General features: G+C 70.0%; 52 protein-coding genes. 32 read left to right on the plus strand and 20 right to left on the minus strand.

Going from position 1 to position 57,098, the window contains the following annotated elements; translation table 11 throughout:
- Window positions 1–14: 14 nt before the first annotated feature.
- A complete protein-coding gene (locus CITRI_RS18885) occupies window positions 15–1,415 on the minus strand; it encodes a sugar transferase (RefSeq protein WP_237709024.1) in 1,401 nt (466 codons plus the stop codon).
- Window positions 1,416–3,601: 2,186 nt separating this feature from the next.
- Between CITRI_RS18885 and CITRI_RS0107705 the strand changes: the two genes are divergently transcribed.
- From CITRI_RS0107705 to CITRI_RS16870, 4 genes are all read left to right on the plus strand, one after another.
- Window positions 3,602–3,952, plus strand: coding sequence for a holo-ACP synthase (locus tag CITRI_RS0107705; protein WP_010144137.1), 351 nt, complete (start codon window positions 3,602–3,604; stop codon window positions 3,950–3,952).
- 25 nt (window positions 3,953–3,977) lie between these two features.
- Window positions 3,978–5,468, plus strand: coding sequence for an NAD(P)H-hydrate dehydratase (locus CITRI_RS0107710; RefSeq protein WP_010144138.1), 1,491 nt, complete (start codon window positions 3,978–3,980; stop codon window positions 5,466–5,468).
- A 30-nt stretch (window positions 5,469–5,498) separates the two neighbouring features.
- Window positions 5,499–7,619 carry a glycogen debranching protein GlgX gene (gene glgX, locus CITRI_RS0107715; protein WP_029139135.1) on the plus strand — a complete coding sequence of 707 codons (2,121 nt, stop codon included), beginning with the start codon at window positions 5,499–5,501 and terminating at the stop codon, window positions 7,617–7,619.
- 62 nt (window positions 7,620–7,681) lie between these two features.
- Entirely contained in the window at window positions 7,682–8,227 is a 546-nt protein-coding gene (locus CITRI_RS16870; RefSeq protein WP_010144140.1) for a hypothetical protein, read from the plus strand.
- Window positions 8,228–8,410: 183 nt separating this feature from the next.
- On the opposite strand, the gene manA is transcribed toward CITRI_RS16870, so the two are convergent.
- Together manA and CITRI_RS18890 are read right to left on the minus strand one after the other, a co-directional pair.
- On the minus strand, window positions 8,411–9,691 hold the full coding sequence (manA, locus tag CITRI_RS0107725) for a mannose-6-phosphate isomerase, class I (RefSeq protein ID WP_010144141.1): 1,281 nt from the start codon (window positions 9,689–9,691) through the stop codon (window positions 8,411–8,413).
- A gap of 77 nt (window positions 9,692–9,768) precedes the next feature.
- Window positions 9,769–10,179 (minus strand): rhodanese-like domain-containing protein, encoded by a 411-nt coding sequence (locus CITRI_RS18890; protein WP_141566018.1) that lies wholly within the window; start codon window positions 10,177–10,179, stop codon window positions 9,769–9,771.
- Window positions 10,180–10,375: 196 nt separating this feature from the next.
- Between CITRI_RS18890 and alr the strand changes: the two genes are divergently transcribed.
- The 3 genes from alr (at window position 10,376) to CITRI_RS19615 (ending at window position 12,612) form a co-directional block, all read left to right on the plus strand.
- Window positions 10,376–11,656 carry an alanine racemase gene (gene alr, locus CITRI_RS0107730; protein ID WP_010144143.1) on the plus strand — a complete coding sequence of 427 codons (1,281 nt, stop codon included), beginning with the start codon at window positions 10,376–10,378 and terminating at the stop codon, window positions 11,654–11,656.
- On the plus strand, window positions 11,653–12,261 hold the full coding sequence (gene tsaE, locus CITRI_RS0107735; protein ID WP_141566019.1) for a tRNA (adenosine(37)-N6)-threonylcarbamoyltransferase complex ATPase subunit type 1 TsaE: 609 nt from the start codon (window positions 11,653–11,655) through the stop codon (window positions 12,259–12,261). Before alr ends, tsaE begins: the two co-directional genes overlap by 4 nt.
- A 207-nt stretch (window positions 12,262–12,468) precedes the next feature.
- Entirely contained in the window at window positions 12,469–12,612 is a 144-nt protein-coding gene (locus CITRI_RS19615; protein WP_157998911.1) for a hypothetical protein, read from the plus strand.
- 48 nt (window positions 12,613–12,660) lie between these two features.
- Here CITRI_RS19615 and CITRI_RS0107745 read toward each other — a convergent pair whose 3' ends face one another.
- The 3 genes from CITRI_RS0107745 to CITRI_RS0107755 all read right to left on the minus strand — a co-directional run bounded on the left by CITRI_RS0107745 (window position 12,661) and on the right by CITRI_RS0107755 (window position 15,212).
- Complete coding sequence (locus tag CITRI_RS0107745; protein ID WP_010144147.1) at window positions 12,661–13,071, minus strand: rhodanese-like domain-containing protein; 411 nt, start codon at window positions 13,069–13,071, stop codon at window positions 12,661–12,663.
- A 24-nt stretch (window positions 13,072–13,095) separates the two neighbouring features.
- Complete coding sequence (locus tag CITRI_RS0107750; RefSeq protein WP_010144148.1) at window positions 13,096–13,995, minus strand: hypothetical protein; 900 nt, start codon at window positions 13,993–13,995, stop codon at window positions 13,096–13,098.
- A gap of 155 nt (window positions 13,996–14,150) precedes the next feature.
- Window positions 14,151–15,212 (minus strand): serine hydrolase, encoded by a 1,062-nt coding sequence (locus CITRI_RS0107755; RefSeq protein ID WP_010144149.1) that lies wholly within the window; start codon window positions 15,210–15,212, stop codon window positions 14,151–14,153.
- 129 nt (window positions 15,213–15,341) lie between these two features.
- Here CITRI_RS0107755 and tsaB point away from each other — a divergent pair, with 129 nt between their 5' ends.
- Complete coding sequence (tsaB, locus tag CITRI_RS0107760; protein ID WP_040386071.1) at window positions 15,342–16,013, plus strand: tRNA (adenosine(37)-N6)-threonylcarbamoyltransferase complex dimerization subunit type 1 TsaB; 672 nt, start codon at window positions 15,342–15,344, stop codon at window positions 16,011–16,013.
- A gap of 88 nt (window positions 16,014–16,101) precedes the next feature.
- On the opposite strand, the gene CITRI_RS0107765 is transcribed toward tsaB, so the two are convergent.
- The gene (locus CITRI_RS0107765; RefSeq protein WP_010144151.1) at window positions 16,102–16,398 is read right to left on the minus strand and encodes a hypothetical protein; all 297 of its coding nucleotides are present in this window, start codon (window positions 16,396–16,398) and stop codon (window positions 16,102–16,104) included.
- Between the two features lie 109 nt (window positions 16,399–16,507).
- On the opposite strand from CITRI_RS0107765, the gene CITRI_RS0107770 reads away from it, so the two are divergent.
- The 7 genes from CITRI_RS0107770 (at window position 16,508) to CITRI_RS0107805 (ending at window position 24,383) form a co-directional block, all read left to right on the plus strand.
- Window positions 16,508–17,419 carry a uracil-DNA glycosylase gene (locus CITRI_RS0107770; RefSeq protein ID WP_050813635.1) on the plus strand — a complete coding sequence of 304 codons (912 nt, stop codon included), beginning with the start codon at window positions 16,508–16,510 and terminating at the stop codon, window positions 17,417–17,419.
- Between the two features lie 152 nt (window positions 17,420–17,571).
- Entirely contained in the window at window positions 17,572–18,186 is a 615-nt protein-coding gene (locus tag CITRI_RS0107775; RefSeq protein ID WP_010144153.1) for a hypothetical protein, read from the plus strand.
- 148 nt (window positions 18,187–18,334) lie between these two features.
- A complete protein-coding gene (locus tag CITRI_RS16875) occupies window positions 18,335–18,658 on the plus strand; it encodes a DUF3072 domain-containing protein (RefSeq protein WP_010144154.1) in 324 nt (107 codons plus the stop codon).
- Window positions 18,659–19,049: 391 nt separating this feature from the next.
- A complete protein-coding gene (locus tag CITRI_RS16885) occupies window positions 19,050–19,961 on the plus strand; it encodes an S-layer homology domain-containing protein (RefSeq protein WP_010144156.1) in 912 nt (303 codons plus the stop codon).
- A gap of 167 nt (window positions 19,962–20,128) precedes the next feature.
- On the plus strand, window positions 20,129–21,496 hold the full coding sequence (locus tag CITRI_RS16890) for an MFS transporter (RefSeq protein ID WP_010144157.1): 1,368 nt from the start codon (window positions 20,129–20,131) through the stop codon (window positions 21,494–21,496).
- Window positions 21,497–21,507: 11 nt separating this feature from the next.
- Window positions 21,508–23,580 (plus strand): acetoacetate--CoA ligase, encoded by a 2,073-nt coding sequence (locus CITRI_RS0107800; RefSeq protein WP_010144158.1) that lies wholly within the window; start codon window positions 21,508–21,510, stop codon window positions 23,578–23,580.
- Between the two features lie 386 nt (window positions 23,581–23,966).
- A complete protein-coding gene (locus CITRI_RS0107805) occupies window positions 23,967–24,383 on the plus strand; it encodes a hypothetical protein (protein WP_010144159.1) in 417 nt (138 codons plus the stop codon).
- A gap of 48 nt (window positions 24,384–24,431) precedes the next feature.
- Here the strand turns inward: CITRI_RS0107805 and CITRI_RS0107810 are convergent, their stop codons facing one another.
- The 3 genes from CITRI_RS0107810 to thpR all read right to left on the minus strand — a co-directional run bounded on the left by CITRI_RS0107810 (window position 24,432) and on the right by thpR (window position 26,714).
- On the minus strand, window positions 24,432–25,196 hold the full coding sequence (locus CITRI_RS0107810; RefSeq protein WP_010144160.1) for an IclR family transcriptional regulator: 765 nt from the start codon (window positions 25,194–25,196) through the stop codon (window positions 24,432–24,434).
- Between the two features lie 171 nt (window positions 25,197–25,367).
- Window positions 25,368–26,063 carry a superoxide dismutase family protein gene (locus CITRI_RS0107815; RefSeq protein ID WP_010144161.1) on the minus strand — a complete coding sequence of 232 codons (696 nt, stop codon included), beginning with the start codon at window positions 26,061–26,063 and terminating at the stop codon, window positions 25,368–25,370.
- 99 nt (window positions 26,064–26,162) lie between these two features.
- On the minus strand, window positions 26,163–26,714 hold the full coding sequence (gene thpR / locus CITRI_RS19620) for an RNA 2',3'-cyclic phosphodiesterase (protein ID WP_029139138.1): 552 nt from the start codon (window positions 26,712–26,714) through the stop codon (window positions 26,163–26,165).
- Between the two features lie 327 nt (window positions 26,715–27,041).
- Between thpR and CITRI_RS16895 the strand changes: the two genes are divergently transcribed.
- The gene (locus CITRI_RS16895) at window positions 27,042–27,968 is read left to right on the plus strand and encodes a hypothetical protein (RefSeq protein WP_050813632.1); all 927 of its coding nucleotides are present in this window, start codon (window positions 27,042–27,044) and stop codon (window positions 27,966–27,968) included.
- A 189-nt stretch (window positions 27,969–28,157) separates the two neighbouring features.
- On the opposite strand, the gene CITRI_RS0107830 is transcribed toward CITRI_RS16895, so the two are convergent.
- Window positions 28,158–29,435 carry a helix-turn-helix domain-containing protein gene (locus CITRI_RS0107830; protein ID WP_010144164.1) on the minus strand — a complete coding sequence of 426 codons (1,278 nt, stop codon included), beginning with the start codon at window positions 29,433–29,435 and terminating at the stop codon, window positions 28,158–28,160.
- Between the two features lie 59 nt (window positions 29,436–29,494).
- On the opposite strand from CITRI_RS0107830, the gene CITRI_RS0107835 reads away from it, so the two are divergent.
- The 3 genes from CITRI_RS0107835 (at window position 29,495) to CITRI_RS0107845 (ending at window position 32,654) form a co-directional block, all read left to right on the plus strand.
- Window positions 29,495–30,604, plus strand: coding sequence for a ferredoxin reductase (locus CITRI_RS0107835; RefSeq protein ID WP_029139140.1), 1,110 nt, complete (start codon window positions 29,495–29,497; stop codon window positions 30,602–30,604).
- Between the two features lie 40 nt (window positions 30,605–30,644).
- On the plus strand, window positions 30,645–31,943 hold the full coding sequence (locus tag CITRI_RS0107840; RefSeq protein ID WP_010144166.1) for an acyl-CoA desaturase: 1,299 nt from the start codon (window positions 30,645–30,647) through the stop codon (window positions 31,941–31,943).
- Window positions 31,944–32,099: 156 nt separating this feature from the next.
- Window positions 32,100–32,654 carry a GNAT family N-acetyltransferase gene (locus CITRI_RS0107845; RefSeq protein ID WP_010144167.1) on the plus strand — a complete coding sequence of 185 codons (555 nt, stop codon included), beginning with the start codon at window positions 32,100–32,102 and terminating at the stop codon, window positions 32,652–32,654.
- A 16-nt stretch (window positions 32,655–32,670) separates the two neighbouring features.
- On the opposite strand, the gene CITRI_RS19625 is transcribed toward CITRI_RS0107845, so the two are convergent.
- The 4 genes from CITRI_RS19625 to CITRI_RS0107865 all read right to left on the minus strand — a co-directional run bounded on the left by CITRI_RS19625 (window position 32,671) and on the right by CITRI_RS0107865 (window position 35,166).
- On the minus strand, window positions 32,671–32,934 hold the full coding sequence (locus CITRI_RS19625; protein ID WP_157998912.1) for a hypothetical protein: 264 nt from the start codon (window positions 32,932–32,934) through the stop codon (window positions 32,671–32,673).
- Window positions 32,935–33,227: 293 nt separating this feature from the next.
- Window positions 33,228–33,854, minus strand: a complete 627-nt coding sequence (locus tag CITRI_RS0107855; protein WP_010144170.1) for a signal peptidase I — start codon at window positions 33,852–33,854, stop codon at window positions 33,228–33,230.
- Window position 33,855: 1 nt separating this feature from the next.
- Entirely contained in the window at window positions 33,856–34,428 is a 573-nt protein-coding gene (locus CITRI_RS0107860; protein ID WP_157998913.1) for a SipW-dependent-type signal peptide-containing protein, read from the minus strand.
- 186 nt (window positions 34,429–34,614) lie between these two features.
- Entirely contained in the window at window positions 34,615–35,166 is a 552-nt protein-coding gene (locus CITRI_RS0107865; RefSeq protein ID WP_010144172.1) for an alternate-type signal peptide domain-containing protein, read from the minus strand.
- A 320-nt stretch (window positions 35,167–35,486) separates the two neighbouring features.
- On the opposite strand from CITRI_RS0107865, the gene CITRI_RS18410 reads away from it, so the two are divergent.
- Window positions 35,487–35,888 (plus strand): Hpt domain-containing protein, encoded by a 402-nt coding sequence (locus CITRI_RS18410; protein ID WP_083843372.1) that lies wholly within the window; start codon window positions 35,487–35,489, stop codon window positions 35,886–35,888.
- Between the two features lie 106 nt (window positions 35,889–35,994).
- Here CITRI_RS18410 and CITRI_RS0107875 read toward each other — a convergent pair whose 3' ends face one another.
- The gene (locus CITRI_RS0107875; protein ID WP_040386079.1) at window positions 35,995–36,879 is read right to left on the minus strand and encodes a response regulator transcription factor; all 885 of its coding nucleotides are present in this window, start codon (window positions 36,877–36,879) and stop codon (window positions 35,995–35,997) included.
- Between the two features lie 133 nt (window positions 36,880–37,012).
- Between CITRI_RS0107875 and CITRI_RS16905 the strand changes: the two genes are divergently transcribed.
- Window positions 37,013–38,842, plus strand: a complete 1,830-nt coding sequence (locus tag CITRI_RS16905) for a cell wall metabolism sensor histidine kinase WalK (protein WP_010144175.1) — start codon at window positions 37,013–37,015, stop codon at window positions 38,840–38,842.
- Window positions 38,843–38,957: 115 nt separating this feature from the next.
- Here the strand turns inward: CITRI_RS16905 and CITRI_RS0107885 are convergent, their stop codons facing one another.
- Window positions 38,958–39,593, minus strand: a complete 636-nt coding sequence (locus tag CITRI_RS0107885; protein WP_010144176.1) for a hypothetical protein — start codon at window positions 39,591–39,593, stop codon at window positions 38,958–38,960.
- Window positions 39,594–39,836: 243 nt separating this feature from the next.
- Here CITRI_RS0107885 and CITRI_RS19360 point away from each other — a divergent pair, with 243 nt between their 5' ends.
- The 3 genes from CITRI_RS19360 to CITRI_RS0107900 all read left to right on the plus strand — a co-directional run bounded on the left by CITRI_RS19360 (window position 39,837) and on the right by CITRI_RS0107900 (window position 43,248).
- Window positions 39,837–40,832, plus strand: a complete 996-nt coding sequence (locus tag CITRI_RS19360) for a hypothetical protein (RefSeq protein ID WP_010144178.1) — start codon at window positions 39,837–39,839, stop codon at window positions 40,830–40,832.
- Window positions 40,829–41,818 carry a hypothetical protein gene (locus CITRI_RS0107895; RefSeq protein ID WP_010144179.1) on the plus strand — a complete coding sequence of 330 codons (990 nt, stop codon included), beginning with the start codon at window positions 40,829–40,831 and terminating at the stop codon, window positions 41,816–41,818. Before CITRI_RS19360 ends, CITRI_RS0107895 begins: the two co-directional genes overlap by 4 nt.
- Window positions 41,819–42,012: 194 nt before the next feature.
- A complete protein-coding gene (locus CITRI_RS0107900) occupies window positions 42,013–43,248 on the plus strand; it encodes a hypothetical protein (RefSeq protein WP_141566022.1) in 1,236 nt (411 codons plus the stop codon).
- A 12-nt stretch (window positions 43,249–43,260) separates the two neighbouring features.
- Here CITRI_RS0107900 and CITRI_RS16910 read toward each other — a convergent pair whose 3' ends face one another.
- The gene (locus CITRI_RS16910; RefSeq protein ID WP_010144181.1) at window positions 43,261–44,604 is read right to left on the minus strand and encodes a carboxylesterase family protein; all 1,344 of its coding nucleotides are present in this window, start codon (window positions 44,602–44,604) and stop codon (window positions 43,261–43,263) included.
- Window positions 44,605–44,823: 219 nt separating this feature from the next.
- On the opposite strand from CITRI_RS16910, the gene CITRI_RS19630 reads away from it, so the two are divergent.
- Genes CITRI_RS19630 through CITRI_RS0107920 form a run of 3 tightly spaced genes read left to right on the plus strand, consistent with a single transcriptional unit; the run spans window position 44,824 to window position 46,819 of the window.
- Window positions 44,824–44,970 (plus strand): hypothetical protein, encoded by a 147-nt coding sequence (locus CITRI_RS19630; protein WP_157998914.1) that lies wholly within the window; start codon window positions 44,824–44,826, stop codon window positions 44,968–44,970.
- Window positions 44,967–46,409 carry a FliI/YscN family ATPase gene (locus CITRI_RS16915; RefSeq protein ID WP_010144182.1) on the plus strand — a complete coding sequence of 481 codons (1,443 nt, stop codon included), beginning with the start codon at window positions 44,967–44,969 and terminating at the stop codon, window positions 46,407–46,409. The genes CITRI_RS19630 and CITRI_RS16915 overlap by 4 nt, the downstream gene beginning before the upstream one ends.
- Complete coding sequence (locus CITRI_RS0107920; protein WP_010144183.1) at window positions 46,409–46,819, plus strand: hypothetical protein; 411 nt, start codon at window positions 46,409–46,411, stop codon at window positions 46,817–46,819. The genes CITRI_RS16915 and CITRI_RS0107920 overlap by 1 nt, the downstream gene beginning before the upstream one ends.
- 75 nt (window positions 46,820–46,894) lie before the next feature.
- Here CITRI_RS0107920 and CITRI_RS0107925 read toward each other — a convergent pair whose 3' ends face one another.
- Window positions 46,895–48,955 (minus strand): acyltransferase family protein, encoded by a 2,061-nt coding sequence (locus tag CITRI_RS0107925; RefSeq protein WP_010144184.1) that lies wholly within the window; start codon window positions 48,953–48,955, stop codon window positions 46,895–46,897.
- 581 nt (window positions 48,956–49,536) lie between these two features.
- On the opposite strand from CITRI_RS0107925, the gene CITRI_RS0107930 reads away from it, so the two are divergent.
- The 3 genes from CITRI_RS0107930 (at window position 49,537) to tsaD (ending at window position 52,560) form a co-directional block, all read left to right on the plus strand.
- Window positions 49,537–50,457, plus strand: a complete 921-nt coding sequence (locus CITRI_RS0107930; protein WP_010144185.1) for a hypothetical protein — start codon at window positions 49,537–49,539, stop codon at window positions 50,455–50,457.
- A gap of 360 nt (window positions 50,458–50,817) precedes the next feature.
- Window positions 50,818–51,303, plus strand: coding sequence for a hypothetical protein (locus tag CITRI_RS0107935; RefSeq protein ID WP_010144186.1), 486 nt, complete (start codon window positions 50,818–50,820; stop codon window positions 51,301–51,303).
- A gap of 84 nt (window positions 51,304–51,387) precedes the next feature.
- A complete protein-coding gene (tsaD, locus tag CITRI_RS0107940; RefSeq protein ID WP_010144187.1) occupies window positions 51,388–52,560 on the plus strand; it encodes a tRNA (adenosine(37)-N6)-threonylcarbamoyltransferase complex transferase subunit TsaD in 1,173 nt (390 codons plus the stop codon).
- Between the two features lie 146 nt (window positions 52,561–52,706).
- Here the strand turns inward: tsaD and CITRI_RS0107945 are convergent, their stop codons facing one another.
- Complete coding sequence (locus CITRI_RS0107945) at window positions 52,707–53,930, minus strand: glutamate--cysteine ligase (RefSeq protein ID WP_010144189.1); 1,224 nt, start codon at window positions 53,928–53,930, stop codon at window positions 52,707–52,709.
- Window positions 53,931–54,036: 106 nt separating this feature from the next.
- Here CITRI_RS0107945 and CITRI_RS0107950 point away from each other — a divergent pair, with 106 nt between their 5' ends.
- Together CITRI_RS0107950 and CITRI_RS0107955 are read left to right on the plus strand one after the other, a co-directional pair.
- Window positions 54,037–55,890: a glycoside hydrolase family 3 N-terminal domain-containing protein gene (locus tag CITRI_RS0107950; protein ID WP_010144190.1), complete on the plus strand. Its 1,854-nt coding sequence runs from the start codon at window positions 54,037–54,039 to the stop codon at window positions 55,888–55,890.
- 158 nt (window positions 55,891–56,048) lie between these two features.
- Window positions 56,049–57,086, plus strand: a complete 1,038-nt coding sequence (locus CITRI_RS0107955) for a siderophore ABC transporter substrate-binding protein (RefSeq protein ID WP_010144191.1) — start codon at window positions 56,049–56,051, stop codon at window positions 57,084–57,086.
- Window positions 57,087–57,098: the final 12 nt, after the last annotated feature.

A 57,098-nucleotide genomic window follows, 5' to 3' on the forward strand; every position in this document is an offset into this window, starting at 1 on the left:
AGAAAATCACGGGATCAGTATGCTCCGTCCTTGGCCACTACAGCCTTGAGAGTCCTCGCAAGAATCATCAAGTCCTGAACGAAGCTCCAATTCTCGACGTAATAGAGGTCAAGTCTGACGGACTCGTCCCAAGACAAATCAGATCGTCCGCTTACTTGCCATAGTCCTGTAATGCCTGGCTTTACCAGTAACCGTCTGCTGACGTGATCTTCATATTCGGCCACCTCAGCGGGAAGGGGAGGACGAGGCCCGACGAGCGACATGTCTCCCTTGAATACATTCCAAAGTTGGGGTAATTCGTCGATCGAATACCGACGTATGAAGGCACCAAGTTTCGTGATGCGGGGGTCTTCCCTCATTTTGAAAAGCACCCCGGCGCCCTCATTATCTGCCTGAAGCCTCTCTAATCGTGCCTCAGCATCCACCACCATGGAGCGGAACTTGTGCATGTAGAAATGTTCGCCTCTTTTGCCGACTCGTCGCTGGTGGAAGAATGCCGGGCCAGGATCGTCGACCTTGATCAACAAGCCAACGATTAAGAAAATAGGGAGCAGAAGCATTAGAAGCGCCGCAGATGAGACAACGTCGAAGGTGCGCTTGAGGAAGGCCTCTGTTCCCGCCAAACGAGGTGTCGACACGTGAATCAGCGACAACCCCGCAACGGGCTGCGCGTGAATGCGAGGACCTGCGATATCCGTGAGTGCTGGTGCCATGATTTGGCTAATGCGACGGTCAGCTAGCGCCCACCCGAGCTGGCGGATGGTTCTGGTCTTCATGGCTACTCCGGCAGACATGGCCAATGCATCTGCGTGGTAGTCGTCCAACACCTGGAGAATTTCATCTACATTCTTTGACACGCTCGCTACAGGAAGCGGCAAGCCGTCTTGGCCTGCAGGAGTGTCGAGACTAAAACCAGGGAGAATTGCCGCTACGGGCTTGTAACCGGCGCCGGGTACTTCGTTGAGGGACCGATTGAGATGCTGGACCGCACTGGGTCCCCCCATGAGGACTACTCTCCGAATCGACTTACCCGATTCACGTAGGTGCACCAAGCGACGACGAAGGAGCCAGCGCCCCGCAAGCAGAGCGATGATACCCGCGGGTAGGGCTACCCCTACATAGCCCCGGGCGACCTCTAGCTGAAACACGTAGGAAATGATGGCAACAAGACCAAACAAGTAAAGAGAGGCCGTGACGACTCTTTTGTACTCCTCAGGTCCGGCCCCTAATACTTTTAGGTCTCGCGAACGGAAGAACCCGAGAAAAAGCCACCATCCCACTGCCAGGAGTAGTCCGACAACTAAGTAGGAGGCATCCCATGCTCCTTCTAGAGACGGAGCATCAGTGACGCCAAACCGGGCGAAATGCGCGAGGAGGAGTGCTGCGATGATGACGAATGCGTCCACGATGCTCATCCTGGACACAGTCGACGGCTGCCAATCAGCCGAATGATCGATATCCCGCGTGTGCTCGTTTTGAACATTACGGACGTCGCTGACTTTGGTCGCCATTGAAATGGTGTTCCCCTACCCCTGTGCGGTGCACGACGCATTGAACGTCGACTTCCTCCAGTCACCCCTATGCAGTGATGGCCTCAGGAGGCGTAAGTACTTGCTCCCTGACCGGGGACAAGTCTACGGGAGGTCAATGACCGAACGACGCGATGTCAATGAGTGCCATTTTTGGCACCCGCACTCCCTGTAGGCGTACTTCATCGCCTGCTGCCGAGCTGTCTCCTCAGCGGCGTGGCAGTGGCACCAGATCTCAACATCTTGTGCGCGCGAAACCATTGCTGACTGTTGATTCGTGGGAGCGCCCGATCGAAGCGGAGATCCTGAGCGTAACGATCAAGAATTCGTGTCGGGCCGACGCCATCACCGTCCATCGAGCGTGAAGGTCTTGTGAATCCGCCCGTTATATTGAACTGTCGTCGCGCGATGACGCTCCTGGGTTTAGTTATCAGCCCTGCTGGCAATGGTCGTGGACGCTGAAGATTGGGCACAGCTATATGAGTGACAGATCGTTTCGCGCACCCAAGTTGCACACACCTAGACACAGAGCCCTATTAGGATCCTGGCCGTGCCACCCTCGCAGGCTGACCAGTTCAATATAAGACCAGCCCATGACGTTCATCGGGTGGCGCTCGGCCAGTCTGGACGAAGGATGGGCTTCACGCAGACAAATGGGCTGATGCTCCGGGCGCCATTAACAATGAGCTGGTCAACCAGGTCAGTCCCCGTCTGCAGCGGGTGGACGTTGACTTAGGAACGAAGGAAATCTGGCTATTTGCCGTCGCTGCCGCCGGTGGTTGCGTGCGAGGAAACACCCGGCGGGCCGCTGCGACGATAGAGTCAGTAACTTGATCAAGGAAGAGTTGCAGGTGAAGTGTTGATTCTAACCGGCTCGCTCATCGCCGGGAGAACGAACTTCACGGTCCTGAGGCCCAGGGTGCTGAGGCGGGCCCCGCGTGGACGACCGCGCTGGTCGATGCTATCGGACCGTTCTAGTTGGCCACTAAGTAGCGTCCCTTCCGCAGGTCATACGCGGCATTCACCTAGACGGATCGTTCTCAGTGCACGTCCGTAGGCAGAGAACGAGTAGCGGCCTCGTATTCCACGTGGGTGTCACTGCGTCTAAGTTTCAGGCCAACAAACGCCTACGATTGCTCGGAACGGTGACAAGCAATGCTCAAGAATCACAGTCCGGCCGCTGGTCGAGTCCACATGCTGGCGCCTACTACTTCGCCTCATCAGACGCGGCCGAGGCGGGCGGCTTTCGCCCATTCAGGTAAATCGATGGCACGCCGATGACTCTGGAACTTCTGCGCGAGGCATTCCAGGCATGGTGGCGCAGGCACATAAGTGCCCCAGACCCCTACGACCAATTGTCCCGGCTCGATCGTTGGGATCGCGACCAGTACTCGGTACACCGCAGCGTTCGATGTGACGCGGTCGCCCTCCCGACACCTGACGAATGGGTCAGTTAGTAGGGTCCTGGCCTGGAGTTGGACGGTGGCCGGCGATGCAGGTTATCGGGTTCAGGCCCACTCAGCATTCTTAATGCCGTGCCGTTCATCGGAGCCGATGTCAGTGAGACCGAGGCGGTAAGCCGCACCCTGATGGAACATCAGGCCATCAGCGTTATCTAAGTTGCTGGGCTAAAAATTCGCCACCGTCTACGTCCAGGAACTCTGCTAACCCTGAGAGTCAAAGTCGCACCCGCGACGAGCCTCGTGGTGGCCATTCGCACCTTCGGGACCAATAGCATGATCTGCTCCGTATTACGGCACCTCCGGGCGGCCTGATGTTGAATTAGTGGCAGATGGTCTTTGCATGTCGGCAGCTTCACCTCGACGGCCTCGTGACGGGCGGCCAACCGGCGTCGTGGCTGAACGTCACGCGCGGGACCTTTGCGCATGCACTCCGAACCGCGTCGCAAGTCGCGGACGCTACCTTCAAGGGGTATCTCACGAGCCGATGAGCAGCGGCTTGCTTTCCGCACTCCGTTCTCACCATGGTCAAGCTGGAGGCAGCCGGGTCTGCATTCCGGGAAAGGAGGAACTGCTTGTCGTCTATGGGCAGGGCATCGTTAGGATGACCGCATGATCATCGGCATTGGCGTGGATGTGGTTCAGGTATCCCGCTTTAAAGACCAGTTGGCCAGGGCCCCCGCCCTGCGGGAGAGGTTGTTTACCCCGGTCGAGCGGGAGCTTAACCTTCGTTCCCTCGCAGCCCGGTTTGCTGCCAAGGAAGCCGTGGCCAAGGCACTTTCCGCCCCGGCCGGGATGAACTGGCAGCACTGCAGCATCGAGATCGACGCGACCGGTGCCCCGCACATAGTGGCCACCGGCACCGTGGCCGAAGTCGCGAACGTCAAGGGCGTCAGGACGTGGCACCTGTCGTTGAGCCATGACGGTGATATAGCTACCGCCATGGTCGTCGCCGAGGGCTGACCCAGCCGGCAAGGAGGGAAGTGTCGTGATCCACGCCTACACCGGGAGCGCGGTCCGGGCCGCCGAGAAACCGCTGCTTGACGCCGGTCACGGTGACGCGCTGATGCGCCGTGCCGCGTGGGGGCTGGCAACTTGCGTCCTCCGGCAGCTGCGCGCGAGAGGCCCGGTGGCGGGCGTGGCGGTGGCGGCACTGGTGGGCACAGGGAACAACGGCGGGGATGCGCTGTGGGCACTGAGTTTCCTGCGGCGTCGCGGCGTGGACGTCGTCGCCGTGCCGATGGCCGAGCGGATGCACCCAGCCGGGCTCGCCGCATTCCTGCAGGCCGGCGGGCGCGTGGTCGAGCGCGTACCGGCCCGGACCACGCTGCTCATCGACGCGGTCCTGGGCACCGGGGCGCGGGGTGGCTGGGACACCACCGCCATCCCGGGACTCCCACCAGGCGTCACCGTGGTCGCGTGCGACCTGCCCTCCGGCGTGGACGCCGACACCGGACAGGTCGCCGGGGGAGTGATCCCCGCGGATATCACGGTCACCTTCGGGGCGCTGAAGACCGGGCTGGTCGTCGGAGCCGGAGCCCAAGCTGCCGGGCGGGTGGAAGTGGTGGACATCGGGCTGGGACCGTACCTCCCCGCTCCGGACGTGTCCTCGCTGGAGCGGCACGACGCGCTCGCGATGTTCGCGCCGCCGGCCTGGGACGACCACAAGTACTCCCGCGGGGTACTGGGCGTGGCGGCGGGGTCCGAGAAGTACTCCGGGGCCGCCGTGCTGGTGTGCTCGGCGGCGCTGGCCTCGGGGCTGGGGATGGTGCAGTACGCCGGACCGGAGCCCGTGCGGCAGCACGTCCTGTCCGCACTGCCGGAGGTCGTAGCCGGCTCGGACACCCAGGGCAAGGCCCGGGCCTGGGTAGCAGGTTCCGGCCTCGGGTCCGGTGACGAGGCCCGGTCCCGCCTGGCCGAAGTAATCGAGACCTGCGTCGAGGGCGGGCTGCCGCTCGTCCTGGACGCCTCGGCGCTGGACCTGGTGACCCGCGAGGACCTGGACCGGCTCCGTGCAGCCGGAGCACCGGTGGTGCTCACGCCACACCACGGCGAGTTACTCCGCGTGGCGGGCAGGTTGGCGCCGGAGATGAACGTCTCCTTCCACGCCGTGGCGGAAATGGACACCGTGACTGCCGCGCGCGCTGTTGCCAGGGAACTGGGCGCCGTCGTGCTCCTCAAGGGGCCGACCACCGTCTGCGCCGCACCCGACGGGCACACCGTGGTGCAGAACGAGGGCGGTCCGGAACTGGCGACGGCCGGCAGCGGGGACACCCTGGCCGGACTGGTCGGTTCCGCCCTGACCCACGCCGAGCACGGTGAGCCTGTCTCCCCAGTGAAGAAGGCCGCGGCCGCGGCCTGGCTGCACGGTGCGGCCGGGGTGCGTGCCGCGGCCTACGGTCCCTTCGGGGCGTCGATGCTCGCTGCCGCCGTGCGGTCAGTGCTGGTCAATGCCGTACACCCAGCCCGCTTAGACTGAGGCAGTTCCATCCATGCACTGAGGAGAACCATGCTCGAGACAGCCGCCGGAGAGCCATATCCCTTGGGAGCCACGCCTGATGAGGCAGGGACGAACTTCGCGATCGCCGTGGGCGAGGACGCCGAAAAGGTCGAGCTATGCCTGATCGATGACCAGGGCCAGGAGACCTGTCTGGAACTGACCGAACACTCCGGCAACACGTGGCACGTGCACGTGGCCGGCGTCGGACACGGCCAGGTGTACGGCTACCGGGTGCACGGGCCCTGGGACCCGGCTTCCGGATTGCGGTTCAACGCCGCCAAGATCCTCATCGACCCCTACGCCAAGGCGGTTACGGGGGACTTTAACTGGGGCCAGCACCAGTTCTCCTACGACTTCGAGAACCACGACGAGATCGACACCACCGACTCGCTGGGCCACACGATGCTCGGCATCGTCATCGACGACTCCTTCGACTGGGGCGAGGACGAGCGGCCGGACATCCCGTTCAACGAGACGGTCGTCTATGAGACCCACGTCAAGGGCATGACCGCCCTACACCCGGACGTGCCCGAGGACCAGCGGGGCACCTACGCCGGGCTGGCGCACCCGACCGTGGTCAAGCACCTGAAGCGGCTGGGGGTCACGGCCGTGGAACTGATGCCGGTGCACCAGTTCACCAACGACTCCTACCTGCAGGACAAGGGGCTCTCGAACTACTGGGGATACAACACCCTGGGGTACTTCGCCCCGCAGAACACCTACTCGTCCTCCGGTGACCACGGAGAACAGGTCCGCGAGTTCAAGCAGATGGTCAAGGACCTGCACGCCGCCGGCCTCGAGGTCATCCTGGACGTGGTCTACAACCACACCGCCGAGGGCAACCACATGGGCCCCACGCTGTCCTTCCGGGGCCTGGACAACCGGAACTACTACCACCTGGTCGAGGGCGACGAGCGCCACTACATGGACTACACGGGCACCGGCAACTCGCTGGACCTGTCCCATCCGATGGTGCTGCAGCTGGTCATGGACTCCCTGCGGTATTGGGTGGAGGAGATGCGCGTGGACGGGTTCCGGTTCGACCTGGCCACCACGCTGACCCGGGCCGAGGGCGAGCAGGGACCGGACATGATGTCCGGGTTCCTCCAGGTGGTCCGCCAGGACCCGGTGCTGCGCCAGGTCAAGCTCATCGCCGAGCCATGGGACGTCGGCTGGGCCGGATACCAGGTCGGCAACTTCCCGGGGCTCTGGAGTGAGTGGAACGGCAAGTACCGGGACACCGTCCGCGACTTCTGGCGTGGGGAGCCGGGCACGCTGGCGGAGTTCGCCACCCGAATCACCGGTTCGGCCGACCTCTACGAGGACGACAACCGCACGCCCCGGGCTTCCGTGAACTTCGTGACCGCCCATGACGGCTTCACGCTGCGCGACCTCGTCTCCTACAACGAGAAGCACAACGACGCCAACGGCGAGGACAACAACGACGGCGAGTCCCACAACCGCTCGTGGAACTGCGGCGAGGAAGGGCCCACGGAGGATGCGGAGGTCAACCGCCTGCGCGCCCAGCAGCAGCGGAATTACCTGACCACCCTGATGATCAGCCAGGGCGTGCCGATGATCTGCCACGGGGACGAGCTCGGCCGGACCCAGCAGGGCAACAACAACGTCTACTGCCAGGACAACGAACTGTCCTGGATCCACTGGGACGAGGCGGACGAGGACCTCATCGAGTTCACCTCCACGGTCATCGGGTTGCGTCAGGAACACCCGGTGTTCCGTCGCCGCCAGTACTTCGAGGGACGGCCGATGTCCCGCGAGAACCCCGAGGAGTTGCCCGACATTGTCTGGCTGGAGCCGGATGCGACGGCCAAGGACGAGTCCGATTGGGACTCGTACCACGCGCGGTCCATCTCGTTCTTCCTCAACGGTCACCACCTGCCGGCTCCTGTTCGAGCGGGCGACGCGGAAGCCGACCACGATTTCTACGTGCTCCTCAACGCCTACTGGGAACCGGTGGAGTACACCCTGCCGGGTGCGCCGTTCCCCGACTCCTGGACACTCGTGGTGGACACGGCCCAGGCCGCCCCGGACGTCGCCGCGTTCAGCGCGGGGGACAAGGTCACCGTACCCGGTCGCGGGATCGTGATCCTCCAGTCCACGGAGCGTTGAGCGAGCGGTCCCGCACCCACCGGTGCCGCTGGCGCCGGTGGGTGCTCCGCGGCGCAGGGGTGGTGGTGCTGGCGTTCCTGGCCGTGGGTGCTGTGCTGGCGTGGTTCACCGTAAATCCGCGGGTGAACTCGGCCCCGCGGGTGGACGCGTTGCTGGTGCTGGCCACGCAACCCGGTGCCCACGAGGAGGCGCATCGCTTGGTCGACGCGGGCGTGACCGATCTGCTGATCGTCTCCACGACGCCGCGCAGTGAAGCGACCCTCTGCCACCGTCCGCCGGCCGGCGTCGAGGTCGAATGTTTCTCGCCCGAACCGGTGACGACGCAGGGTGAGGCCATGGTCGGTTCGAACATCGCTCGTCAGCGTGGGGTGCACAGCCTCGGAGTGCTGACGTTCAACCATCACATCGAACGATCGCGGATGCTCGTGGAGCGGTGCTGGAACGGTCCAGTTCACATGTACGAGTTCCAGCCAGCCCGCAGCACGCGCGGTTACGCCCATGACTTCGTCTACGCCATGGCCGCTTATGGCAAGACGTTCCTCACGCCCGGTTGTGGCACCCCACCGCCGGACTGGCTGCAAATGCCGATCGACCGCATCAAGAACTAGGTCCAGCCTCGGCGGTGGGGGCTGAGACATACGCGATGCGGACGCCGGGAGCATTCGCTCGCTACGAAGCTTTCGTCGACGACTCTTCTCCACAACAGTGCATTCGCGACGGGCGCCGACGGACGCTCCATTTGGGCCGCGATAGAAACCAAGATGTTCTCGGAGCTCGTCTGCACTAAGTCGCTACACCGCTTGAGGCAAGGTTACGGTTAACAGAGTTGCAGAAACCGGGTCCAGTCCTGCCCCTGCGTCGACCTTCGTCGCAGTCTCGGGGCGCACCACGGCGGGGTCCTCGGTCGCGCCGAGGAACACGGACTGGCCGGGGGTGAGCAGGGCGCTGTCGTGACCGGAGTCGATGCGCACGGTCCCGGCGGTGCAGACCGCGATGACGGGTCCGTTGGCGGTCAGGGTGCGGCCGGTGGCCGCGGGCAGGTCCAGGCGCTCGAGCTGGAACTCCTCGAAGGGCGGGCGGAAGACGAGGTGTCCCTCGCCCTGGGCGTGGGGGGTGCAGTAGGGCACCGGAAGCGCCTGGAAGTGCACCACCCGGCGCAGCTCGTCCACGTCCACGTGCTTGGGCGTCAGTCCTCCGCGCAGCACGTTGTCCGAGGCCGCCATCACCTCCACGCCGAGCCCGTGCAGGTAGGCGTGCACGTTGCCGGCCGGCAGGTGGATGGCCTGTCCGGGGGCCAGGTCCACCCGGTTCAGCAGCACGGAGACCATCACCCCGGCATCCCCGGGGTAGTGCTCGGAGATCCCGACGGCGGTGGACAGGTTCAGGTCGTCCTCCAGCACGTGCGGGGCCCGGCGTAGGGTGGCCACGACGTCCTGGACCCAGGCGCCGGCGGCCCAGCCCCCCTCGGGGTCCAGCAGGGTGGAGAAGGCCGACTCCAGGTCGCCGGCGTGCAGCGTGGCGGCCAGGGCCGCGGCCGCGGTGCCGGGGCCGGCCTCGGCGCCCTCGAAGTGTTCGGCCAGGGCCCCGGCGAGCCGGTCGAAGGACCGCGCGGCGTCCTCGGGGGAGCGGAAGCCGCACAGGGCGGTGAACGGGGTCAGCGCGAGTACCATCTCGGGCTTGTGGTTGTCATCGCGGTAGTTGCGGTGCGCCGCGGTGATCGGGACCCCGGCGGCCTGCTCGGCGGCGAAGCCGGCACGGGCCTGGTCCAGGGTGGGATGGGCCTGGATGGACAGCGGGCGCCCGGCCGCGAGCAGCTTCACCAGGTAGGGCAGCCGGCCGAACCGGGCGGCGTGCCCGAGCAGGGCCTGCGGGTCGCGGGCGATCAGTTCGTCCAGGGGGACCGGCGTGGCCGAGGGATCCGCGGCGGGCACGACGCCTGAGGGGGCCCCGGGGTGGGCGCCCATCCACAGCTCGGCCTCCGGACGGCCCGAGGGGGTGCGTCCCTGCAGCTCGGCCAACAGGGTCGCGGACCCCCAGGCATAGTCACGGATGGCATTGCGCAGCAGGAACATGGTGAAGACCTATCCGGTTAGATTCGAGTGAACGTTACAGCAGAGGCTGTGCCCGGTGGCCCCTGATAGGAAATGGGTCAGGACCGCACATCTGCCGAGCCGTGGACTGTGGTGAGCCCGGCTCCTGCCCAGGCCTCAAATCCACCGGTCATATGTGTGGCGCGGTGAAGACCCCTCTTCCGGAGCTCCGACGCTGCCAATTGGGATGACTGTCCGTGTTCGCAGAACAAGACATATCGGCTGTCCCAGCTGTCCGCTTCGGGTATGCGGTGCTCCGACGTGGGGTCAAGGCGCAAGGACAGGAGCATCAAGTCGATCACGATGGCACCTGGGATGCCGGCGATCCCGGCGCTGTGTGCCTCCAGCCGGACATCGATGAGTAACGCCCCGTTCGCTTGCTCTGCCAGAGCCTGCTTCGGGGTCAATCCGTCTAGTTCACAATGGGCATTTCTGAGCGCGGCTTCAGAACCAACCTCTTTCACAGTCACAATCCAAGAATAGGCGCTGAAAATGTTGGCCTCTTATGGTGACGACCTTTCGAACGCTTTGAGGGGCGTGGCGTCACTCGACCTCGTCATAGCATCGTGACTGGCGCCGATCCTAGGTTTAGAAATGGTCTCACTCAACGGGTGATAAATCGGCTGTCGTCTTACGGAGAGGTCGGGGTGGGACAATGGGCCCATCATGTCTTCTGTCAGCGACGCCATCACCGACTTCCACACCCCGCCGGCCCTGCAGCCGGCGGGTATCACCGGGCCCACCGGTCCGGCTGGATCCGCCAAGTTAACCGGTCCTTCACTCCCCGCTGAGCGGGCCGCCGTCGTGGACCTGGCCGCGATCCGGCACAACGTGGCCCAGTTGCGATCCTGGGTCCAGCCCTCCGCATTGATGGCCGTGGTCAAGGCTGACGGCTACGGGCACGGCGCGGTGCCCGTGGCCCGCGCAGCCGTGGAGGCCGGGGCCACCTGGCTCGGAGTGGCACACGTGTCCGAGGCGCTGAAACTGCGGGCCGCCGGGCTGAGCGCACCGACCCTGGCCTGGCTGCACACCCGGGACACCCCGTTCGGGCGGGCCATCGAGGAGAACATCGACCTCGGCATCTCCGGCTGGGAGCTGGAGCCGATCGCCCAGGCCGCGCAGCGCCTGGAACGCCCGGCGCGGGTACACCTCAAGGTGGACACCGGGCTGGGCCGTAACGGGGCGACCCTGGCGGACTGGCCGGGCGTGGTGGCCCGGGCCGCCGCGCTGCAGGAGGCCGGGGTGATCCGGGTGGTCGGGATCTTCTCGCACCTGGCCGTGGCCGACGAGGAGGACCGCGACGCCGAGACCGACGAACAGCTGGCCCTGTTCCACGGAGCGGTGGAGACGGCCAGGAACGCCGGGCTCGACGTGGACGTGCGGCACATCGCCAACACCCCGGGCATCCTGGTGCGCCCCGACGCCCACCTTGACCTGGTCCGCGCCGGCCTGGGGATCTACGGGCTCTCCCCGTTCAGCGACCGCCCCGCCGAGGAGTTCGGGCTCATCCCCGCCATGACGGTCACCACCTCGGTGGCGAACAACAAGGCCGTCGACGCCGGCCAGGGCGTCTCCTACGGGTACCGGTACCACACCTCCGCTCCCACGCGGCTGGCCCTGGTGCCCCTGGGCTACGGGGACGGGGTGCCGCGGACGGCGATCGCCGCTCCCGTGTCCATCGGTGGCCAGCGGTACGAGGTGGCCGGGCGGATCGCCATGGACCAGTTCGTGGTGGACCTGCGCACGGAGGACGCCACCGTGGCGCCCATCGGAGCCCGGGTGGACCTGTTTGGCCCGGAGTCCGGGATCGCCGCCGACGAGTGGGCCGCGGCGGCCGGGACCATCAACTACGAACTCGTCACCCGCATCGGTGCCCGGGTCCCGAGGATCCACGTGGACACGGATCCGGGCGTGGGCACCGGGATCCCCACGGGGGAGAGTCGGTGAGGCCAGTCCATGTACCGGCACCGCACCCGGCGGCCCGGCTCGAGGTGCCGCTGGACGGAGCGGCGGCCACTCAGGCGTGGGCGGCGCGGCTGGCTGGCGAGCTGCGCGCCGGTGACGTGGTGATCCTGACCGGAGAGCTTGGGGCCGGCAAGACGACCTTCACCCAGGGCCTCGGGGTGGGACTCGGCGTACGGGAGGGCATCATCTCCCCGACCTTCGTGCTCTCCCGGATCCACCCGTCCCCCAGCGACGGGCCGGACCTCGTGCACGTGGATGCCTACCGGCTCGCATCCGCCGGGGAACTGTCCGACCTGGACCTGGACACGACCGTGGACCGCTCCGTGACGGTCGTGGAGTGGGGGAGGGGACTGGCGGAGTCCTTGGCCGGCTGGCCGGATGACCCCGAGGCGTCCTGGCTGGACATCGAGCTGGTGCGCGCGACCGGTGGGGGAACGAGCGGTGGCGAAGGCGCCCGCGCCGACGCCGAGGCCGGCACCATCGTCACCGACTTCTCCGACGAGGACGGCGCCGGGCAGGACGAGGCGCGCACCGCCGTCGTCCTCGCCTACGGGCCCCGCTGGGTCTCTGCGGCACTCCCGAGCTGAACCCTCGGTGGCGTCCCCGGCGGTGGACGTCCCACAGGACATACAACGTCGTATGCAGTGGATGTTGAGCAGATCCCTAGCCCAGGATGGGCGGCGCTCGCTAGACTCACGCTCAGGTATCCGCCCGGCCATCCCCAAGAAACGCCGCGCTGGTTCCCGTCTCATACGCACGTGCGGATTTCCGCTTGACTCTCCGGAGGGGCCATCTTGAACAACTCTCAGAGCCGTACCCACTATCGGACCGTCTACGGATCTAACCCCAAGCGCCTGGAGGCCGGGACAGCCGTCGGGATCGCCCTGGTGCTGCTGGTCCTGGCGGCGTTCTTTGTCTTCCTGATGTTCATGCAGTAATCCGGAGCACCCGCGCTGCCGCGGAGCATTCGCGGCGGGTCCAGTCGGTCACGTGCGGACGTCGAATTCGCTGTAGGTGACCGGCAGGCCGTCCTGCTGCCAGGCCTCGAAACCGCCGTCGATGTCCGTGGCGTGGTGCAGTCCCATCTGGCGCAGGTTCCACGCCGCCAAGGACGACGCGTAGCCGTGGCGGCAGAACAACACATAGCGGGTGTCCCAGCGGGTCGCCTCCGGGATCCGGTACGCGAAGCCGGGATCCAGCCGCCAGGGGAGCACCGTCAAGTCGATCACGAGCGCGCCCGGGATGCCCGGGGCCTCGGCGCGATGGGTCTCGGTGCGCACGTCGATCAGCACCGCGCCCCGTTGCTGTTCCGCCAGGGCAGCCGTGGGGGAGAGGCGGTCCAGGCCGGCACGCACACGGCGCAGCAGGGCCATCGAACCGTTCGGGTCAGTCTCCACACCGCGATCCTAGGGGGTGGCGACCTATCCGGGCCGGGACCGCACCCACCCGAGCTCGCTCAGGTGCTCGTGCACCAGGCGGGCGAGGGCCGCCTCGGCCGCGGGGTTCAGGTGCGCGCTGTCCCGGGACAGTGAGGGCGGCTTGTTCCCGGTCGCCTGCTCCTGCCGGTCGGCCGGCGTCGGGCTGATGCCGGCGTACCCCCACACCTCCGGTGAGGTGAGGAAACCGCCCAGGTCGACGAACTGCCGGCCGAACTCGGCGCGGGCCGCCACGTTGTACGCGATGACCCCGTCCCGGAGCGCCGACCCGGAGCGCGGAGTGTGCGTGTTGACGAAGTGGCCCATCACCAGGACGTTGGTGCCGCCGTTCCAGGCCACCGCGTCCCGGGTCCACTGCAGCAGCGTGCCGACGTCCCGGGTCCCACCGGCCCCGTTGAGGTTGTTCTTGCCCAGGTTCAGCAGCAGGATGGCCCCGCGCTGCCCGTGGGTGGGCCGGAACGCCGCGTTCTGCGCCGGGTGGGACCCGAGGCGTTTCACCGTCTCCTCGGCGAGCTCACCGCTGTGGCCCCCGTTGTAGAAGGGCATGCCCCGGAACTCGGCGGCGAAGCGCGGTCCGGACAGCGCGATGGTGGAGGACCCGAACGCGTAGAGCCGCCCGTAGTCGAGGGCCACCGGGGTGCGCTGTCCGGTGTGCCGGTCGGTCACCGTCGCGTGGCCCCAGGCCGTGGACTCCGCGGCGTAGCGCGCGGTTCCGGTCAGCGTGGTCCGCCCCGTCCCCGCCGGCTCGGGGGACACCGAGGTGAACCGGGCGTCGCCGGTCGCTGAGGGGGTGGCCTTCACCTGGGCGCCGGTGGAGATCACCAGGCCGGCCAGCAACGCCAGCGCGGCGCGACGGCCCAGGGTGTTCCCCGTGGGTCTGGCCATGGTCGCCCCTCCCGTCGCCGGTGCTGCTCACACCGTAAGGGGGCCGGTGGGGGAGGGAAACGTGGTCGTGTACTCGGGTGCCACTGGTGCTGATGGTGGTGCAGGGGCTGGTCGCGCAGTGAAGGCAGGCAGGCGCCGTGCTGGGGTGCAGCGGGTCAGATCCAGGATCCGGAGGGATTCAGCCAGTCCACGTAACGCTGGATGACCGGCCAGGCGCCTTCGGAGTCGTTGGAGACGATGGTGACGGTGGTCCGGGTGGTCGGGTCGAAGCGGGTGCGCACCGAGACCCCGGGGTCGTAGCCCTCCAGGATCCAGCCGGGGCCGTCCTCGTCGAGCCAGAAGCCCATCCCGCAGCGCAGTCCCTCGTACTCGTCGTGGTGCCGGGGGCGGGTCATCTCCGCCAGAGCCCCACGGGAGACGATCCTGCCGTCCGCCAGGGCGCGCCAGAACCTGCTGAGGTCCTCGACCGTGGAGACCGCGCCGCCGTCGCCGTTGCCGCGCACCGGCAGGTGCAGCACGTTGGTGCGCACCGAGTCGCACCGCAGGTACCCGGTGGCGGTGCCCGCGGCGGGCTCGTCCAGCCGGGGATACCCGGTGGCGCCCATGCCCGCAGGGGCGAGCACCCGCTCGGTGACCAGCTCGTGGAAGCTCCGGCCGCAGGCGCGCTCCGCGGCCAGGGCCAGGACGATGTACCCGCCGTTGTTGTAGGCGAACCGTTCCCCGGGCCGGGAGACCTGCGGGCAGTGCAGCACCTGCAGGAACCCCTCGGTCTCGGCCAGCGTGTGCGTGGGGACGGGCAGCACGTAGTCGGTGACCTCCCAGTCGGCCGACTCGTCCAGGTAGTCGCCGAGGCCCGAGGTGTGGCCGAGCAGGTGCTCCAGGGTCACGTCATCGTCGATCCCCGGCAGGTCCAGGCCGAGCATGGGCCGCACCCTCGAGGTCCGGGACAGGGAGCCGTCCTCGATGAGGGACATGATGACCAGGGCCGTGAACGCCTTGGACACGCTCGCCACCCCGAACCGGGTTTCGGGCGTGTTCGGGATGCGCAGCACACGCTCGGCCAGCCCGTACCCGCGGGACAGCACGGGGGAGCCGTCCACGTCGATGGAGATGGCGCCGGAGAAGTTGTGGCGCAGGGCCGCCTCGTCCAGGACCGAGGCGAGTTCCGTCAGGTCCTCGGCAGGCGTCGAGGAACCCGGAGGGGGAGGGGTTGTCACATGCTCAATCTAGTGCACGGGGGTGGTGCCGGGGAGGATGAGCCGCTGGTGGCGTGGGGTTTTCGCGGGCCCGCGCTGACGGGTGCGGACGCTCCGTAGACTGGACCCCGTGACCTCCGACCCCGCCCCCTGCTCGCGATCGATGCCTCCGCGAACGCCAGCGCCGCCGTCGTGCTCTCCGGCGAGGTCCTCGCCCGCTTCTCCACCACCCAGACCAACACCCACGCCGAGGTGCTCGCGCCCGCCGTGCAGCAGGTCATGCGGGAGGCGAACGTGGCCGCGGCGGACCTCGGGGCCGTGGTGGCCGGCGTCGGGCCCGGGCCGTTCACCGGCCTGCGCGCCGGGCTGGTGACCGCCCGCTCGCTCGCCTTCGCGTGGGGGCTGGACGTGCACGGGGTGATGAGCCTGGACGCGATCGCCCACCCCGCCGCCGAGGACGCCTGGCGCCGCGGCGTCGACGAGTTCGTGGTCGCCACCGACGCCCGCCGCCGCGAGGTCTACTGGGCGCACTACTCCCACGTGGGCGGGCAGTTCCAGCGCCTGCACGGGCCCTTCGTCACCGCCCCGGCCGACGTCACCCCGCTGCCGGTGTACGGGGCCGGTGCCGGACTGTACCCTGACGTGCTGTTCTCGGTCCCGGAGTTCCGCACCACCGTCCCGGACGCCGGTGCCCTGGGCTTGGTCGGCGAGCTCTCCCTGCGCCGGGGCCGGGGCCTGCTGCCCGTGCAACCGCTGTACCTGCGCGAGTCCGACGCCAAGGTCCCCGGGCCGCGCAAGAGGGCGGGCACGGGGGAGCGCTGAGGTCTCGAGAGAGTCACGAGCACGATGGACGGTGGTTCCCGCGGCGTGTCTCACCGTGCATCGTGATCGTAATGACGGCGGTTCCTGACTAGAGTTCGCGCTCGTCCACGACGTCGTAGTCGCGGAACGTGATCTCCCCGTCGACGAGCTCGCGCATCCTCCCCGCGAACTCCGTGGTCTCCGGAAGCTGCGAGTTCTCCATGGCCGACTCGTAGGAGTCGAAGAAGACGACCTCGCAATAGCGGTCCGGGTTGTCGCGGTGCTTCATCCACACGGCCCGGCGAGCCGTGCGTTTCCCCTCCGTGGCCCGCTCCCACTCGGCGAGGACCTCGGCCACCTCCTCGGCCCGGGTGGTGGTGTATTCGATCAGCTGGACGAACGTCATGACGCACTCTCCTTGTACGCGATCCCCTGGATTCAACGGTAGGCCTGGCGGAGAGGGGTGTGAATATCGCACGCACCCCGGACTGGAGCAGTGTGATCTACTCGGGATGATGACAGCTGATCAGACCGATGGAGACCTCGACGCGTCATCGCCCGCGTCGGCGGAAGCGCTCCCGCACCCGCTGACGGGACAGCGCTTCGCCTCCCCCGTGCCGCCGGGCACCGGTTGGCCCGAGGATCCCGCCCTGCCCACGACGCCGGCCGCGGCCTCGGCCGACCAGGTCCGGGACCTGGCGGGGTCGGCGTCCTCGCTGGCCGAGGTCGACGCACGGGTCAGCGTGTGCCGGGCCTGTCCGCGGCTGATCCAGTGGCGCGAGACCGTAGCCGTGGAGAAGCGGCGGGCGTTCGCCGACCAGCCGTACTGGGGCCGGCCCGTGCCCTCCTATGGGGACGAGTCCGCGCGGGTCCTCGTGGTCGGGCTCGCTCCCGCCGCCCACGGCGGCAACCGCACCGGGCGGATGTTCACCGGAGACCGCTCGGGGGACTGGCTGTTCGCCGCGCTGCACCGGGCCGGGTATGCCGAGCGCCCGACGTCCGCGATGGCCGGCGACGGCCAGCGCCTCAGCGGGCTGCGCATGGTGGCCCCCGTGCACTGCGCCCCACCGGACAACAAGCCCACCCCGGCCGAGCGGGCCGCCTGCGGGCACTGGCTGGACCGGGAACTGCAGTTGCTGACCACGGTGGAATCGATCCTGGTGCTGGGCTCGATCGGCTGGCAGTCCCTCCATGCCGCCGCCGCCCGGATCGGCTGGGGCATGCCGCGGCCGCGGACGAAGTTCGGCCACGGGGTGCAGACGGTGTTCACCGTGCCGGGTGATGCTGGCGGCGGGAGCAGTGACGGTGGCGGAACCGCGGGGGAGCGGCGGGTCCGCGTGGTCGGCTGCTACCACGTCTCCCAGCAGAACACCTTCACCGGACGGCTCACCGAGGCGATGCTGGATGAGGTCATCCGTCTGCTGTGACGGACCTGACATCTCGGGGTGCGCGCATCCGTTTCGTGACGGCCTAGTTTCCATTAGGAAGTTCAAACGTCTCCTGCTAACGTGACTCCGGAAGCTGTCCTGACTTGGGTGGCTCTGCTTTATTGCTCCAGGACCCTTGGAGGGGGAACCACATGTCTATCGACCAGAACACGCCGAAGACCACCAATCGTCCGAGCAAGCGCCGCGGATTCAAGCCCGGCCTCGTTGCTGCCGCTCTTGCCGGTGCTCTGCTGATCCCGGCCGCCGCGGTGACCATCGCCGCCGAGCCGTGGGCCGACGGGGCCGCCGTGGCCGCCAGCGCCAATGGCAAGAGCGAGAAGCGCCAGACGGCCGCCGAGGCTGAGTCGGAGATGCGCGAGTGCCGCGACGAGACCAATGCCTACGGCAACGGTGAAGTCTCCCTGGCACTCGTCAAGAAGCTGGCGACCTGCCTCGAGCTGCTGGACAGCGCGGGTGACCCCGAGTCCCCGATCACGGTGAAGGAGGCCCAGAAGCTCATCAAGCAGGGCCTGCAGGCTTTCGAGACCGCCGGATTCAAGCGTGAGCAGATCCCGGGTATCCTCTCCATGCTGAGCGAGTCGCGAATGGTGGAGACCATCGCCGGTGAGCGTGCCAACGATCTGATCGGCCTGATGGCTGGCTCCCAGATCATCGAGGACTACGCCAACCGTGAGATCCAGGGCAACGAGGCATCCAAGAAGATTGCCGAACTCCTCGTGACCATTGACAAGGCAGGTCAGAAGTAACTTCTCCCGATGACGCCCTGACCGGCGTCACCTGCGAGGACTTCGATCGCCCGGTTCCGGTGGCACTGCCACCGGGGCCGGGCGATCTGTGTTCGTCCGGGCTACCATGGCCAGCACCCGACGTCGTCGTCACGGAAGGAGCAGCACCATGAGCACCCAGCGTTTCCCCGATCCGGAGGACCAGGTCGCCACCGGCGCACCCGTGGAGGCCAACGAGGCCGACATCGCGGAGCAGCAGCGGGCCGCCGCCCTGGACGACGGCCAGGACACCATCGGCGCCTCCAGCACCGAGGACCCCGCCCTGGAGAAGGAGCCCGACGAGTGGGTCAGCGGGGACGACCCCATGACCCCGTCCCAGCGGTCCTACCTGGACACCCTGGCCCGGGCCGCCGGTGAGGAGCTGCCGGCCAACCTGACCAAGGCCGAGGCCTCCGTGCACATCGACCGGCTCCGGCGGACCGCCGGAATGTGACGTCCTCGAACCTCCACGTCAGTGCGGGGTTCCGAAGATCGGGGTGGCGGCCCGTGGAGGGCACCGCCTAGGGTGACGAACCTGTGGCCACCCGGGCTCGGGTGGTACCGACACCACACCTCGGACACCCGGGAGGACACACCATGGTCGCCGACCACACCAGCACCCCGCGCCGCACCGCGCCCACCGCCTCGACCGAGGACGCCCCGCGCACCGGCCGCCGCCGTCTGGCCCGTGCCCTCACCGCCGTCGCGGCGTCCGGCGCCCTCCTCGTGCCCGCCGCCGGGGCCGCCGTCGCCGCTCCCGCCACCGACGCCCCGCGGCGGGCTCGGAGGCCGCCTGCCTGGCCGCCTCGTTCCCCGCCGGCCAGACGTGGACCACGGCCGCCGCCGTGGACGAGTGGCTGGCCTGCGTGGGGCTGAGCAACGGTGAGGCCTACGCCGACCCGGGAATCACCCGCGGTGAGGCCGCACAGATCGCCTACCGCGCCGTCGGGGCCGATGAGCCCGCGGGCGCCTCCGTGTTCGCGGACGTCGCCCCCGGCAGCGACTCCGCCACCGCGATCACCTGGCTCGCCAACGCGGGGATCGTCCGTGGGTACGGCGACGGCGAGTTCAAGGCTGACCGTGCGATCTCCCGCGACGAGTTGGCCATCGTGCTGGTCGGTGCCGCCCTCACCGGTGCCGAGGCGCCCGCCGGGGATGCGCCGGCCGCTGCGGCCGGTGACTCGGGCGAGGGCTCGACCGCCTCCGAGGCCACCGCGGACTCCGCCGCCGCTGAGACGACCGCGGACCCGGCCGCCGCCGAGGCACCCACCGAGGCCGCCGTCGTCGGGAACTCTGCGGCGACCGCCTACAAGCGCGACGCCGCCGCGTTCATGGAGGAGTACGGCTGCAAGGGCACCGCGCTGACCATCGTGAAGGCGACCAGCATCGACGGTGCCACCGGCGTGACCTCCGTGACCTCGGGTCAGCCGGCGTCGGTGCAGATCCGGTCCGGCCTGGATGAGTACCAGCTCGAGCACACCGCCGCGCACGAGTGCATGCACGTGCTCCAGCACGCGGTCGCCGACTACGACTTCGCCACCCTGGACGCGATGCTGCAGCCGTACTACTCCGAGGACCTCGTCACGAGCTGGGGCGCGGTGGACATCTACGAGCAGAACGCCGAGTGCGCGGTGCGGTCGCTGGGCTTCCCGCAGGAGTACTCCAGCTATGACGTCGCCTGCACCGAGGCCATGCTGGACGCCGGCCAGGCCATCGCCCTCGGGCACGACCCCCGGGAGGTCGTCGCCGCCGGCTGACCGCCGGTGGACCGCCGGCTGATCACCGGTCGGCCGACGACCGATACCCGCCCGATCGCATCACCGGTCGCATTCCTGAGGACGGAATGTCGACCGGTGATGTGGATCACGCCGCCGCGCCTCTATAGCGTCCGGGTGAGACATTCCCGTTCCACCCTGGAGGACCTATGGACGTGCTGTCCGACATCCGGAAATCGCCCATGACCCCGTTCCAGGTCATGGCCGTCAGCGTTGCGCTGGCTATGATCCTGCTGGACGGGTTCGACGTGGCCGCGATGGCCTACGCCGCTCCATCGCTGAGCGCCGAGTGGGGCGTGGAGCCGGTGATGCTGGGTTACCTGCTCAGCGCCAGCCTGTTCGGCATGGCCGCCGGCTCGATCTTCCTCACCCCGCTCGCCGACTTCATCGGCCGCCGCTGGCTGGCCGTGGGCTCCATGTTCGTCATCACCGTCGGCATGGCGCTGTCCGCGATCGCCCCGGACGCCACCTGGCTGCTCGTGGTCCGACTGCTCACCGGCCTCGGCGTGGGCGGCATGATGGCGAACCTCAACGTCCTGGTTTCCGAGTACGCCTCCGACGCCCGCCGCGGGTCCATCATCGGCATCTACGCCGCGGGCTACCCCATCGGGGCGACCATCGGCGGCGTGGTGGCTGAGCCCATGATCGGGGCCTTCGGCTGGGAGGCCCTGTTCTGGGTGGGCGCCGCCCTCAGCGGCCTGATGTTCCTCATCGCCCTGGCCCTGCTGCCCGAGTCCCTCGACTTCCTGCTGGCCCGCCGCCCCGCCGGTGCGCTCGAGCGCTCCAACCGCATCCTCGCCCGGATGGGCCGCGCCCCGCTGACGGAACTGCCCGCGCTGCCGGCCGCCGACGCCTCCGGCGGCGGCATCGCCCAGATCTTCCGGGGCACCGTACGCTTCCGCACCTTCATGCTCTGGATCGGCTACGCCTGCCTGGTGGCCGCCTACTACTTCGCCAACACCTGGACCCCGCAGATCATCGCGCAGGCCTCCGGCGAGGACACCCTGGGCATCCGCACCGGGACCCTGGCCAACCTGGGCGGGATCATCGGTTGCTTCATCTTCAGCGCGCTGGCCATCCGCTTCAAGTCCAACCGCCTGCTGTTCGGCGCGCTGGCCGCGGCCGCCGGTTCCTACGTCCTGTTCGGTCTCGTCTTCTCCGTGATCCCGGTGGCAATGGGCACCGCCGTGCTGCTGGGCGTGCTCACCACCGCGGGCATCGCCGGCTTCTACGCCGTGGCCCCGGGCGTGTACTCGGCCACGGCGCGCGCCACCGGTATCGGCTGGATGATCGGCATCGGCCGCCTGGTCTCGATCGCCGCCCCCATCCTGGTCGGCTACCTGATCGACGGCGGCTGGGCACCCGAGGGCATCTTCTACCTGTTCGCTATCCCGCTGCTGATCGCCGCCGCTTGCGTGGCCGCCCTCAGCCTGTCGATGAAGCGCGGTGCCGGGACCACCTCGGCCGACGCCACGGCGTCCGCCGCCGCCCCGGCCGCCGCCCGCCCCACCGCCTGAAAGGACCCGACATGACGACGACCACCCAGCCCGGCACCCTGCTCACGCCCGCCCCCGACCGCGCCGACTGGCACACCACCCGGATGGGCCGGTTCCTGGAGGACCTCGAGGCCCGGTACGGCCAGCGATTCGCCACCTACGACGACGCCTGGGCCTGGTCCGTGGCGAACCTCGAGGACTTCTGGAAGGAGGTGTGGGAGCACTTCGAGGTGATCACCCACGCCCCGTACACCGCCGTCCTTCAGGAGCGCACCATGCCCGGGGCGCAGTGGTTCCCGGGGGCACGGATCAACTACGCCGAGCACGTGCTGCGCAGGCTCCGCGAGCGTCCCGACGACGTCATGGTCACCTCCCGGTCCCAGACCACCGGGTCCGTGGAGTGGACCGGGGCGCGGCTGGAGGAGGAGATCGCGCGCATCCAGGCCGGGCTGATCGCCCGCGGCGTGGGCGTGGGCGACCGGGTGGCCGGGTACCTGCCCAACATCCCGGAGACGCTGGCCGCCTACCTGGCGACGACGGCCCTCGGCGCGATCTGGTGTGCCGTGCCCCCGGAGATGGGCCCGCAGTCCGTGCTGGACCGCATCAGCCAGCTCGAGCCGACGCTGCTGATCGCGATCGACGGCTACCGCTACGGCAAGCGCGAGCTCTCCCGCGCCGACGACCTGGCCCGGATCCGGCAGTTCCTGCCCGGCACCCGGACCGTCCTGCTGCCCTACCTGGACCCGAACGCCCAGCCGCCCGAGGGCGCCGAGGGCTGGGCCGCGTTCACCGGCCGGGTCGGAACGGGCCTCGAGGCGAGGGGCGCGGGGGTGAGGGGCGCGGGGCAGGCCGCGGCCGGCGTCGGGACCGGGCCCGCCGTCCCGGAGGTGCACATCGAGCCGGTGCCCTTCGACCACCCGCTGATCGTGCTGTTCTCCTCCGGCACCACCGGACGGCCCAAGGCGATCGTGCACGGCCACGGCGGCATCCTGCTCGAGCACCTCAAGGCCCACGGGCTGCACTTCGGCATGAGCGAGGCCGACAACGCGTTCTGGTTCTCCACCACCGGCTGGATGGTGTGGGCCATGGGGATGTCCTCCCTGCTGCTGGGCGCCTCCGTGGTCCTGATGGACGGGGACCCGAACTGGCCGGCCGCGGATGGGGAGTGGTCCCAGTGGGCGGTCATGGCCGAGACGAAGTCCACCTACATGGGCACCGGCTCCGCCTACCTGGGGGCCTGCGCCCACGCCGGGATGCGTCCCCGCGAGCGCTGGGACCTGTCCCGGCTGCGGGAGATCCAGTGCTCGGGCTCGCCGCTGGCCGCCGACGTCGCCGGCTGGGTGCTCGACGCCGTCAACCCGGACCTGCTGCTGGCCCCCACCTCGGGTGGCACGGACATCTGCGCCGCCTTCGTGGGCGGCAGCCCGCTGACCCCGGTCTGGGCGGGGGAGATGTCCTGCCGTCCGCTCGGGGTGGCCGTGGAGTCCTGGGATCCGGAGGGCCGGCCGCTGCGGGGTGAGGCCGGGGAGCTGGTCTGTACCGCTCCGATGCCCTCCATGCCGGTGTTCTTCTGGGGCGACGAGGACTACGAGCGCTACCGGGACAGCTACTTCGGCGCCTACCCGGGCGTGTGGCGCCACGGTGACTGGCTGGTGCAGACCGAGCGCGGCAGCTGGGTGATCACCGGCCGTTCGGACGCCACCCTGAACCGCGGCGGGGTGCGCCTGGGCACCGCCGAGTTCTACGCCGTGCTGGACGCCCTGCCTCAGGTCAGGGACACCATGGTGCTGCACTTCGAGGACACCGGGGGCATGGGCAAGCTCGTCCTGCTGGCCGAACCGGAGGAGGGCGCGGACGAGGCGGCGCTGGAGCGGACCATCCGCACCACCCTGCGCACCGAGCTCTCCCCACGGCACGTCCCGGACCACGTGGTGTTCGTCCCCGCGATCCCGCGCAACCCCACCGGCAAGCGCCTGGAGATCCCGCTCAAGCGCATCATCCAGGGCGCGGTCCGCGGCGAGGTCATGGACGTGGGCATGGTCGCCCGGCCCGAACAGGTCGACGCCACGGTCAGTCGCGTCCAGCAGGTGCTGGCCGGGGCCTGACGCCTTCCGGGGTCATCTCCGGAGCATCCCGGACGTGGATCGCGCCCGGCACGCCGCCCGCGGGGTCCTCGACCCCTCGGCGGGGTGAGGCCATGTCGACTGTCCCGTCTGGAAGACAGGAGGAGATGCACGCAATTCGGGGGTGACGCGTGCGTGACGAGTGGTTGACGAGTGCGCACCACCCTGTCGACGGGCGTGGGTGAAAAGTACGTTTGTAGCGTGATGACAAGTCCACGTTCACCCCAACTCCGGTGACGATCAAGATGGAACACCACGCGGCTCGCGCATCCTGACAGGCCGATGCGGGCACCAGCCAGCACCCCGCGTCACGGATAGGCCCCGACCGGAGTGTGCGCGACTGCCACTACCGCATTGGAGCGAGATCCATGACCGAACAGATCCTGCACCTCGAATCGATCTGCGACCCGAAGGCCACGATCCGACATCTCACGGACTACCTGGGTCATCTGCGCGCGGACGTCGAGCCCGTTGACGAGAACACCCTCTCCCTCGACACCCTCTCCCTCGACACCCTCGACGGTCCCCCGGACGAGGCCGTCACCGGGTCAGGGTCCGGCCCGTTCGGTATCCGCGCATGGGCCGTACAGGCGTTCCTCCGGGACCGCAACGACGGGACCCTGATCACGCTCCGCGCCCTGGGGGAGGAGACATCCTCCCGGGCCCTGAGCCGACGACGCCCCACCGTTTCCCTGGCCAGCAGCGTGAAGAAGATGGAACGCCTTGCGCGCTTGCTGCGGGCCATGGACGCGGGCGCCAGGATGCAGAGGTTGCACCACGCCTGACGGCAAACGACGTCCGGACGTGACCCTTGCAGTCCGGCCGGGCGCAGGTCACTGGGCGAGCTCAGCGTGCCGCTGCTCGAGGATCCGGGCGGCGGCGCGCAGGGTCTCCACGTGATGGGGCACATCCGCGCGGGTGAAGCGGAGGCTGGGGGTCGCCGTCGTGAGCCCCGCCAGCGGCCGCCCCAGCTCATCCACGACCGCCACGCCGATCCCCACCACGCCCTGCTCCGTCTCCTCGATGTTGGTGGCGTAGCCGTCCCGGCGGATGCGGGTCATCCGGCGCTTGAGCGTGGCCCGGGACTGGATGGTGGCCGTGGGCCAGTCCGGCAGTCCCGCGCGGAACAGCTCGTCCAGCTGCTGGTTGTTGAGCCGGGACAGCAGGGCCTTGCCGCCGGCCGAGGTGAACGCGGGCAGGACGTCCCCGGTGCGGGAGGCGATGCGCAGGGAGTGCCCGGACTCGATCCCGTCCAGGAACAGGATGTTCCCGCCGCGCAGCACCATCACCTGGACGGTCTCCCCGGTCTCGGCGCGGGCGAGCTCCAGGGCCGGGCGGGCGGCGTCGCGCAGGGCGGCCAGGGCGGGGGAGGTGACTGGCGAGGTCCGGAACGCCGGACCGACCAGGTAGCGGCGCAGGTGGTCCTGGCGGGCGAAGTCCCGGTGCACCAGCGCCGTCAGCAGCCGGTGCGCGGTGGACGGGGCCACCCCCAGATGCGCGGCAGCCTCCGCGACGGATACCGACCCCTGCTCGCGCAGCAGGGTCAACAGCACGAGGGCGCGATCCACCGACTCGATGGGGGAGGAACCGGACGCCATGGGTCCAGCGTAGGACCCAGGAGGAGCGGTCCAGGACGTGGGCGGAGCGACACCGGCCCCGGGCCGAGCGGTGGAGGGCCCGGCGCGGGAGCCGACGTCGGGTGGGGACGCGGGGACCGGCGTCGGGTGCGGGCGCGGGGACCGGCCCGGGGGCCGGCGTCGGGACGTGCGTCAGCCCTGCGCGGCCTCGACGACCCCGCAGGCCAACCGGTCCCCGGCGTCACCGGTCTTGGTGGTGTCCTCGTCCGGTCCCTCCGGGGCGTAGCGCTCGGGAATGTTGGCGTAGTTGTCCGGCGTGGAGTGGATCATCAGGGCCGAGCCGTCCTCGTCGTCGAGGTCCTCGGCCGTGAACCGGTCCGTGTGGAAGGTCAGGTGCCCGTCCCCGGACTCCTGCACCAGCAGGGTGGGCAGGTCCCCGGCGTGCTCCGGGTGCTGGGTCTCGGTCCCGCCCAGGTGGCCACCGGCGGAGAGGAACGCCCCGGTCTTGTCCGGGTTGTCCGGGGCGGCACTGTCCGGCTCGCACTGACCGATCGCGTGGACGTGGAGGCCGTAGAACCCCGGGTCCATCCCGGTGGCCTGCACGTGGAGCTCCATCGCCCCCTCGGCCTCGGTGAACTCCACGGTGCCGACGTCGCCGCCCTCGGCGTCCTTCAGGGCGGCCGTGAACGCCGGCGTCCCACCGGTGCCGGGGCTGGAGGTGTCCCCGCCGGCCATGGGGGACGTGGCGCTCTGGGCGACCTCGGGCGGGGCGGACGAGGCGTCGGCCTCACCGCCCTGGTCGGCGCAGGCCGACAGGGCGACCAGGCCGGTCAGGCCCAGCAGGGCCGCCGCCGTCCGGGCGCGAGTGGTGACTGATGCGTGACGCATGGTGTTTCCTCTCCTCGGACCGTTGCGGCCGACGGTCGGGACAGTGCCGGCCGCGTCACGGCATGGCTCCTCCAACGGTACCGACACGCCCGGGCGCGGTCAGGTGGCCAAAGGTGCCGTCATCACGGTGCGGTGCCGCGGGGGGTGGCCGTGGCCCTGTAGCACCGACTCCACCAGGTGCACCTCCTCCACCGTCCACAGCGGCGGCCGGAACGTCTCCAGCACCCGGATCCAGCGCGTGGCGTTCTCCGACCGGGGCGGGCGGGCCACGGTCAGGTGCGGCGTGAACGCCTTCCCGTCCGGTGCGACGCCGGCCCGGTTCGCCGCGCTGCGCACGCGCCTGGAGAGCCGGGAGAGTTCCTCGGCCCCGTCCTCGACGCCGAGCCAGAGCACGGCCGGCCGGTCCGGGTGGGGGAACGCCCCGGCGCCGTGGATCCCGCACACGAACGAGGGCACGGGCGCGCAAGCCTCCGCGATGAACTCCTCCAGCGGCTCGGCAGCCCGGTCCGGCACGTCCGGCAGGAAGGCGAGGGTCACGTGGAGCTGCTCCGGGGCACTCCACCGCATCCCGGGCCGCGACTGCAGGAACTCGGCGAACTCCTCGCGGATCTCCAGCGGCGGGTAGACCGCCACGAACATGCGCTGTCCCATGCAGGCCAGCGTAGGGGCTTCCCGGTCGCAGTGGTGTCGGTGATCGGCGGGCATCAGCTCAGTGGGATGGGTGGCTGCCCCCAGAGTTACGAGCACGATCGACGGTGATTGGTGCGGCGTGTCCCACCGTCCGTCGTGCTCGTAACCTTCGTCGAGGCACGGGGCAGATCGAATTGAGGGCCCGGGCGGCCAGGAGTAGACCACCCGGGCGGCCGAGAGCTGTGGATAACTCATGCAGGCATGCGGGCCATCGCCGACGCTGGGGTGATGGATCCGAGCGCTCAACGACGTGGTCGGGATGCCGCCATCCCGACGGTCCCTGCCGGCGTGGCCAAGACCGTCTTCACGATCCACGAGGCACGTGCGGCGGGGATGACCGACCATCAGCTCCGCGATCCCCGCCTGAAGGCACCCACGCCGGGCATCCGGATCTGGGACGGGTCCGAGCGGCCGTGGCTCGAATCCGTCCAGGCGATCTCGTCACTGCCCGGCGACCACCACCTGAGCCACACCACGGCCGCACGACTGTGGGGGATCTGGCTGCCTCCCCACCTGGACCGCGACTGGCCCGTGCACGTGACCGGCCGGAAGGGAACCGCGGGGGGCCGGCGTCGGCCGGGAGTGCTCGGCCACAAGGCCAGCCTGGACCCGAGGGACATCACCGAGGCCGGTCCGTTCCGGCTGACGACGCCGGAGCGGACCTGGCTGGACCTCGCCACGCTGGTCCGTGACCCGGATGAGCTGGTCGAGGCCGGTGACGCGCTGTTGCAGCGTCCGGACGGTCCTTCCCGTCCTCCCGGCGTGCTGGGCAGGAACCCGCTCTCGTCCTTCACCGCCCTGGACGCGGCCATGACTCGCCGGCGCAGGACCAAGGGCATCACCGCTGCCCGGGAGGCTCGTGCCCTGCTGCGCGCGGGAGTCGACTCGCCGATGGAGACGAAGACCAGGATGATCATCCTCGGCGCGGGCCTGCCGGAGCCGGTGGTCAACGAGTGGGTGTGGCTCTCTCCCACGCTGGGGCGCCGCCCGGACCTGCACTACGTCCAGTGGAAGATCGCCATCCAGTACGACGGCGAGGGCCACGCCGGACGCGGCCAGCTCAACAGCGACATCCACCGGGACGAGGACTTCACGGCCCACGAGTGGGAAGTCGTGCGTGCCGCCAGCGACATCTCCACGCGTGCCGGCCAGCGGCTCTTCCTGGACCGTCTCCACCGCGTCATCGCCACACAGCGCACACGGCTCGGCGTCTAATGCGCCTGGACATCTGAGGGGCCTGGACGTCTGACACGGGTGGAGGTCTGAGGCGCAGGGACGCCTGACACGCGTGGGCAACTGATGCCCCGAGTTACGATCACGACGCACGGTGACTGCACCGGCGTGTCTCACCGTGCATCGTGATCGTAACCCTGGGGCGCGGGGCGTCACCCTGGAACGGGGTGGCTACTGCCACCGGGTCCGCAGCACCATCTCCAGCTCGAAGCGCACCTCGGGATCGTCCAGCTGCTCCCCGAACAGCTCGCGCAACCGGGACAGCCGGTAGCCCACGGTCTGCGGGTGGATGCCCAGCTCCTCGGCCACGGGCACGCGCTGGCCCCAGTGGACCAGCCAGGACAGCAGGGTCTGTTCCATCACGGGCCGCTTGGCCTCGGTCAGCTCGTCCAGCGGGGCCAGCCGCCGGGAGGCCAGCTCCGCCATCACCTCCGGCTCGGCACCCAGGACCACCCGCCCCAGGTGATCGGCGGCGAAGACGGGGGCCCCGCCGTCGTCGGGCTCCTGGCCTGCCGCACGCTGGGCGGCGACCAGCCGTGCCACCCGGTGTGAGAGCGGGACCCGGTCCCAGCGCGCCGGGGGCCCGATCACGGCCGAGGATCCCGCAAACACCTCCGCCACGCGGGAGCGCAGCCCCGCGACCTCGGGCGCGGCGACGACCGCGGTGGCCTCGGACTCCCGCTCGACCACCAGGCCCGCGGTGCCCAATCGCGTGCGCACGGTGGAGGCCAGCTCCAGCGGCATCACGACGACGGCGATCCGGTCCGGCAGCCGCCAGTCTGCCGCCGCGGCGAGCCGCCGCAGCTCGGCGGGCTGGGTGGTGCCGGCCAGCAGGGCCCCGACCAGGTCGGCACGGCGCAGCTCTCGGGCCCCGGCCCGGGAGGTCTGCTCGAAGGCGTAGGCCTGCACGCTCACCGCGGACAGTTCGTCGATGTACGCCAGGATCGACTCACCCAGGTCCACCACCACGGACATCTCCATGCCCTGTTCGGCACAGGCCTCGGACAACCCGCGGAACGTGATCCGGGCACCCGTGCGGTAGGCGGCGAGCAGGGCGTCCATGCTCCGGCCCTGGCGGTACTCGCCCGCGCCGAGCGCCGCGACCAGTTCGCGGGAATGCTCGTCCAGGGCGGGGGAGTCCGTCCCGGGCAGCGAGAGCAGCTGCTCCAGGGCGCCGTGCACCCCGAGGTAGAGCACCTCGTTGAACCGCTCGGTGCGGGTGATCGCGTAGGCGGGGATCTGGTCCGGGACGACGTCGATGATCTGCTGGGTGACCCGCTCGGCGGCGGGGGCGAGCCTGGCGCCCAGGTCGGCCGGCAGGGACCGCCACGGCGGGCTCAGGCGCTTCGTGCCGGGGGTGTGCTCGAGGGCGGGCGCGGGTGGTCCGCCAGCGAGCGGGTGCGACGAGCGGTCATCCGGCTCATTGTTATTGTCCGGCGATAGTTCCACGGGACCAATCGTACCCGTGCGGTGCAGAAAACTATCTCCGCGCTCTATAAGATGGAGCCATGGCCGGAAAGTCTTTGATCTCCCTACTCGCCTCGGCGATGACCACCCCGCGCTCGCCGCAGGACTTCCTCGCACTGCTGGACCCCGTGCATTCCTCCCGGCAGCTGCGAGGCGTCGTCACCCGGGTGGACCGCTCCGTGCCCGGTTCGGCCACCATCTCCTTCCGCCCCGGTCCGGGCTGGAAGGCCCACCAGGCCGGACAGTGGGCGCGCATCGGCGTGGACGTCAACGGCGTGCGCCAGTGGCGGTCCTACTCCCTGTCCGCGGCGGCGGGGGCCGACCCCGAGATCACGGTGACGGACATCGGGAAGGTCTCTGGCACGCTCGTGCGCCACACGGAGCCCGGCGACGTGCTCTTCCTGGCCCGGCCCGAGGGTGACTTCACCCTCCCCGAACATCCCCGGCCGCTGCTGATGCTCACCGCCGGTTCCGGGCTGACCCCGGTGATGTCCATGATCCGTACCCTGGTGCCCCGCCGCCCGGACGCCGACGTGGTCCTCATCCACTCCGCCCGCACGCCCGACACGTCCCTGTTCCGCGAGGAGCTGGCCGAGCTGGCCGACCAGTTCCCCGGGCTGCGGGTCCACCACCACGCCACCGCGGACGAGGGGCGACTGGACCTCAGCGGTCCCGACGCGCTGGACGAGCTATGCCCGGACTGGCGCGATAGGGCCGCCTACGCCTGCGGTCCCGGTGGATTCCTCGACGACGCCGAGGCCCTCTGGGCGACTGAGTCCCGTGCCGGGCGGGCCGGCTCGGGCGCCGTGGGCGTGGCCAGTGCCGGTGAACCTGCGGCCGGCGAGCTGAAGATCGAACGGTTCCGTGCCGACCTCGTGGTCGGCGAGCCCGGCGCCGGCGGACTGGTGGTCTTCGAGACCTCCGACGTCGAGGCCGACGCCGCCGGTGACGTGCCCCTGCTCGAGGTGGCCGAGGACGCCGGCATCCCCGCCCCGAGCGGTTGCCGCATGGGCATCTGCCACGCCTGCCTGGTGCCGCTGCGCTCCGGGCAGGTGACCGACCTGCGCACCGGTGAGGTCCACGGCGACCCCGGTGAGCTCATCCAGACCTGCGTCAGCGCAGCCGCCGGACCCGTCAGTCTCGGCCTCTGACGCCCCCACAGTTTTCCTCTCCCGACCCCTTAGGAGAATCATGACCCTGATCTCAGACCGCAAGAACTCCACGTTGCTGACCTCCGGCAAGCGCCCCGGCGCCGTCACCGGCCCGGACACCCACAGCTGGGCGCCGGCCGATCCCACGGCCGACGAGACCGCCCACACCGAGGGGACCGGCCGTCGTCGGGACCCGGAGGCCGGACGTACCACGGCCGCGACCGTGCGTCCCGGTTCCCTGGCCGCCACTGGGGGCCCCAGCGTGCGCCCGCCGGCCGCCGCGCACCTGACCGACGAGCAGGTGGCCGAACTCGGCCGCGAGCTCGACGCCGTCCGGGACGCGGTCCTGGCCGAGCGCGGTGCGACCGACGCCGCCTACATCCGCCGCGTGATCCGGCTGCAGCGCGGCCTCGAGGTCGCCGGCCGCGCCTGCCTGCTGGGTGCCGGCAACAAGGTGTCCTGGGTGGCCGGCACCGCCATGCTCACGTTCGCCAAGATCATCGAGAACATGGAGATCGGGCACAACGTGCTCCACGGCCAGTGGGACTGGATGCGCGACCCGGACATCCACTCGACCACGTGGGAGTGGGACTTCGTCACCCCCTCCACGTCCTGGCAGAACACCCACAACGACATGCACCACCGCTGGACCAACGTGATCGGCAAGGACCGGGACGTCGGCTACGGCGTGCTGCGCATGGACGCCGATGAGACCTGGGAGCCCAAGCACATCCTCAACCCGGTCATCAACGCCGGGCTGGCCCCGATCTTCGAGTGGGGCATCGCGTTCTACGACCTGGAGATCCACAAGGTCCAGTCGGGGGAGAAGTCCTACGCGGAACTGCGGAGGGACCTGAAGGTGGTCGGCCTCAAGGCGGCCCGGCAGTTCGCCAAGGACTACGCCGCCACCCCGATCGCCGCCCAGCTGGTGTCCGGCTCCGGGAAGCAGGCGCTGCTCGGCACCATCGTGGCCAACGGCCTGCGCAACATCTGGGCGCACTCCGTGATCTTCTGCGGGCACTTCCCCGAGGGCGCCGAGACCTTCACCGAGGAGATGGTGGAGGGGGAGACCCGCGGCGACTGGTACGTGCGCCAGATGATTGGCTCGTCCAACATCTCCGGCTCCAAGTTCATGCACTTCATGACCGGTAACCTCTCCCACCAGGTGGAGCACCACCTGTTCCCGGACCTGCCGTCCAACCGGTACGCCGAGGTGGCCGTCAAGGTCCGCGAGATCTGCGACCGTTACGGCCTGCCGTACAACACCGGGCCGCTGCACAAGCAGGTCGGCTCGGCCTGGGCCAAGGTGTTCCGACTGGCGCTGCCGAACAAGAAGTAGTCGCCCCGCGCAGGAGCGCGGTCGCTGATGTGTGCCGGACGGGGTTACGCACCAGTGGGCGGAGTTACGAGCACGACGGACGGTGTTTTCTCCGGCGTGTCTCACGGTGGAGCGTGATCGTAACTCCCGGGAGGGGCGGTTCGTAGAATGGCGCCCATGCTGACACCCCCCGACCCCGTCCTGCCCGCCGGCTACACGCTGCGCCCGATGAAGTGGTCGGACCTGCCGGTGGTGCACGCCCTGGAGACCCGGTTGTTCCCCGAGGACGCCTGGCCCCTGCACTTCTTCGAGGACGAGCTGAACGAGGCCCGTCCCCGGGAGGACGGCGGCACCCGCGACTACCGCGTGATCGAGGCCGCCGGTGAGTCGGCCAGTGCGGTGGACGCCGAGGGGAGCGCCGGCATCGTGGGGTACTGCGGATTGATGTGCGTCCCGCCGCTGGCCGATGTCCAGACCATCGCCGTGGTTCCCGAGGCCGAGGGGCGCGGACTGGGCACGGTGATGCTGCAGTGGATGGTGGCCGAGGCCGCTCGCCGCGGGGCACGCGACGTGCTCCTGGAGGTCAGGGCGGACAACCCCCGCGCGCAGCAGCTGTACGTCCGTCACGGTTTCGAGCACATCCACACCCGGGCCGGTTACTACCCAGGCGGGTACGGACTGCCGCCGGTGGACGCACTGATCATGCGGCGGAGGTTGCTGCCGGAGGGCTGAGGGCCACGACCTGGGTTCACCAGCACCGGGAAGTCAGGCCGATGGTCGCCGTGCCGTCACCGCCCGGGTGGAACGTCATGGTCCGCTCGATCACCTGGGACTGACCCGTTGCCGTCACGGCATACAACCGGACGGGGTAACAGCTATTGCCGTTGGGGACCGTGACCACGGCCTGGCGCTGGCCCGACTGCACCGACACGTTCACTGACCCGGGCACTTCGACCACGTACCGCGCGACGGTCTGTCCGGCCGGCGCCGCCCACCGAAGGGTGACAGTCACGGGACTGCCTTTGCTGACCTGCACGACCTCCAACGCTGGATCCGACGTCCACTGCCACGGCTGGTTCGTCGGGACAGGAATAGTGGGCGTGGGTGTTGGAGTCGGTGTCGGTGACGCGGGTGCTGTCGGCGTTGGAGTAGGGGTAGGGGTAGGGGACGCTCCCCACGTGCCGGTGGCAACCTGAACGATGGCGTGAGTCTGCATCGACCACAGGGCCGATGCACCCGAGACGCCGAGGCCGCCCAGGAAGACCACGAGGAAGACGGCCAGGAACATGCGCCTGGGTGAGTGGGTCATCGGCCCGCCTCCGAACGCTGCAGGGCGGTGTCCATCTCGTGAGTGGCCGCGTCGATGAGCTGCTGGTCGCGCTTTTCCCTGCGGTCCCGAACCAGGCCACGCACCATGCTGAGGGCTCCCCACCCGATGAGGGCGACGGCCAGGATGGTGACGAGCGTGCTGCGGTTGGCATTGCCCAAAGCATTGGCCACGAAGCCGACGTAGGGGACGGCATAGAACAGCTTGCCGCGGACCTGGATCTCCCTGACGGGCTCGGGGTCGGCCACGTCATTGTTGTCACCCTGGGTGATCAGGAGGCGCTCGCCATCCTGACTGGCCGTGAACCCGGTGATGCGATGGGTGATGACCTCGGGGCGGCCGGACTCGATCTGGAAGGTGACGACGTCGCCGGCTCGCAACTGGTCGAATTCGGTCGGCTTGACCACCAGGAAGGTGCCCGGGGGATACTTCGGGGCCATCGAGCTGGTGAGCACCGAGTAGGTCTGGGAACCCGTGACGAGGGGGACGGCAATCAGGAGGATCGCGGCCAGGGCGAAGACACACAGCGCGATGAAGGAGACGGTCTGCCCTGTCCACCGGAACCAGGCCGGGGCGCAGCGCCGGGATACACGAGAATCGTTCATGTCAGACACCTGCAGGGAGCTGGGAGACGGATAGGTCTAGGACGGCAGTGAGGGTCCTGCCGCCGAGTGATGAGGGTGCGTTCGGTGCGAGTGCTACCTGCACGCAGTAGGACGCGGCCTGGTCCTTGGGGATCTGCACTGACTTGGCGGCGGTCGTGTAGGCACCGGACGGGACGTCAGAACACTTGCCGGAGGCCTGGGGAGCAGTGGTGAGGCTGAGATAGGGCGTCATGTCCGTGTCGGTCCCGTTCGCGGGAACGGGGGTGCCCAGGTCCGCCCTGACCGTGAACGAGCCCGAAGCGTTTGTGGTGTTGGAGACGGTCACCGCAGCGAAGACCTTCTGAGAGGGTGAGAGCTTCGCCGTTGGGTCTTCCACCGAGAGGGCGACATTCGACCCGTCGGCAGGGATGCTCTTCCCGTTGAGTTTGATGTCGAAGTTCGCCGCCTGGACCGTGCCCGGGTTCGACTGAACGGACGCGTTCCAGAGGGCCCAGGTTCCCCCGACCCCCAGCAAGCCCGCCACCACTGCCAGCCCAATCACCGCTGCCGTGAGCAGCATGTTCTTGGTGCGCATGAGCATCTCTTTCGATGTCCGGTGCCAGTGGGGCGGGCCTGCTGAGAGTGGCCACGTCAGGAGGACGCGATCGGTTCCACCCAGCCTAATGATGAGACGGTGCCACGGACTCTCGTGGACCAGCGGGGGGTGGAGGGAGTCCGGAGGAGGGGGAGGGATCCGCCGGGCTCCCGGTCTGGGGAGGGATCAACCGGCGGTCGGAGCCTCCTGCGTCAGGACATACCTGACATTGTTGAAGTCGTACTTGGCATCGACGCTCTCTCGACCGTCGGTGCTGTCCTCGAATGCGAACATGATCTTGGCGGTGACTTCGCCGCTGTCTGCCTCGGTCAGTTGGCGGGCCTTTACGTCACGGCCGTCCGCGTCAGTCACGGTGACTGCACTGACGGTCACGTTCTCGGCAAGGAAGGGATTCGTGGCGCTATTCGTTCCACCGGTAGCGATGAGATTCGCCTTGAGGTGATCGCCCTCCAGATCAATGTCCAGCTTCTGCGTGAACGTCAGGGTCTCACCCGGCACGACGCGGTAATTCTCAATCTTCTCGATCGGGGGAGCGCCAGGGACATTAGTGGCCCACTTAGCAGAATCGGTGACGGCCTCCAGGTTCAGGTCGCCGGCGGTGATGGTTCCGGCAGTGGTCTCCACGGAGTCATTCCACACGGCCAGCGTGCCGCCGCCGCCGAGGAGGAGGGCCACGCCCAGGCCGGTCACGATGGCGCCCTTGGTCATCTTCTTCATGTCAAACCCCTTGTGATATCGATCTTCGCCGGGGCTGGCGGGGATGCCAGCACCCAGCGTCGATGCTGAGACGGTTACGGAAGCCGATGACGCCTGGACGGGGGATGTCCCTGCTGCTATTGGCTTTCCGACGACACGTAGTCCACCCCGGGCTCCCAAAGCGAGGGACCGGGATTCGCACCGGATCCCCGCAAGGTTTCCCAAGGATTCCCGGTCTCGGTCTTGAGCAATTCTTGAGCTTTGGCAACCTGCGGGCTTCTTGAGCCATTCTTTGGCGAATCCGGGCAGACAACCACAGGTGCCGGGTGGATCATGAAGCCATGACCACTGCACCAGTTATCGACACTGATGCGTTGGGCCGGCTGGGAGAACAATTGGGCGATCCAGAAGTGCTGTGCGGTTTCATCCGCCGGTACGAGAAGATGCTGGGCCAACGCGTCGAACGACTTCACCATGCCCTGAACACCCAGGACCACGACGACTGGATGGACGCCGTCCTGTCCCTCAAGACCTCGTCGGCCATGGCCGGCGCCGCGGCGCTGTCCCAACTCGCCGCCGAACTCCAGGACTACCTGGCGAAGCGTCCGCCGGACCCCGTCCGGTGGCCGGTGACCGACTGTCTCGAATCCGTCATGGCGAAGCTACGCCACCTGGCGAGGGAGACCGCCCGTCAATTGCGGCTGTTCCTGAACCGGCTCTCCGCAAGCCCCCAGCTCGCATGAACTGACGGCCCCGCCGAGCCCGCAACGCACGAGACCCCAGCACGCCGACCAGGCGGTTGGGGTCTCGTCGTGTCCAGAACTGACCTGCTCGGGCGCCGGGACCCGGCTATCCGGAGGTCTCGGCAGCCCCGGCGGCGCGATAACCGATGCCGCGCACCGTCTCGATCCACCGCGGCCGCCGCGGGTCGTCACCGAGCTTGCGGCGCATGTTCCCGACGTGCACCTCGACCGTCCGCTCGTCCGACTCGGACACGAACGTCCCGGCATCGGGCTCGTCACCACGCAGGATGCGGGTGAGCTCGGCCTTGGACCGGACCACCCGGCCGCTGCGCAGCAACGTCTCCAGCAGCACGAATTCGGTGGGCGTCAGCGTCACGTCCCGGCCCTCGGCCTCCACGTGGTGCACGTGCGGGTACAGCACCAGACCGTTCAGGACCAGTCGGGCATCGGCTGATGATCCATCCGTCCGGCCGGCCGGACCGGACGGCGCGGCGGCGGCGGAACCGGCAGCGGCCGACGTCGGGCCGGCGGCCTGCCCGGCAGTGTCACCCTGGCCGTGCTCCGGGACGGCCGGGACCGACGTCGGGATCGGGGCCTGGGTGCCCACGGGCGCCTGCGCGACGCGGGGGCGACGCAGCATCGCCTCCACGCGGGCGCGCAGCTCGCGCGGGCGGAAGGGCTTGGTGAGGTAGTCGTCGGCGCCGGCGTCCAGGCCCATGAGGGTGTCGATCTCCTCGTTGCGGGCGGTCAGCATGACGACGTACGCGTCGGTGAAACGCCGCACCCGGCGGGTGACCTCGTAGCCGTCGATGTCCGGCAGACCGAGGTCCACGGTCACCAGGACAGGGTCATTCTCCTTGACGGCGTCCACGCCGTCGGTGCCGTTGGCCGCGGCGTGGACCTCGAAGCCGGACTGGCCCAACAGGGCCACCATCAGCTCACGGATGTCCTCGTCGTCCTCGACCACTACCGCTACACGCCGGTCGTCCATAACATCTCCCCTTGTCATCAGGCTGGCGTCCAACGCTACGGCAGACCGTGGACGGCATAGGGTGGACTGGCACCAGCATACGGCCGTATCAGCGCCAGAACGGAGATACGTCATGCCCACACGCAGGACGTCGGTGACATCGTCCGAGGGGGCCACATCCGAGTCGGCTGCGGCGCCCATCCTGGAGACCCTGCCCGAGGTGTCCAACCGGATCACGGCACCCGGGCCGGTCAGGGACGAGGCGTCGGACAGGGGCCCGTATTTCGCTCAACTCTCACTGCGCTGGCGCGTGGTCCTCTCCCAGCTGCCCCTGACGATCTCCGTGGCCATCGTGTTCCTGTTCGTCCTGGTGTTGCCCCAACCGGAGGGTCGCGGGCCGGGGACCATGCCGGCCGCGACTCCCGGGCTCTTCCTCGGGGTGGCCGGGGTCATGGTGCTGACGCTCGCAGCGGCCATCATCCCCTGGGACCGCTTGCCTCCCCTCACGTACTGGTCCATCCCGCTGCTGGACTTCATCCCGATCGCCCTGATCTGGGAGTCCGCCCGGTTCGCGTTGGACGGCATGGCCATGCTCGCGGCGTTTCCCGTCTTCTGGCTCGCCTGGTCCGGCATCTACCCGTTCTGGGGCCTGTTGCTGGGCTTCATCGGCAGCGCCGCGGTGACCTGGTGGCCCTACCTGATCAACCTGGACAACGTGGCCCGGGAAGACCTGTTCCGGCCGGCGCTGGTGCCGTTGTTCTTGCTGGCCATGGCGAGCGCCGCGAGCGTGTTCGCGCGGAGCATGGACCGTCAGCGTGATGAGCTCAAGGACGTGCTGGCCTCCACCCGCCAGCAGAACCGCCGGCTGGAGGCCATCCTGGACACCACGGACGTGGGCATCGTGGTGACGGACCGGGACGGCAACGGCCTGATCTGGAATGCGGCGCAACAGCGTCAGCACCTCATCGGCCAGCCGGAGGGCCGGCATGACGCCACGGAAGGCGAGTTGCTGGTCTTCGAACCGGACGGGGTGACCCCGGTCCCCGCCGAGGAGCGCGCGCTGTACCGGGCGATCCGCGGGGAGAGCTTCTCCGACCGGCTCTACGCGCTCGGGGTGGACGGCAGCCAGCAGTTCATGTCCGTCTCCGCCCAGGCCATGAGGGACGACGACGGTGAGTTCGACGGCACCGTGGTGGTCTTCCAGAACGTCACCGACCTGATCGACGCGATCCGAGCCCGGGAGAAATTCGTGGCGGACGTCTCCCACGAGTTCCGCACCCCGCTGACCTCGATCATCGGGTACCTGGACCTGGCGATCGAGGACGAGCAGGACGAGGTGATCGCGCGCTACCTGAGGACCTGCCAGCGCAACTCGGAGCGGCTGCTCGCCCTGGTCAACTCACTGCTGGACACGGCCTCCGGGAATGCCGTGCCGGCGCTGGAGCCCACGGACCTGGCCCGGCTGGTGCAGCACAGCGTGGAATCGGCGCAGGTGCGGGCGGACAACGAGGGGATCACCCTGGTCACGGACCTGCCGGAGAGACTGCCCGTGCAGGCGGACAAGGTCAAGATGAGCCAGGTCGCGGACAACCTGATCTCCAACGCCGTCAAGTACACCGAGTCCGGCGGTACGGTCACCGTGACGGTCCGCCGATCGGGCGACTGCGCCGAGATCGAGGTCGCGGACAACGGCATCGGGATCAGCCCCGAGGACCAGCAGAAGCTGTTCACCAACTTCTACCGCACCGAGCACGTCCGGCGGGCGGCCATTCCCGGAACCGGCCTGGGCCTGGCCATCACCAGGGCCTTCGTCCGCGCCCACGGGGGCGAGATCACGGTGGCCTCCGAACCGGGAGTCGGCTCCACCTTCACGGCGTCGATCCCGGTGGACGGGCCCTCGGCGCCGTCAGCGGAGGCGCCGGAAGCAAAAGAATCGGCAGGGTCAGCGGAGTCAACGGAGTCACCGGAGTTACGATCACGCTAGACGTCGATTCCACCGGCGTGTCCCGACGTGCAGCGTGATCGTAACTCTCGCCCGGTGGTGGGTGATCCGGTGGTGGGTGGCCCGGTGGCCCGGCGCCCGGTGGAACAGCGGGTAGTCAGGCGAGCAGGCGCCAGCTGCCCGGTTCCACGCGCGACCCGGCGCGCAGCCGGGCGGCCCCGGACTCGTCCCAGGGCTCGGAGCGGGCGATGTGCTCGGCCCGCCCCGTCCAGGCGGTGCAGACCTGGGGGATGTACGCGTCCTCCTGGCCCATGAACAGCCGGCGGCGGAACATGGCCCACTCGATGGCCGGCACCGCCACGGAGTAGGCCCCGCCGACGTCGATGCCGTCCAGCTCGTGCAGGACCGCGTCCCGGCCGGACTGCGCGGCCAGCCAGACGCGCGCCGAGGCCGGCGACAGCGGCCGGGCCAGGGCGGCGAGCCCGACGTCGAGGCTCGGGTCCGCCTCGGAGGGCACCGGGAGCAGGTCGGTGGCATTGCGCCAGTCACCGAACGGGGAGCCGTCCGGGAGGACCACGGCACCCCCATGGTCGCCCGTGTTGCGCCAGGGGTCCTCGGGATCCAGGGTCTCGACCAGGTCCGTCAGCACGCCGGAGGCCCACAGGCGGAACCACTGCGGGTCGGTGGAGGAGATCCGCCGCAGTTCATCACTCGCCGAAGCGCGGTACTCGTCGGGGACCAGCGGTTCACACCGGCTGATGGTCCACCTCGAGACAGCCTCTCTTATGGTCACGACAACGTCCTCTGGTCTGACGGGCACTGCGGCAGGGGGGTTACCGCGGGGTGCGGCAGGGGATCGCCGCGTAGTCAAGTCTACCGAGGGCATGCTCGCCCGGAGGGGGTTCTGTCCCGTTCCGGGTAGCGCTCGAGTAGCGATCGTCACCCTCGGTCACGGAACGCGTACGGTCGCGGCCCGGGTTCGAGTGGTGCTGACGAAACCGGCGGCCGACAAGGAGTGATAACGCATAGGACGGGCATGGCGGAGGACGGACAACCACAGCGGCACCCGGTGCTGGAGACGTTCTGCCGGCGGCTGGAGTCCATCCTCTGGGGCCGGGCCGCCGAGGCCCTCCGGGACGCCGGATGGCCGGACGGGGAGTGGGAGGTCCTGCTGCTGCCGATGTGGGACTGGCGCCTCCCGGCCATGGAGATCGGACGCAAGGGGCTGGACCATGAGACCGGTGCGGCACTGCTGATGCCAGTGCGCCTGGACTGGGGTGGGAACGACGCCCTGCTGCGCCTGGTGGACCCTGTCGGGCCGTCACCGTCATTTCGCTGGACGGCACACTCCATGGGGTGGGGTGACACGGGTGAATTCCAGCCGAATAGTTCCAGATCAGCGTCCCATCACGGGCTGCACGACGGTATAGTCGGCAGTGATAACCAACACGCCCCCGGGATCCGCCGCTGCGCCGTCGAAGACCTTGATGAGCTCGTCCGTGCCGGTCGCCAGTCCCAGTGGCAACTATTGTTCAGTCTCGAGCCGTTCGTCACCTCCACCGTTCACAAGGCCCACTCAGCAGTGAGCCATGAGATCAGTGAACTGACCGGGCGGTTCCAGTCTGTATTGCACGACACGGGAATTGAGCAGATCGTGAACGTCTTGATGGTGGGTGAGCCCACGGCCGGGGTGGCCGATACCCCGAGCGTGCCCCGGCTCCTGGAGCAGTGCCTGCGCCACGACCGGTTCACCAGGGTGGATCCCCTCATGTTCCTGCGCCGCAATCTGCGCCGGGACGCCGAGGACCAGGTCCGCCGGGCCATCGGTGACCCGCGCGTCGGCCCCAAGGTCCGTCGCCTCGCCCGGCAGATGCCCGGTGCCAGCGTGGCGGAGATCGTGGCGGCCTACCGCCTCGAACACCCGCAGGACAAGCTCTCCACCGCACGGGCCGAGGCGGCCCTGCAGGTGGGCTCGGACCCCATGGCCCGCACCGTCGCCCTGGACCCGGAGACCAATCGGGGTGCCCGATGACCCCCGTCTACACCCCTGAGGGGGTCGCCGGGTCCCGCCGCCCCGTGGGACGCCGGACCGTCGGTCACGAGACCCCCGCGAGGGGTGAGCCGGCCCCGATCAGCCGGTCCGTCCTGTCGCCTCGGGGCGCCCGACGCGCGGTCGCCGTCGTCCCCGAGCGGCGTCCGGTCCTGGACCAGTTGCGTGAGATGGCCGCGGCCTCCGGTGACGAGCGGTTGCGGTTGCGGGACGAGTTCATCGGGGACCAGCGCAAGGCCTTCCGCCTCCTGGCCCACCGGTTGTGCCGCACCATGGGCCTGAGCACCGCCCTGCACCGCGACGACGTCGAACAGCTCGTGGCGATCGAGGCCCTGACCTGGGTGGACGAGCTGCTCGAGGACCCCTCGGCCCTGGAGGCCATCGAGAACTTCAGCGGGATGCTGCACGTGCGCTCCCGGGCCGCGGTCCGCGCCTGGGCGGACCGCAACCTGTCCCCGGCCTCCGGCATGGTCTCCCTGAACCGCCGGGTGCGCAAGCTCAACCAGTTGCGGGACGAGATGCGCGCCGCCACCGGTGCGGAGCCCACCGACGGGGAGCTCACGCACGAGCACAACCGGCGCATGATGGCCGCCCGGAAGGACGCCGCCAAGCAGGGCATGCTCGCCACCACCGCCGACCTGCGCGTCGCCGGCCCGGCCGTGGACATCCACGCCCTCGAGCTGGCCGCCGTGGGCCCGGAGGAGTCCCTGCTGCACCCCACCGAGGGGCCCGTGCTGGTCCGTGCGGTGATCGAGCGGGCACGCCGGATCGGAGGGGTCACGTCGGACGTCGCCCAGGCGTGGCTCTCCGGCGTCTACGCCTCGGAAGGCTCCCAGCGGGTCCTGACCACCGCTGAGGTGGCTGAGCAGTTGGGCCTGACGCAGGAGTCGGCCGCCGCCCAGATCCGCAAGGTCCGCACCCTGGCCAAGCGGGTCCTCGCCGACCAGCTGGGCATCCTCCACGCCTGAACCGGCCGCCCCTCCGGAACGGCCGGGGCGTGCCGCGGTCCGGGGACGCTGCGCGTCCCGCGGGGTTGTGGACGCGCCCTCCGCGGGCAACGGCCCCGGCGTGTCGCGAGGACACGCCGGGTGAAGGCGGCGCTGTGATCAACGCCACATGATAGCCCAGGTCACAAGGCAGTTGTGCCGCACACATACCGGGTGTGCGAGCAGAGACTCTTTCCACCGACACCGCCTGCCGGGACCTCCTGGACCGCTGGGCGGCAGGTGATCTCCCGGAGACCCAGGTGCGCCGGGACGTGGCCACCATCCTGACCCGTTCCGGGATCTGCCGAGAGGTGTCCCGCGAGTACCAGACGTGGCACCACGGCCTGGCCTCCGGACCCCAGCTGAGCCAGGACGTCGAGTCGGAGTTCGACGAGTTCCTGTTCCGCCGCGTCACCGAGGAGGGCCCGGACGCCTTCTTCGACCTCGAGCGCGCCCGGGCCGCCTCGGTCACCGGCTGGGCGCGGCAGACCCTGCGCTCCGCCCGCAAGTCCATACTGCGCAACATCCACAACCGGACCGCCGCCCGCCAGGAACTCGTGGCTCCCACCGGCCCCGAGGACGGCGCGTCCACCGCCGCCGCCATGGCCTTCCAGGCCACCGCGGCCCCCGGTGCCCTCGAGGACGGTCCGGAGATCGCCCAGCGGATCATGCTGGAGGAGGCCACCGAGTGGCTGCGCTCCAAGGCCTCGCATCACCGGGGGATCGCCCGCACCCAGGCCGGGGCCGCCGCCCTGCGGTTCGCCTTCTCGCTGCCGGAGCTGATCCGCCCGGACTGGCGCGTCCGGCGTCGGGCCCTGCCGGTCCTCGAGGCCGATCCCAAGGCCGCCCACCGGGCCGCCCAGGCGATGCTGGCCTGCCTGACCCGGATCCACGGCTGGCGCGGGCTGTTCGAGGCCGCCGACCAGGACCTGATGACCCTGTGGGACAACTACTCGCGGGCCCAGCTGTTCGAGGTGGTGTCCAGGGACCCGGCGATCGCGTACACACTGGCGTTGGAGACCCTGTCCGACCGGGCCCGTCCCGACCGCCCGTCCGTCCGCGCCTTCCGCAACGCGGTGAAGGACCTGGCCCCGGTCCTGAGGAACGGCCGCAAGCCGACCGGGTGGCGCACCGTCGCCAACGCCGTGGTCGACGCGTTCCTGGCCGAGGAGTTCGAGGCCTACTCCGCGTTCGACACCGCTGGCGCCGCCGTCCACGAGGAGCGGACCGCCGAGCGCGAGTCCGCCCTGGCCACCGCCTGGGACGCCTACGAGGCGATGGTCCGGTTCGCGGGCGCCCCGCTGGGCGGCACGCACGCGCAGGTCCGCGACCGCCTGGAGGGCATCATCGGTGACATCCTCGGTGGTGGCGTGGAGATCCGGGACAACGTCACGCTGCTGCGCGCGGCCTGAGGCCCGGACGCCTCACACGTCATCACCGGCCCGCACGGTCATCAGCCCGTCCACGGTGCCGGTCTCGATCCGTCCCGTGCGGGCGAACCCCGCCCAGTCGGCGCGCATCCGACGGCCCCAGGCCTCTGTCTCGGCGGGGTCGAAGCCATGCAGCAGCTGGGTGCCCCACACCTTCCGGTTGCCGAACAGCAGGGGCAGCTCGGCCGCGTGCGCTGAGGACAGTGGGTTGTCCTCGGCCTCGGCGTGCACCAGGTAGTGGTAGCCGTGGCCGCGGGCCGCGGCGTGACGGCGGACGAAGTGCTCCGCCCCGCGGGTGAAGATCACGTCCGTCAGCCACCGCACCAGGCCCTCGTGCGCGGGCGGGCCCAGGACCGGGACCCGGTGCAGCCGCGCGACGGGGCCGACCACCGGGGCGAACAGGGCCGCCTCGCGCAGGTTGGACCCCACCAGGACGTCCACCCGCCGGGCCGCGTCGATCCAGGCCGCCTCACGCCGGTCGGCCCCGGGCAGCGGGTGCTCGCCGTACTCGGGACCGAACGGCATGGCCCCGCCCAGCCCGAGCCGCAGGGCGAACCGTGCCAGGTCGGCCTCCGTCCGCAGGAGGTCCTCCACGGGGGCATCGGCCGGCAGTCCGGCGGCGCGCTCGCCCAGGGCGGCGGTCATCGCGGCCCGTCCACGCATCACCCCGATCGGCGCCGACTGCATGATTACCCGGGAGAACAGCTCCTCGGCACCCTCGGCGATCATCAGGTGGGCCGCCGCGTCGGCCCCGGCGGACTCGCCCCAGACGGTGACGTTCTCCGGGTCCCCGCCGAACGCGGCGATGTTGCCCCGCACCCAGCGCAGGGCCTCGATGATGTCCAGCAGTCCGAGGTTGGCGGGCACGCCGTCGCGGCCGAGGAAGCCGAACAGCCCGAGCCGATAGGTGACGTTCACCGTGACCACCCGCTGCTCGCTGACCAGCGCGCCCGGGTCGTAGTAGGGCTGGTCCCCGGCGCCGATCACGTACCCGCCGCCGTGGATCCACACCATCACCGGCAGCCGCTCGTCCGGGCCGGCGCCCGCGGGGGCGGTGACGGACAGGTACTGGCAGTGCTCGGAGATCTCCAGCGGCCCCAGGAACCTCCCCGGGGAGACCCCCTCGAGCGCGCGGACCGGCCGCTGCGGGCAGGCCGGTGACCAGCCGGTCGCCTCCACGGTCCCGACGGCGGCCGGCTCCGGCCGCGGGGGCTCGTACCGGTTCGCGCGGGCGTACCGGATGCCGGTGGCCCGCCACACCGGGTCACGCTCCGGGCCCTCGTCGACCCAGCCACGCAGGGTGCCCGCCGGGCAGGTCCACTGGGGTGCGGAGATCATGCGCCCAGTGTGGCATCTGAGTCACGAGCACGCTGCACGTCGGGACACGCCGGACCGATCACCGTCGGGCGTGCTCGTGACTCCCTGATCTGGGTCGGCATGGCCTGAATCCGGGCCGGCCTCGCACCCGGTTGCGCAAAACCGACCCCTCGCGCGCACCGGCCCGCATAGGGATCAGTGGACGACCGACGAGACGGTCGACGGGACAAGGGGAGAGTCATGCCAGTGACGGTCACCGTGCTGCCGACCGACCCGGCCCTGCCGCGCAGCGGGGGTGCGGGCCTGCCCCAGGACGGCCGCTCCACGGCCGATCCCGAGGACGCGCTGGACCGCGTCCGGCTCACCGCGGGCGGTGGGCTCCCGTGAACTTCGTCGCGCAGGACATCTCCGCACAGATCATGATGCTGGAGACCAGGGCCCTGAAGACCATGACCGCGAGGGGTTTCGACCGGCGGGTGGCCGAGGCCGCCAGCCTGGCGGCGCCCGTGACCCGCGGTTCGGTCGTGGCCACGCAGGGGCTGCGGGCCGTCATCGGCGGGCTGCCCGTGGCCGTCGGGGACGTGGTGACCGTCGGCGGGACCGGGGGTGACGGGACCCGGACCCACCCCGGGCTCGCCGGCGTCGAGGCCGAGGTGGTGGCCGTCCACCGCACCGAGGCCACCGTCGTGCCGCTGGCCGAGGGCTGGGCGCCGGCCGCCGGAACGCCCGTGACGCTTGCGCACCGCGGGGGAGAGGTGCCGGTGGGCGACGGGCTCATCGGCCGCGTCGTCGACGCCCTGGGCCGTCCGATCGACGGCAAGGGGCCGATCGCCGGCACCCGCCTGGTCCCCGCGCACCATCCCGCCCCGCACGCCCTGGACCGCACCGCCGTCACCGGGCAGCTCGGCACCGGGCTGCGCGCCGTGGACACCTTCGCCGCCCTGGGCCGCGGCCACCGCATCGGCCTGTTCGCCGGCCCGGGTGCGGGCACGTCCTCGCTGCTGGCCATGATCGCCCGCGGCACGGACGCCGCGGTGTCCGTCATCGCCCTCGTGGGCGTGGACGGCCACACGGTCCGGGAGTTCCTCGACGACCTCGGCCCCGAGGGACTGGCCCGGTCCGTGGTGGTGGTGGCCACCGAGGACGAACCGGCCATGATGCGCCGCAAGGCCGCGTTCACCGCCACCCGGATCGCCGAGCAGTTCCGTGACCAGGGCCTCCACGCCCTGGTGATGCTGGACTCACTGACGCGCGTGGCCGGCGCCCAGAGCCAGATCGGGCTCTCCGCCGGGGAACCACCGGCACGTGGGGGCCACGCCCCGTCCACGGCCTCCCTGCTCGCGCAGCTGCTCGAGCGTGCCGGTGCCGGCCGTGCCGGCTCGGTCACCGGGATCTACACCGTCCTCGTGGACGGTGAGGACCATGAGGACCCCGTGGGCGAGGCCGTGCGCCCCCTCCTGGACGGGCACCTCGTGCTCGAGCGCCGGCCTGTCGAGGCCGGGCACGTCCCGTCCATCGACGTGCTCGCGTCCATCGCCCCGTGTGCCTCGGCCCTCACGGGTCCGGCGGACCGGGCGGCCGTCACCGTGGTGCGCCGGGCGATGGCCGAGTTGCGCGCGGTCCAGGACCTGATCGAGGCCGGCGCCTACGTACCCGGGACCCGTCCCCTGGCCGAGGCCGCCCTGGCCGCCCGGCCCCACCTGGATGCCTTCCTGCGCCAGGACACGGACGACTCGACCTCCCTGATCGAGGCCTGGTCTCGACTGCGCGGCCTCGCCGGTCTGCTGAGCGTGGACGGCGCCGGCACCGAGGGGCGGGCCGCCTGATGCCGGGATTCCGCCTGAAGTCTCTCGCGCGCGTCCAGATGATCCGAAAGGGCCTGGCCGCGGCCCGGCTGGCCGACACCCAGCCTCACGCCCCGGCCGAACAGCACCGTCCCGCCCTCGAGCGCGCCCTGCTCGGGGACCGCGGGGGAGTGCACGTGCTGGCCGCGGCCGGCATCGACCGGACCACCGTCGCCCAGCAGCTCGCAGGGACCGGGCCCGCCCAAACCGAGGCCGATGAGGTGCGGGCCGCGGAGCAGGCCCTGATGCTGGCCGTGCAGGCCCGCCGCCGTGCCGAACGGGATGAGGACTATCGCGACCGGCAGCAGCGAGTGCTCACGGATAGGGCCGAGCAGCAGGCGCCCGAGGCGCTCGCCTTCATCCCCCACCACCCGTCAGGTGAACACCGATGAGTGCCGAGGCCCTCGACCCGCGGACCGCGTAAATCTAGTCCGCGCGTAATCGCCCGAGGAGCGGACGGAGACGTCCTAGCGGAAGAGCCGGGGGAATCGCTCGCGCATGTGCTCCTCGATCACCGGTGACATCGTCGCCGAGAAGGCGGGGGTGATGTGGCTGTTGTCATACCAGACGACGACATTGCCCACGACGGCGTCACACCGGGTTTTCCCCGCTCGTGCGTCGGGACACACGTGGTCGATGACGTCTATGGTCGTCGTCCCAGGGGGCAGGGGTAGGTTCTCCAGGGGGTTGTCAGCTCCCAGCTGTCCCACGGGCGGTCCGCACCGTGCCGAATCCTGTCCTTCGGCGAGGCAGTCCGCGACCCGGTGGTCGTTTCGGGGCGTTCCGCGCAGCAACAGCAGGTCCGGTCCCGCAGAGGTGATCTGCTCCCACCGCCGTGGCGCGTCGGGAAGGACCGTCTCGGGCTGGGAGGCGTACTTGACGGATCCCGGGGTGATCACGAGGTCGATGTCCCGGTCCGTCCCCAGCCAGTCGATGAAATTGTCCTGCCACTCGAAGCACATCGTGTCATCGCTTTCGCGGCTGGACTCACCGAAGGGACAACCCGAGCGGTCCACTACGAGCAACTCCCAACCGTGGCGGGCGGCAAGGGGGCGGAAGGCCTCGGACCATTGACCTGCATGCGACCCGCCCGCCAACACCACGGTGGCCGAGGGCTTCTCCGGCGCGGCCGGGTCCTCGCACACGGAGATCTCGCTGGTCCCGGGATCATTGGTGCCGGGCTGTCGGCAGTCCCAGTCGTAGTAATCGGGACGCACATTGGGCAGCGCGTCCAGGGAGGGCACGTAGTCCGCGTCCTGTACGTCGTCGCCCGCGGTGAGCGATCCCCCCGGATGGGTCTGCCAGTCCCAATGGTCAGCACGGGGGATCTCCGTGGACGCCGGGGCCCTGGCGACGGTTGACACGGTCCCACCGGCCACCAGGATGACGATGGCGGTTCCGACCGACACGGTGTTCAGCCGGCGCCACCCATCCCCCCGGGCCCGGGCCTGCGCATTCTGCAGCGGGGTCTCGATGAAGCGGTGGGTCAGCCCCGCCAAGACGAGGGACAGCGCCAGGATGAAGGCGGCCCCCAACCATCCGACCGATTGTCGGTCCCGGACCTCGAGGTAGTAGATGAGCAGGGGCCAGTGCCACAGGTAGAGGGCGTAGGCGCGGTCGCCGACCCAGGCGAAGGCCGGGGCGGACAGGATCCGGCTGGCGGAGGCCCCCGGGTCGAGGTGGCCGCCCCGCGGCCCGGCCGAGGCCAGCACCAGGGTAAGTCCGAGCAACGGCCACAGGGACCAGAGCCCCGGGAACAGGCTGGCCCCGTCGAGTACGAAACCACAGGAGACGATCAGGACCACACCGAGCCATCCGGCCCAGAATCGCAGTCGCCTCGGGAGGGTCAGACCGGCGCCAAGCAGGCTGAGGAGGCCTCCGAACGCCAGCTCCCAGGCCCTGGTGGTGGATAGCAGGTACGCCTTGTCCTGGTTGAAACCGCCCACGTGGATCGCGTAGGACAGCGAAGCCACCAGGACCAGGCCGATGGCGACCGCCATGACGCGCACGGCCGGGATGCGAAGGCGCCTGGCCAGCGCCACGGCAGCGATCGCCACCAGGGGCCAGACGAGGTAGAACTGCCCCTGGACGGACAGCGACCAGAAGTGCTGGAACGGGGAGGTCTCCGGGCCGGCGGCACCGTAGGCCAATTGTGAGTTGATGAGTTCGATGTTCTCGAAGTACAGCAGCGAGGCCCTGGCCTCGGCCCACAGCTGGTCGTGACGGGTGGACGGCAGGACGGCTACTCCGATGGCCGTGACTGCCGCGACTACCGTGGCGGCAGGGACCAGGATGCGCCGGGCGAGACGGCCCAGGTATCGCAGTACGTCGATCCTGCCGTCGCGCTCGGCGGCCTCGCGCAGGAGCATCGCCGTGAAGAGATAGCCACTGACGGCCAGGAAGATGTCGATGCCACCGGAGACGCGGCCGTGGCCGAACAAGTGGAACAGGACCACGCCGAGGATCGCGACCCCACGGACACCGTGGAGCTCCGTCCGGTAGTGCCGTTCCGGTACCCCACGGGCCACTCGGTCCTGGACGTCTGCCCTTCGTTGCCGGACCGTTGTCACCGTTGTAGTTCCCATCGCCGGTGAACGGTACCACGGAGCCTGAAGGATTCCGGGACCGCCCCGCCACCACGGTCCTTCCGTAGGGCCTTCCCGCGCGGCGGGCGGACGACGGATGGCTCCGGTGCGGGCGGCACCATCACCGGGCGGTCCAGTATCACCCATCACATCCGTCCCATCGGACACGCCGGAGGTGAGAGGTGCATCACGTTCTCGGGGGTCGTAGCCCGTGACCGGAGCCGCACCGGCCCCCTCTCACGGGGAACGTCGGCAGCCCCGGCGCCGGCAGGCACAAGAGGACTGTTGTGGGCTTGACTAGGCATGACCCGGGATGGGCCCTCGTCAGGCCGGTCCCGTCCTTCGCGTCGCGCCGACCTCGACCCCGGCAGCCGGCAGCGTGCCGTCCTCCCGGAACCCGGGACTCGGGAGGGTCCGTCACCACCCGAAACCCGCAGCCCCCCGTCCCCAGAGTGCATACGGCAATGGGGGGAAGTCAGAGGGCTGTTCCCCTGTGCCTGAAACGGACGACAAAAGGAATCAGCATGACCCGAGTCACTCGCACCGCATCCTCGACCACTGACAGGCGCCGCGCGTCCCTGTCCCGCACCCTGGCCGGCGTACTGGCCGCGCTCACGCTCACGGCGGCTACCGCGGTACCGTCGGCCGCTGCACCCGTCACCGCGCCGGCCGTCCAGCCCACGGCCATCAGCGCCTCGACCCCGGGTGGCCTGGCGGCGAATCCCACGGGAGGCTCCGGGGGCAAGTTCCAGGACATCAGGTCCCTCAGCTACAGCAACGGGGCGGTCAGTTCCCAATATCATCTGTACGCCGACCACCTCAAGGGTTCGAAGCCGCACGGCATCATCATCCACCTGCACGGTGACGGTGGCTTCGAATACAACCAGCCCCAGTGGTCCACCATCCCGGCCTACGAGAAGCTGGCCGTGAAGCACAACCTGATGCTCGTCGTCCCGCGCACCCCGGACCAGGCCACGAAGACCTGGTGGCGGAAGGACACCTCCGGCAAGTACGCTGCCGATCTGCTCCGGAACCTGGGCAAGAAGTACAACCTGGACAAGAATCGGGTGTACTGGACGGGGTACTCCGGTGGCGCGGACACCGTCGCCCGCCAGGTGGTGAACTCGCACTCGGCCGGGTGGACCGGCGGGGCGGCGGTCATGGTGGGCGGAGGCGGGATCTACGGGCAGAGCAAGCCGTTGCGTCCCATCTCCTCGGCCCTGAAGAAGAACTTCGAGATGCACTGGGTGGCCGGTGCCGACGACACCCCGGCCGCCGGTGGAGCATCTGGCAGCTATGACGCCGTGGGCGCGGCCAAGCTCGGCCGCGCGTTCTACAAGGGGCAGGGCCTGAAGACCCAGTTGCTCATCAAGCCCGGCATGGACCATTGGGAGATCGCGCCCTCCGGTCCCACCAAGCTCGGCGTCATCCTGGCCCGGCGGTAAGCTCCGACACCGACCACACACAGTCCACGGCAGCGCATCGGTGGCCGGCGACGACGGCCGGGCGCCTCACACACGAGGCACCCGGCCGCCGTCGAACCCGGGGAACCGCCCGCCGGAACCGCATTCCCCTCGCTGGCGCCCACCACGCTGCGCCTGGTCATCAGTGTCGACCCGACTCGCCTCATGCGGGGCCGCGTGCACCGTCATCCCCGTCCGGACACCGTGCAGACGCTCGACCACACGGTCCGGTACCCCCGATTGATCCCCTGTCCGCATCATGCGACCCCGCCCTTCCCGCAGCCCGGTCGTCCGTGGACGGAACCGACCGCCGCGACGGCACGTCTGCGCATGTCCCGAGGTATGAATCCCACGCATGCTCAGGACCTTCAGGAGCCCATCGCGCAGCACGACCAGGACCGGGACGGCCTGCGCGGCGGGAACATCGAGACCTGGCAGGACATCACCGTCCAGTACCGCGTGGGCCACCGCGGAGAGGGCTCCCTCCTGATCGCCGTGGAGGACCTGCTGCTGGACCTGGGGGAGACCCTGGCCGCCCGGGCCGCCCGGGAGTCGAGGGCCGGACAGCAGGCCCTGGCCCGGCGGACCCTGCGGTTCGAGCGGTACGTGCACGAGCTGTACCGCTGTGCCGAGACTGACCCGCAGGCGCAGATGGCCGCGGCCGCCCTGGACCTCGGCGCGCCCCCGTGGCTGTTCGAGGGGGAGGACGGCGCCGCGTGGCGCCGGGAGGTCACCGCCCTGACCGACTACGCCGCCTGGGCCTGCGCGCCGTGCGGAGGGGACCACGGCCCGGACGGACCCCGCGGCGTGCCGGCACGCCTGGACTGACCCCGGACGCCCCGGACGCCCGGGACGCCCGGGACGCCGGCGGGTGGCCGGTGCCGCCCGCCGGGGCTTCCTAGAATGGTGTGCATGCCTGCGGCCACTGACACCCCCACCGCCCCGCTCGTGCTCGGCATCGAGTCCTCCTGCGACGAGACGGGATTCGGGATCGTGCGCGGGACCGAGCTGCTGGCCAACGCCGTGGCGTCCTCGATGGAGGAACACGTGCGCTTCGGCGGGGTCATCCCGGAGATCGCCGCGCGCGCCCACCTCGAGGAGTTCATCCCCACGCTGCAGCAGGCCCTGGACACCGCCGGGGTCACGCTGCAGGACCTCGACGCGATCGCCGTGACCTCGGGCCCCGGACTGGCCGGGGCGCTCATGGTCGGCGTCGCCGGCGCCAAGGCCCTGGCCCTGGCCACGGACACCCCGCTCTACGGCATCAACCACCTGGTCGCACACGTCGGCGTCGGGGTGCTGGACGAGGTGACCGGCGCGGAGCCGGAGGCCGTCTCCGGGACCGGACCGGCCGTCGTCGTGGGGTCCGGCGGGAGCGGGGACCGTCCGCTGTCGGAGCACCTCGGCGCGCTGCTGGTCTCCGGCGGGCACACCGAGATCCTGCGGGTCAACCGGCTGACCACGGACGTGGAACTGCTCGGCTCGACCATCGACGACGCCGCCGGCGAGGCCTACGACAAGGTCGCCCGGCTGCTCGGGGCCGGCTACCCCGGCGGGCCCGTGATCGACCGGCTCGCCCGCCAGGGCAACCCCACCGCCTTCCGGTTCCCCCGCGGGCTGAGCGCCCCGAAGTTCGTGGGCACCGCGCAGGAGCCCGGAAAGCACCGGCACGACTGGTCCTTCTCCGGGCTGAAGACCGCCGTGGCCCGGTGCGTGGAGCAGTTCGAGGCCGCTGGCGTGCCGGACGAGCAGATCCCGACGGCGGACATCGCCGCGTCCTTCCAGGAGGCGGTCGCGGACGTGATCACCGCCAAGGCGGTTCGGGCCTGCACCGAGCACGGGATCGAACACCTGCTGCTCGGCGGCGGCGTCGCGGCGAACTCCCGCCTGCGTGAGCTGCTGGCCGAGCGGTGCGCGGCGGCCGGCATCGGGCTGACCGTCCCGCCGCCGCGGCTGTGCACGGACAACGGCGCCATGGTCGCGGCCCTCGGCGCACAACTGGTGATGGACGGGGTGGCGCCGTCCGGACTGGGCTTCGCCGCGGACCCGGGCCAACCGGTGGGGGAGATCTCCCTCGGGGCGTGAGGGCCGCCCGTACCCCGCCCGCCGGAACTGCTGCCCGCCGGAGTTACGATCACGCTCGACGGTGGGACACGCCGGGCCGATCACTGTCGAGCGTGATCGTAACTCCGCGGTCGTCGTGACTCCGCGGTCGCCGGAACCGCGCGAGCTCAGGCCCCGATGGAGGCCCGCGTCCGGGCCACCGCGTCGGCGACGACGGCGCGGAGGGGAGCATGGAGATCATGCCCGGTCAGCGGCGTGGACGCGGGCAGGCCGGCGGACTCCATCTGCTCCACCGTCATGGCGTGCGCCGCGTGGGCCGCGATCCGGCGCTGGCGGGCCGGGGTGCCGCCGTCGCGCAGCAGGTGTTCCACGGAGGCCAGTTCCGCGGCGCACCCCAGCCGCTCGGCCACCGGCGCCAGGCGAACCAGCTCGGCGCGCAGGTGGTCGGTCACGAGCAGCTCGTCCCCGGCGGCGTTGAGGATGATGATGGCGTCCAGCCCGTAGCGGGCGGCGCGCCACTTGTTCTCCTGCACGTGCCACGGGGGCATGGTGGGGATGGTGCCGCCGGCGTCGAGGATGTCCGAGAAGTCCTGCACCAGGCACTGCGTCAGGGCGGCGATCGGGGCGATCTCCTCGAGCGTGGCCACGCCGTCACAGACCCGCATCTCGACCGTGCCCAGCCGGGGCACGGCGCGCACGTCCCAGCGGCACTCGGTGACGTCGTCGATCACGCCGGTGTGCGTCAGGTCCGCCACGCACCGCTCGAACCCGGCCCAGTCCGCGAACTGGAACGGCAGGCCAGCGGTGGGCAGCTGCTGGAACATCAGGGTGCGCTGGGACTGGTAGCCGGTGTCCACGCCGGCCCAGAACGGGCTCGAGGCGGACAGCGCCAGGAAGTGCGGGACGTAGTTGACCAGGCCGTCCACCACGGGCATCGCCTTGGTCACGTCGTCCAGGCCCACGTGCACGTGCACCCCGTAGATCAGCATCTGCCGGCCCCACCACTGGGTGCGGTCGATCAGCTTGCCGTAGCGGTCCGCCGGGGTCACGGGTTCGTCCGTGGGCTGGGCGAAGGGGTGGGAGCCCTGGCAGTACAGCTCCACGCCCATCGGTTCCGTCACCTCGCGCAGCTTCCGCGCGTACTCCCGCAACTGGCCCACGGCCTCATCCACCGTGGTGCACACGTCCGTCACCAGCTCCACGGTGTTCAGCAGCAGCTCTGGCTTGATGTGCGGGTGCTCCTGGCCCAGGTGCAGTCCCGCCTGGTCCGCGACGCCGGCCAGCACCTCCTCGGCGACCGGCCGCAGGGTGCCGTCGTGGGCGTCGACGAGCGCGAGCTCCCACTCCACGCCGAGGGTCGACTGCGCGGAGCGTGCGAAGGGCAGGTGCATGGTGGTTCCTGTCAGGTGCTGACGGCGGGGCAGTAGTCATCCTAGGGGCGGGCGCAGGGGTTCCGGTCATCACCGGTCACCGGCCCGGGATCCCTAGCATGGAGGGGTGATCACCGCACCGCAGCCCCCGACCGCCCCACGACTGCCCGCACGGATCCGGGGCCCGCGCGCCCTGGCCGTGGCCGGCGTCGTCCTGCTCGCCGTCACGGCGTGCACCACCACCCCGCCGGGTGGCGGACCGGACGAGCCCGGACCGGACGGGACGGGGACGACGCCCCCGGGGGACGCGGCGACGGCCGAGCCGGAGCAGAGCGCGCTGCAGGTGGCTCTGGGCGGTCCCGATCCGGACCTCGAGGAGGCGGCCGCCGAGGCGGTGGCCGGCATGAGCGTGGAGGACCAGGCCGGGCAGGTCCTGGTCGGCCAGCTGGGCGCGGCGGGGACGGACCCGGCTTCCCTCCGGGACCTGCACCTCGGCGGGGTGATCGTCATGGGCGACGCCGTGCCGATGGCCGCCGACGGCACCCACGACGTGACGGCGCTCGCCGACCGGCTGGACGACACCCGGGAGGCCCTGAGCGAGGGGCGGGAGCACGGCGGCATCATCAGCGTGGACCAGGAGGGCGGACTGGTGGCGCGCGTCCAGGAACCCCTGGTCGAGTGGCCCACCCCCATGAGCTACGGTGCCGCGGCCGCCGGGCAGGCGGACGCCACCCGGCTCGCCCGGGACGGCCACGCCCTGATGGCCCGGGCCCTGGCGGAGCTGGGATTCACCGTGGACTTCGCGCCCAGCGTGGACGTGACCATCGGGGCCGAGGACCCCGCCATCGGCGCCCGCTCCTTCTCCGCCGACCCGCAGGTGGTGGCCGACCTCGGCGCCGCCGCCAGCGCCGGCCTGCTGGGCGCCGGGATGCTGCCGGCGCCCAAGCACTTCCCGGGCCATGGCTCCGTCACGGACGACTCGCACGTGACCGCCCCAATCCAAGACGCCGCCGTGGCGGACCTGGACCAGCGCGACTGGCTGCCCTTCCGCGAGCTGGTCTCCGGCGGGCAGTACACGCCGATGGTCATGATGGGGCACGTCATCGTCCCGGAGCTGGAACCGGACGTGCCGTCGTCGGTGTCCGCACCCGCCTACGAGGCGCTCCGCGGGCTCGGGGCGAGCCCGGACGGCACCGGGGCCGGCGCGGGGGAGGGGTACGACGGCGTCGTGGTCACCGACGCGCTCAACATGGGCGCGCTCGTGGAACGGTACGGCGCGAACGAAGCACCCGTGCGGGCGCTCGCGGCCGGGGCCGACCTGCTGCTGATGCCCTCCTCGGTGCCGGGGGCACGGGACGCGATCGTCGAGGCGGTGCAGTCCGGCGCGGTGCCGCGGGACCGGCTCGAGGAGGCGGCGCGGCGCGTGGTGACGATGCTGATGTGGCGGGACGGGCTGGTCCGGGAGCTCGAGGAGGCCACGCCCGAGGAGCTCTCCGCGGTGGGGTCACCGGACGGGGCAGACACGGACGGGACTGTCTCGGGCGGGGCCGAGACGGACGAGGCCAGGGCAGAGGCGGCCCAGACGTCCCGGGCGGTCTCCGCCGCGGCGGTCACGGTGGTCGAGGGCACGTGCGGCGAGGCTCTCGTCGGGGACTCGCTGCAGGTCACCGGCGGAGACGCCAGGGACCGCGCGCGACTGACGGAGGCCGCCCGGGCCGCGGGACTGACGGTGGGCTCGGGGCCCGTGGTGAACCTGGTGGGCACGGCGCGCGGCGCGGGGCAGGGGGACGTGGTGGTCGCCCTGGACGCGCCCTTCGGCCTGGCATCCTCCGCAGCGCCGGACGACGGGGCGCTGATCGCCCTCTACGGCCGCACTCCCGGGGCCTTCGAGGCACTCGTGGACGTGCTCACCGGTGCGGTCGAGGCCCCCGGGGCGCTGCCCGTGGACGTGGGGGAGTGGCCGGCCGGGACGGGGTGCTGAGGCGGGCTGCGAACTGCCGGTCACGTCAGCGCGCCTATGATCTGCGACACATTTGTGAATAACGGCCTGTCCGAGTGATCTATTCGTCTAAGGTAAGCCTTACCAAAGCAGGACCGGGCGGCAGTGAGGCCGTCGGACTTCCCTAGGAGAACCTACGCATGAAGATCAAGAACCGCCGCCTCGGGTTGGTTGCCCTCGTCTCGACCGCGGCGTTCGCGCTGACGGCCTGTGGAGGCGCCACGTCCGGCTCCACCGAGTCCTCCGCCCCGGCCTCTGCCTCTGCCTCGGCGTCCTCGTCGGCCTCGGCCGAGGCCGGTCCGCAGGAGGTCACCGACATGGCCGGTGACACGGTCACGGTCCAGATGCCCGCCGAGAGCATCGTGGCCACGGACAACCGGATCTTCCGCACGCTGGACGAGTGGGGCGTCGAGCTCGCCGCCGGCCCCCTGCCGCTGATGGACAAGGACATCGTCTCCTACCCCACCGCCGAGGGCGTCATCGACCTGGGCAGCCACCGCGAGCCCAACATGGAGGGCTTCGTCGAGGCCGAGCCCGACCTGGTCCTGAACGGCCAGCGCTTCAGCGACCTCAAGGGCGACATCGCCGGGCTGATCCCCGAGGACGCCGCCCTGGTGGACACCAACGTCACGGAGGGCAAGCCACTCGACGAGGAGCTGCGCCGCCTGACCACCCTGCTCGGCGACGTCTTCGGCCAGCAGGCCGAGGCCGAGACCCTCATCTCCGACTTCGACGCCTCCATCGAGCGCGCCAAGGAGGCCTACCCCGCCGAGGAGACCGTCGTGGGGCTGATCGCCTCCGGCGGTGACCTGTCCTACGCCGCCCCCTCCACCGGCCGCGCCATCGGCCCAGTGTTCGACATGCTCGACCTCCAGCCCGCCCTGGACCGCGAGGGCTCCACCAACCACCAGGGTGACGACATCTCGGTCGAGGCCATCGCCGAGGCCAACCCGGACTGGCTGATCGTCATGGACCGCGACGCCGCCACGGCCGGTCGCAACGGCGAGGAGTTCACCCCGGCCGCCGAGCTGATCGAGGGCTCCGAGGCGCTCAAGGACGTGACCGCCGTCAAGGAGGGCAATATCGTCTACATGCCCGAGAACTTCTACGTGGTCGAGGACATCCAGAACTACACCACCTTCCTCACCGACCTCGCGGACGCCTTCGAGGGCAAGTAACCACCGCGTGGT

Source organism: Citricoccus sp. CH26A, assembly GCF_000224415.1.
Classification (GTDB): domain Bacteria; phylum Actinomycetota; class Actinomycetes; order Actinomycetales; family Micrococcaceae; genus Citricoccus.

Bases quoted from the DNA above. Each gene is read 5' to 3' on its own strand.
- CITRI_RS16910 (WP_010144181.1), bottom strand. From the start codon at position 44,604: ATGATCTCCGCACCCCAGTGGACCTGCCCGGCGGGCACCCTGCGTGGC.
- manA (WP_010144141.1), bottom strand. From the start codon at position 9,691: ATGTTCCTGCTGCGCAATGCCATCCGTGACTATGCCTGGGGGTCCGCG.
- CITRI_RS0107875 (WP_040386079.1), bottom strand. From the start codon at position 36,879: ATGGACGACCGGCGTGTAGCGGTAGTGGTCGAGGACGACGAGGACATC.
- CITRI_RS0107805 (WP_010144159.1), top strand. From the start codon at position 23,967: ATGACCGAACAGATCCTGCACCTCGAATCGATCTGCGACCCGAAGGCC.
- CITRI_RS0107765 (WP_010144151.1), bottom strand. From the start codon at position 16,398: ATGACGTTCGTCCAGCTGATCGAATACACCACCACCCGGGCCGAGGAG.
- tsaD (WP_010144187.1), top strand. From the start codon at position 51,388: ATGCCTGCGGCCACTGACACCCCCACCGCCCCGCTCGTGCTCGGCATC.
- CITRI_RS0107895 (WP_010144179.1), top strand. From the start codon at position 40,829: ATGACCCCCGTCTACACCCCTGAGGGGGTCGCCGGGTCCCGCCGCCCC.
- glgX (WP_029139135.1), top strand. From the start codon at position 5,499: ATGCTCGAGACAGCCGCCGGAGAGCCATATCCCTTGGGAGCCACGCCT.
- thpR (WP_029139138.1), bottom strand. From the start codon at position 26,714: ATGGGACAGCGCATGTTCGTGGCGGTCTACCCGCCGCTGGAGATCCGC.
- CITRI_RS0107860 (WP_157998913.1), bottom strand. From the start codon at position 34,428: ATGCGCACCAAGAACATGCTGCTCACGGCAGCGGTGATTGGGCTGGCA.
- CITRI_RS0107835 (WP_029139140.1), top strand. From the start codon at position 29,495: ATGGCCGGAAAGTCTTTGATCTCCCTACTCGCCTCGGCGATGACCACC.
- CITRI_RS0107935 (WP_010144186.1), top strand. From the start codon at position 50,818: ATGAATCCCACGCATGCTCAGGACCTTCAGGAGCCCATCGCGCAGCAC.
- CITRI_RS16890 (WP_010144157.1), top strand. From the start codon at position 20,129: ATGGACGTGCTGTCCGACATCCGGAAATCGCCCATGACCCCGTTCCAG.
- alr (WP_010144143.1), top strand. From the start codon at position 10,376: ATGTCTTCTGTCAGCGACGCCATCACCGACTTCCACACCCCGCCGGCC.
- CITRI_RS18885 (WP_237709024.1), bottom strand. From the start codon at position 1,415: ATGAGCATCGTGGACGCATTCGTCATCATCGCAGCACTCCTCCTCGCG.
- CITRI_RS19360 (WP_010144178.1), top strand. From the start codon at position 39,837: ATGGCGGAGGACGGACAACCACAGCGGCACCCGGTGCTGGAGACGTTC.
- CITRI_RS0107945 (WP_010144189.1), bottom strand. From the start codon at position 53,930: ATGCACCTGCCCTTCGCACGCTCCGCGCAGTCGACCCTCGGCGTGGAG.
- CITRI_RS0107800 (WP_010144158.1), top strand. From the start codon at position 21,508: ATGACGACGACCACCCAGCCCGGCACCCTGCTCACGCCCGCCCCCGAC.
- CITRI_RS16875 (WP_010144154.1), top strand. From the start codon at position 18,335: ATGAGCACCCAGCGTTTCCCCGATCCGGAGGACCAGGTCGCCACCGGC.
- CITRI_RS19630 (WP_157998914.1), top strand. From the start codon at position 44,824: ATGCCAGTGACGGTCACCGTGCTGCCGACCGACCCGGCCCTGCCGCGC.
- CITRI_RS0107930 (WP_010144185.1), top strand. From the start codon at position 49,537: ATGACCCGAGTCACTCGCACCGCATCCTCGACCACTGACAGGCGCCGC.
- CITRI_RS0107865 (WP_010144172.1), bottom strand. From the start codon at position 35,166: ATGAAGAAGATGACCAAGGGCGCCATCGTGACCGGCCTGGGCGTGGCC.
- CITRI_RS0107770 (WP_050813635.1), top strand. From the start codon at position 16,508: ATGACAGCTGATCAGACCGATGGAGACCTCGACGCGTCATCGCCCGCG.
- CITRI_RS0107750 (WP_010144148.1), bottom strand. From the start codon at position 13,995: ATGGCCAGACCCACGGGGAACACCCTGGGCCGTCGCGCCGCGCTGGCG.
- CITRI_RS0107775 (WP_010144153.1), top strand. From the start codon at position 17,572: ATGTCTATCGACCAGAACACGCCGAAGACCACCAATCGTCCGAGCAAG.
- CITRI_RS0107840 (WP_010144166.1), top strand. From the start codon at position 30,645: ATGACCCTGATCTCAGACCGCAAGAACTCCACGTTGCTGACCTCCGGC.
- CITRI_RS18410 (WP_083843372.1), top strand. From the start codon at position 35,487: ATGACCACTGCACCAGTTATCGACACTGATGCGTTGGGCCGGCTGGGA.
- CITRI_RS0107705 (WP_010144137.1), top strand. From the start codon at position 3,602: ATGATCATCGGCATTGGCGTGGATGTGGTTCAGGTATCCCGCTTTAAA.
- CITRI_RS0107810 (WP_010144160.1), bottom strand. From the start codon at position 25,196: ATGGCGTCCGGTTCCTCCCCCATCGAGTCGGTGGATCGCGCCCTCGTG.
- CITRI_RS0107920 (WP_010144183.1), top strand. From the start codon at position 46,409: ATGCCGGGATTCCGCCTGAAGTCTCTCGCGCGCGTCCAGATGATCCGA.
- CITRI_RS0107845 (WP_010144167.1), top strand. From the start codon at position 32,100: ATGCTGACACCCCCCGACCCCGTCCTGCCCGCCGGCTACACGCTGCGC.
- CITRI_RS0107815 (WP_010144161.1), bottom strand. From the start codon at position 26,063: ATGCGTCACGCATCAGTCACCACTCGCGCCCGGACGGCGGCGGCCCTG.
- CITRI_RS0107855 (WP_010144170.1), bottom strand. From the start codon at position 33,854: ATGAACGATTCTCGTGTATCCCGGCGCTGCGCCCCGGCCTGGTTCCGG.
- CITRI_RS0107955 (WP_010144191.1), top strand. From the start codon at position 56,049: ATGAAGATCAAGAACCGCCGCCTCGGGTTGGTTGCCCTCGTCTCGACC.